The sequence below is a fragment of the Paludisphaera rhizosphaerae genome, assembly GCF_011065895.1.
Lineage (GTDB): Bacteria > Planctomycetota > Planctomycetia > Isosphaerales > Isosphaeraceae > Paludisphaera > Paludisphaera rhizosphaerae.
In genome coordinates this window covers 1-57,671 of record NZ_JAALCR010000011.1, presented here as the reverse complement: position 1 = coordinate 57,671, position 57,671 = coordinate 1, and the positions used below count along the sequence as shown (strand labels likewise).

Here is a 57,671-nt window from a genome sequence, read left to right as displayed (position 1 = left end):
CACGCCATCGAGGCCCTGAAGCATGGCAAGCACGTTGCGTCGGCGGTGCCGGCGGTGTTCGGCTCGGTGGACGAGGCCCACGAACTGTACGACGCGGTGAAGACGAGCGGCCGGACGTACATGATGTTTGAGACCTCGGCCTTCCACGAGGACTGCTACGCCATGCGCCAGGTCTATCGGGCCGGCGGCTTCGGCAAGCTGGTCTACACCGAGGGCGAATACTACCACCACAGCGTCGAGCAGATTCCCTCGTACCGCGAGTGGCGTGTCGGCCTGCCGCCGCAGTGGTATCCGACGCACGCCTCGGCTTACTACGTCGTCGTGTCGGGCGGGAGCCTTGTCGACGTGACGTGCAAGGCGATGCCCAGCATCATGAAGAAGTTCCAGAGCAACAAGTACGACAATCCCTTCGGCACTGAGATCGGCCTCTTCCGGACGAGCGAAGGGGGCATGGCGCGGATCGGCGTCTCGTGGGATACGTACGTCCCGGGAAGCGAGACAGGCCGCGTCTACGGCCAGCGGGGCTTCATGGTGGGGATGAACTACCATGGCGAAGAGCAGAAGCTGCCGGATCTTGCGCGGCCCGCGCTGCCGCCCCAGATGAATCCCGGCGGCCACGGCGGCTCGCACGGTTACTTGACCGACGAGTTCATCACGGCCATCCTGGAGAAGCGGAAGCCGATGGTCGACATCGCCGCCGCGCTCAACATGACCGTCCCCGGCGCGATCGCCCACCAATCCGCCCTCAAGGACGGCGAGACCCTGAAGGTGCCCCAGTTCGCGTGAGTCGCGCGGCCGGGCCCGATCGACTCCCACCCACCCACGGATCACCCGGCCGCCATGCCTCCTCGCGCCGTCCTCTTCGACCTCGACGGGACCCTCCTGGACACCCTGGACGACATCGGTCGCTCCGCCAACCAGGCGCTCCAGGAGGGGGGCTTTCCCGAACAGCCCATCTCGGCCTACCGCCAGTTCATCGGCGACGGCGTGGCCGTCCTCTTTCAGCGGGCCCTGCCGGCCGCCGCCGCGAACGACCCCGAGGTCGTTTCGCGATGCGTTGCGGCCTTCGCCCGGATCTACGACGCCGGCTGGGACGTCGCCAGCCGGCCTTATCCGGGGATCGCCGAACTCCTCGACGCCCTGACGGCGCATTCCATCCCGATCGCCGTCCTGTCGAACAAGCCGGATGTGTTCACGCGCAAATGCGTGGAGCGGTTTCTCGCTTCCTGGTCGTTCGCCGCCGTGCTTGGACAGCGCGAGGGCGTTCCCCGAAAGCCCGACCCTGCCGGAGCTTTCGAGGCGGCGGAACTCATGGGCGTCGACGCGGCCGACGTGCTCTACCTGGGGGATACCTCCGTCGACATGACGACGGCCGTCCGCGCGGGGATGCTGGCCGTCGGCGCAGCCTGGGGGTTCCGTAGCGTCGAGGAGTTGAAGGCCCACGGTGCCGCGGTGATCGTCACCGAGCCAATGGAAGTCGTGAGTCTTCTGGCCGGGGGGCGTTGAACGGGCGCGGCATTTGCTTTGGCTTTCCTGACAAGGGATCTGTTCTGATTTCTTGTTCAGGAGTCGATGTCATGCTGCCCTTCGAAGGCGTCCTTTTCGACGTCGACGGAACCCTGATCGACAGTAACGACGCCCACGCCGAGGCCTGGCTGCGCGCGTTCGACGCCCACGGCTACAAGGTTACCTTCCCCGAGATTCGCGAGCGAATCGGCAAAGGCGGGGACAAGATGGTCATGGAACTCGTCGGCTTGAAGGAAGACGATCCAACGGCCATGGCGATCAATGAAGATCGCGCCGATTTCTTCCTCGAACAACTCGTCCCAACGCTTCACGGTTTCCCCGCCGCCCGCGATCTCATCCAGCGCATGAAGGAGGACGGGCTTAGAATCGGCGTCGCCAGTTCAGCCAAGACCGATGAGTTGAAAGCGCTCCTCAAGATCGCCCGAATCGCCGATCTGATCGAGGCGCAGACCTCCTCCGACGACGCCGAGAACTCCAAGCCCGACCCGGACATCGTCGTCGCGGCGGTGGAGAAGCTCGGCCTGCCGGCGGATCGAGTCGTCATGCTTGGTGATACGCCTTACGACGTCCAGGCCGCGGCACGAGCCGGGGTGGCGGTGATCGCCGTCCGATCGGGCGGCTGGGAGGCTGAGGAACTGGCCGGCGCGATCGCCGTTTATAACGACGTCGCCGACCTGTTCGACAATTACGATGAATCACCGTTGGGCGTCGCGGCGGTCAATCGCTCAGCAGCGTCTTGATCGCCTGCATCAAAACCGCCTCAACCCCAGGAGCGACCAGCGAGACGTGGTGGCTCGTCTCATAGCCCCCCTGGGGGTAGGCGTTTTCCACGCCGATGTAGCCGGGGCCGTAGTCGCCGTAGGCGGCCATGGCGACGAAGAGGTCGGGACGCTGCTTCTGGGCGGCGAGCTGGTACTCGATGAACAACTCGCCGGGCATGAAGAGCGTCCTCGAATCGCCGAGCTTCAAGCACGAGGCGTCGACCGTTTCACCGGCCTTGCAGCGACGGACCCAGGCCAGCTCGCAGGCGGCCTTCCACCGTTCGCGGCCCGTCTTGGACTTGTCGGCGACGATTTCGATGAGCTTCGTCTCGTCGAGCTCAGGGTCGACGGGGAGCTTGACCTGAAGCGTCTTCCAGCCGAGATCGCCGGCGGTCACCGTCGACTTGACGGTCGAGTTCCAGGCCCGGTCCATTCCGGCCGCGACGCGGTCGGCGAGGATCTGGCGATTCTCGTGAGCGCCGTCGTTGTACTTGCCCGCCGTGATGTTGCCGCCGGCTCCGTTGAAGTGAACGTGGAAGACGCCCGTCTTCTCCTGGCGCTGGTCACGGGCGATGCCCGGGAAGTCCGGGTTGGCCAGTCCCGTCCGGTAATAGCTCTGGGGATGCGTGGCGTAGAACGTCAACACGGCCACCGGCTTGTCGCCTTCCCAGAGGCTGATCATCTTCAGCTTCGGATCGATCAGGCCCTCGGGCTTGTCGCGGACCTTGGGGTCCTTGGTCGCCGAATAGCGGACGTGCTCCACCTTCTTGCCGGCGGCGTCCAAAACCCGGCGGTTGGACGCAACCTTCTCGACGACGCCCTCGCCGAGGCCGATCTGGGTGATGGGGCGGGCGTCGGCGCCGGCCTTCTGGACGGCCGCTGCGGTGCGGGCGATCATGTCGCGGGCCAGGGGGGCGTCGAAGTAGTCGCGATTGATCCCTTGCTCGGCGAGGATCGCGTCAGCGGAGAAGTCGCAGATGGGGGCGTCGTGCTGGTGGAGCGTGTGGATCTCCACGCGGTCGGGCGTCGTGCCGGCGGCCTTCGCCAGGGCCTGGCGGAACTCGCGCTGGCCGTCGTTGGCCACGCCGATCCAGTCCAGCGCGCAGAGGACGACGGGCTCGCCCGCGCCGATCAGGACGACGCCCTTGCAACTCAGCGGATGGGCCGTCCCTTGGGTTGGGTCATAGGTCAGTGGACTGCCGACCGGCGGCGATGCGTCCACCGAGAAGACCCCAGCCTTCAATGCCGGGGCGTCCGCGAAGGCGGAGCAGGGGATCAGAATGGCGATCGCGAGGGCTGCGAGCCTTCGAAGCATGTTTAACGATTCCTTCGTGGATTCAAGCGTTGCGGAGGATTTCCTTCACGATCCGGGCCTTGTCGCTCTCGACGAGCCGCTGAGCGCGGCCGCTCGACTGGTACGCCAGGCGAGTGTGATCGAGGCCGAACAGGTGGAGGACGGTGGCCTGGAAGTCGTTGGGGGTGACGACGTTCTCGACGGCGCGGTGGCCGACCTCGTCGGTCGCGCCGAAGGTCATCCCCGGCTTGATCCCGCCGCCGGCCATCCAGATCGTGAAGCCCTGGCCGTTGTGGTCGCGGCCGGCGTCCTTGGCTTCCAGCGAGCCCTCGACGACCGGCAGGCGGCCGATCTCGCCCCCCCAGTGGACGAGCGTCGTATCCAGCAGCCCGCGCTGCTTCAGGTCCTTGACCAATGCGGCCGAGGGCTTGTCGGTCCGCCGGCAGATGTTGGGCAGGCCCGTCTTGAGGCTGCTGTGGTTGTCCCACGGCTGGCCGCCCAGGAAGATCTGGACGAACCGCACTCCGCGTTCGACCAGCCGGCGGGCGATCAGGCAGCGTGTGCCATAGTCGCGGGTGGCGTCGTCGTCGAGCCCGTACATCTCCTGGATGTAACGGGGCTCCTGCGAAACGTCGAGCGCTTCTTTGGCGGCCGTCTGCATTCGGGCGGCAAGCTCGAAGCTGTGGATTCGCGACTCCAACTCGGCCTCGCCGGGATGGCGTTCCAGATGGCTGCGATTCAGGCGGTCGAGGAACGCCAGACCCTGCTCCTGGAGGGTGCCCTTGAGCTTCGGCGGCGGATCGAGGTTGAGGATCCGAGGCTCCTCGGGGCGGAGGACGGTCCCCTGGTAGAGCGGCGGCATGTAGCCGCTCGACCAGTTGTGGGGGCCGTCGACGGGTGGGCCGCCCGGATCCGAGAGGACCATGTAGGCCGGCAGCTCGCGCGACTCGCTCCCAAGGCCGTAAACCAACCAACTCCCGAGGGTCGGCCGTCCTGTCTGGGCCGCGATCCCGCCGTGGAAGAAGCGGATCGAGACCTCATGGCCGTTGTGGCCGGTATGCATGGAGCGGATGACGCAGAGGTCGTCGACGCAGGTCGCGATTTCGGGGAGCAGCTCCGAGACGTCGGTTCCGCACTCCCCATGCTTGGCGAACTTCCAGGGGCTGCCGAAGAGTTTCTTGCTCGCCCGGTTGACGAAGCTGAAACCGACCTCGCCCTGGTAATCGACGCCGTGCTGGCGTGAGAGTTCCGGCTTGGGGTCGAAGAGGTCGACGTGCGACGGACCGCCGTGCATGAACAGCGAGATCATCGCGTTCGCCCGGGGCGCGAACAGGGGAGGCCGGGGCTCCAGGCTCAGGGGATGATTTTCGGGGAGGGCCTTGCTCGGGCCGGCCAGCAGGTTCTCCTCGCTCAAAAGCTGTGCGAGGGCCACGGCGCCGACGCCGAAGGCCGTGTTCGCCAGAAACGAGCGCCGGGTCGAGTATCGCGGGTCAATCGACATACAGGAACTCGTTGGAGTTGAGGAGTTGCTGACAGAGACCGGCCAGGGCGGTCCGGTCGCGGTCCTTGGCGGCGGGATCCTTGTCGAGAACGGCCTTCTGGGCGGCGAGATACTCGCGTGCGGCGGCCGTCTCCTCGGGGGAGGGAGAGCGAAGGTAGGTCGTTCGCCAGGCCTCGACGATCCGGCGGTCGACGGCCGCCTCATCGTCTCCCGGGGCGCCCGCGATCAACCTCCCGGCCAGGGCCTCCGCGTGCTTGAGCAGGAACGACCCGTTCATCAGCATGAGGGCCTGCGGAGCCGACGTGGCCTCCACTCGACGTTCGCAGTTGACGGCCATGACGGGGGCGTCGAACGCGGTGAGGAACGACACCGGCCGCGAACGGCGGACCTGGATGTAGACGCTCCGCCGAGGCGTATCCCCGACAGGGCCGACCAGCCCCAGAGCGTCTTCAACCACCTCGACCGACGGCCCGAACGGCATTCGATCCAGCCGGCCGGCGACCTGGAGCACCGCGTCTCGCAGTGACTCGGCGTCGATCCGTCGGACAGGGTACCGACTTAGGAGCGCTCCGTCGCCGTCGATGCGGTCGCGCTGAGAGTCGCGGAGCGACGACTGGCGGTAGACCGTGGAGGTCATGATCAGGCGGTGGAATTGTTTGAGGCTCCAGCCCGAATCGACCAACTCGGAGGCCAGCCAGTCGAGCAGTTCCGGATTCGAGGGCCGACCGCCGAGGGCGCCGAAATCGCTGGGGGTCTCGACGATCCCCCGGCCGAAGTGGTGCATCCAGATTCGGTTCGCCAGGGCTCGGGCGACCAGCGGGTGGCGGCCTTCGGTCAGTCGCTTCGCGAAGGCCAGGCGGCGGCCGCTGGAACCGGCCTTGGGATCGGCGTCGGCGACCTCGAATCGCCCGCCTTCGGGCGACGTGATCGTAAGGTCGCCGGGCGCGACGGCCCGGGTTGGCTGGCGATGGTCGCCTCGGTGGAAGATCTTCGTCTCGGGGCGGATGCCGGGAGCCTCGTCGAGCACCGCGACGAAATCCTCGGTCGGCTTCTCCGCACGCTTCGCGGCGACGGCCTGATCGTCCTTCTTGAGTTCCTCGGCGGCCTTGGCGTTGTACTGGTAGAGGACGCCCGAGGTGATGTTCAGGCTGGGGTTGTCGGCCAGCAGTTGTTTCTGCTCCGGAGTCCGCTTGTCGGCCGCCTCAGCCCGGGCCTCGCGGAGCTTCGATTGCTCGGGCTCCGGGTGCTTCTTCAACTCGATCTCAATCGCCTCGGCGATGAACCGCTCCCGCTTCTCGGAGACGGCCTTCTGGAGGGGGGCGGCCTCGGCCTCGACGGCGGCGGCCTTGGCGCGGTCGGCGTCGGTGTAAAGGGAGATGAGGCGCTGGCCGGGCCTTCGCCAATGGGACGGATCGAAGGCCGGCTCGAACACGGCGCGGAGGCGGTAGTAGTCTTCCTGAGAGATCGGGTCGTAGCGGTGGTCGTGGCACTGGGCGCAGCCGACCGTCAGGCCGTACAGGGACGAGCCGACGACCTTGATGGCGTCCGCCACCATCTGGTTCGAGGCGAGGGGCAGGTCGCCGCCCCCGGACGCCGTTCCGTCGACGACCATCCGCAGGAAGCCCGTCGCCGCCAGCGTCTCAGCCTCATCGGGCGAGATCCCGTCCTTTCGATCGACCAACTCGTCGCCCGCGAGTTGCTCGACGATGAAGCGGTCCAGCGGCTTGTCGGCGTTGAACGCGCGGACCACGTAATCGCGGTACTTGTAGGCATAGGGCCGCGCTGTGTCGGTGGAGCCGTCGCCGTCGGAATCGGAGTAGCCGGCGACGTCCAGCCAGTGTCTCCCCCATCGTTCGCCGTACTGAGGGCTGGCGAGAAGGCGGTCGATCAGCCGCTCGTAGGCGTCTTCCCGCGAGTCGTCCACAAACGCCTGGGTTTCCTCCCAGGTCGGAGACAGGCCGGTCAGGTCGAAGGTCGCGCGACGGATCAGCGTGCGACGGTCGGCGTCGGGGGAGAGGCCCAGGCCTTTCTCTCGCAGGCGGGAGGCGACGAATGCATCGATCGGCGTCCGGACGTGAGCCCCTTCCACGACCGGCGGCGTGGGCTTTCGCATCGGCTGGTAGGCCCAGTGGGCGCGGTCTTCCTCGGTGATCGGCAGGCCGGGGGGGAGGGTTTCCGGCTCGGGGCGAGCCGTCGGGGCGCCGGCGGCGATCCAGCGCTCGATGAGGGCGACCTGCTCGGCGGGAACTTTCTTCTCTCCCGGCGGCATTTCGCCGTCCTGGATCCGGGCCAGGAGATAGCTGTCGTCGACGTTCCCCGGGTTCAGGGCCGGGCCGCTCGTCCCCCCCTTCTCGGCGAAGCGACGGAGGCGGAGGTCGAGCTTCCCCTTGGTGGAGTCGCCGCCGTGGCAATCCAGGCAATACGTCTTGAAGATCGGCCGGACGTCCTTCTCGAACGTCGGCGGCTCGGTCGCGAGGGCCGAAGCCCCGCAGCAGCCGGCCAGCAAGACCGCGGCGATCGTCGTCCGGACCTCCGTCATGCCGATCTCCCTGGTTCGTCGGCGCCGGCGCGTTCGATCGCCCGGCGGCCACGTTGGATTATTGTTCAACGGGGCCGCCGATGCAAGTCGACGTGGGTCAGGGAGTCGCCGTCCCGGGTCGGATGCTGAGGCCGAGGGGCGCGATGGTTTCGCCGTTGGGAGCCTGATACGGCTTCGAGCCGAAGTTCACCACGACGGTCTCTCCATTGGCGAACGTCGTGCGCTGGACGTTGTGGTCGGGGGTGAGCCATTCGTGGGAGAGCATCTCGCTGTAGCCCGTGTCGCGGGCGACGCGGGCGGCCGTCTGATAGCTCTTGATGAAGCGGTCGCGGTTCTTGCGCCAGGAGTCGGCGGTGAACATGAACATCGGCGGCGTGCCGTAGAGGGCGTTGATGAGGTCGCGACGATCCCAGACGGCGGGGAGCTTGTTGTTATAGTCTCCCCAGTACCACTGGGCGACGACGCAGTCGTGGTAGACCAACTCCCAGAGCGGCAGGCGATAGAACGACCCGACCTGGAACTTCTCGATCTGGGGCGGCACTTCTTCGACGATCTGCTGCATGCGCCGGCCGGCGTCGCGGACGCGGTACGGGCCCAGGCTCATCATGCCTTCAAAGTAATCGACGAACGGGACCGAGGCGTCGTGGCCGGTTTCGCAGCCTGTGACGAGCTTGTATCGGCCGTGGACGACGTCGAGGAGGTCCATCTTGAACTTGCGGCTCTCCGAGCGGTCGACGGGGTGGTTGGGCGAGTAGCACTCGCGCCAGGGGGAGGCCGTCGTCGTGTCGATGAATCGCGACTGGTATGGATGCGTCTTCAACTCCTCGCCGATCCGCTCGACGGCGTAGGCCGGGGCCTGGCGGTCGCAGGTGACTCCGCAGGGGACCCTCGCGCCGTCCTTGGTCTCGACCTCCCAGCCTTTGATCCAGTCGCCGTGGGAGTCGATCATCAGGTCGGCCGGCCAGGCCTTCGTGGGCCAATCGCGATGGATGGAGCGAAGCCTGGGGAAGACGGCGGGGTCCATCACATCCTGGTAGATGTCGTATCGGCTGGTCAGGACACCCATCGCGTTCATCTCGGCGAGCTGCTCAGGCGACGAGGCGTTGGACCAGAGGATGCGGTCGATGCCGGCGGCCTTCAACTCGCGGACGATGGGAGCCGGTTTGCCGTCCCAGCACCAGACGTTGACCGCACCCACGAGCTTGTCGATGTTCGGGTTCACCGCTCGCTTTTCAGCCAGGGTCTTGAAGAGGCCGATCGCCTTCGCGTGCTCGCGATAGCGCTTGGCCATGGCAACGTAGCCGCCCTCGGCGACCGGAATGTAGCGGATCTTCCGGGCCGGCCCGAACGTCCCCTTGTGCGGATCCCAATTCGGAGCGAGTTGGAGACGGCCGTCGACGCGAGGGACGCGGATCGAGGCGTCGTCGGGCGTCTCGACGATCGCCATCATGCCCTTGGGGCCGTCGACGACGCCCCACCATCCCATGCAGAGGCCGTGGCCGCCGTAGAGGATGTAGTGCATCGGCGGCAGTCTGGGGTCGTCGACGGGGTAGCTCATCCCCTCGTTGACCGGCATGATCAGCGTCTCGCCGGCGGTCGTCGCGAAGGCGTAGGGATAGGCCAGCGAGCCGGCGAGCGGGCCCTCGCCGGTCAATTCGACGAGAATCTCGGGGCGTGCGGGGTCAAGCGTGAACGTCGCGTGCAGCCTGAGGATCGTCCGGGGGTCGACGAGGTCGAGCCGGATGTGATCGGGCGTCGATTCGCTGCCGACGACGAGTAGGGGCGACTTCGGAGCGCTCTGCGACCACTCGCGTCCGTTGCGGGCGTCGTGGAGGCGAAACGTCGCGGCGGCCGGATCGACTTCGAGGCGGATCTGATCGTTCGCCAACGTCAGCTTGCGGCCGGTCGGCGTGGGAGCGATCGTGATCGACTCGGGGCTGCGGTCGGCCGAGAACACGGCGATCCAGACGGTCGCGGGGCCGTCTCCGGTGATTCGGGGCTGCATCGTCTTAGCCCCGGGGGGGATCATGAACCGGGTCTCGATGTGCTTCCAGTCGTCGGAGGTCGCCGTGACCGCGCCATACGACCAGTCGATCGTGTCGCCCTTGGCATCGCGGATGACGGCCGAGAGGACGGCCCGCGACTTGCCGTCGGTCTTGATCCAGGCCGAGAGGTTGTAGATCGCGCCGGGGACGACATCCTCCGACCTCTCGCGGCCGAGGCTCCAGTCGCGGTCCCCCTTGTGCTCGACGCGGATCGAGGGGCGCTCGTCGCGACGGACGCCCGGATCGGCGACGGCCGACCCCGCGCCCTGCGTGCGGGACCAGAAGGCGCTCCAGCCCTTGAGAGGGTCGCCGGGCGAGGACTGCCCGAATGTGGCTGGGACGAGAATGAAGACCAGGCCGATGGGGAAGATGAGACGCGGAGCCGGTCGCATGACGGACCTCCGGTGTTCTTGAGGAAGGCGAGGAGCGGAGGGGAATGAAGGCCCCTCGGCGCGAGGGCCGAGGGGGCGATGGAAGGCGGTATTAACTCAGCCGGCGCCGCCGGCGGGAGCGGCGGCTCGGGGACGCTTCAGGCTGGCGCGGCGGTAGTCCCCGTTCAGCCGGGCGATGAAGCCCATGCTGATCTCCTTGGGACAGACGGCCTCGCATTCGCCGTGGTTGGTGCAGTTGCCGAAGCCCTCGGCGTCGGCCTGGTCGACCATCGCCAGGACTCGGTTGTCCTTCTCCGGAGCGCCCTGGGGGAGCAGGTTGAGATGCTCCGCCTTGGCGGCGACGAACAGCATGGCCGAGGCGTTCGGGCAGGCGGCCACGCAGGCGCCGCAGCCGATGCAGGCGGCGGCGTCCATGGCCAGGTCGGAATCCTGCTTCGGCACGGGGAGGCCGTTGGCCTCGGGGGCGTTGCCGGTGCGGACGGAGATGAACCCTCCGGACGCGATGATCCGGTCGAATGCGCCGCGGTCGACCACGAGGTCCTTGACCACGGGGAAGGCCGCCGCCCGCCAGGGCTCGATGGTCAGCTCGGCGCCGTCCTGGAAGCTCCGCATGTGGAGCTGGCACGACGTCGTCGCGCGGCGGGGCCCGTGGGGGCTGCCGTTGATGACCACGCCGCACTGGCCGCAGATCCCCTCGCGACAGTCGTGGTCGAAGGCGATCGGCTCCTTGCCCGACTTGATGAGCCGTTCGTTGACGACGTCGAGCATCTCCAGGAACGACATGTCAGTGCTGATGCCGCGGGCTTCCTCGCGGTAGGTTACGAACTCGCCTTCAGCCGACCGATTCTTCTGTCTCCAGACGTGCAGGGTCAGGTTCAGGAGCTTCTCTTCACCTTGTCCGGCCATTACGGATCCTCTCGGATAATGCGCCTGTGGGAATGGAGGTCGCCACGGACCGGCGCTCCGTCACTTGTAACTGCGGGTCTGGAGGTGGACGTTCTCGAACGTCAGCGGTTCGACGTGGCGGACCGGCGTCGAGTCGTCGCCGGTGTACTCCCACGCCGCGACGTGGCAGAAGTGCTCGTCGTCGCGCTGGGCTTCGTGGTCGGGGGTCTGGTATTCCTCGCGGAAGTGGGCCCCGCAGGATTCCCGACGTTCCAGGGCGTCGAGGCAAAGCAGCTCGCCGAGTTCGATCAGGTCGGCGACGCGGCTGGCCTTCTCCAGCGACTGGTTCAACTCGTCGTTCGTCCCCAGGACGCGGACGCCGTTCCAGAACTCCCGGCGCAGGACGGGCAGCTCGGCGAGGGCTTTCTTGAGGCCTTCCTCTGTGCGGCCCATGCCGCAGTAATTCCACATGATCTTGCCGAGCTCGCGGTGGAAGTCGTCGGGCGTCTTGTCCCCCTTGATGTTCAGGAGGCGCTTCGAGCGCTCGTTGACCTCGGCCTCGGCCTTCTTGAACTCGGGGTGGTCGAGCCCGACCTTGTCGAAGGAGCGGACGGTGCCGAAGTAGTTCCCCAGCGTGTAAGGGATGACGAAGTAGCCGTCAGCCAGCCCCTGCATCAGGGCGCTGGCGCCGAGGCGGTTGGCGCCGTGGTCGGAGAAGTTGGCCTCGCCGAGCACGAAGAGCCCTTCGACGGTGCTCATCAGGTTGTAGTCGACCCAGAGCCCGCCCATCGTGTAGTGGGAAGCGGGGTAGATCCGCATCGGCACCTTGTACGGGTTCTCGTCGGTGATCCGCTCGTACATGTCGAACAAGTTGCCGTAGCGTTCGCGGACCGTGTCGACGCCCAGGCGCTTGGTCGCGTCGGCGAAGTCGAGGTACACGCCGAGGCCGGTCTTGCCGACGCCCCGGCCCTCGTCGCAAACCTCCTTGGCCGCCCGCGATGCGATGTCACGCGGCGAGAGGTTGCCGAACGCGGGGTACTTCCGCTCGAGGTAGTAGTCGCGTTCGCCCTCGGGGATCTGGTCGGGCGAACGGTGGTCGCCCTGCTTCTTGGGGACCCAGATGCGGCCGTCGTTGCGGAGCGACTCCGACATCAGCGTCAGCTTGCTCTGATGATCGCCCGTGACGGGGATGCAGGTCGGGTGGATCTGAGTGTAGCAGGGGTTGGCGAGGGCGGCCCCCTTCTTGTAAGCCCGCCAGATGGCCGTGCAGTTAGAACCCTTGGCGTAGGTGGCAAGGTAGAACACCGTGCCGTAACCGCCGGTCGCCAGGATGACGGCGTCGGCGACGTGCGACTCCAACTCGCCGGTTTCCAGGTTGCGAACGACGATGCCACGAGCCTTGCCGTCGACGACGACGAGCTGCTGCATCTCGTGCCGCGTGTGCATCTTGACCGTCCCGAGGCCGACCTGCCGCTCCAGCGCCTGGTAGGCGCCGAGAAGCAACTGCTGGCCGGTCTGGCCGCGGGCGTAGAAGGTGCGGGAGACCTGGGCGCCGCCGAACGAGCGGTTGGCCAGCAGGCCGCTGTACTCGCGGGCGAACGGGACGCCCTGGGCCACGCACTGGTCGATGATGTTGATCGACACCTCGGCCAGCCGGTGGACGTTGGCCTCGCGGGCGCGGAAGTCGCCCCCCTTGATGGTGTCGTAGAAGAGGCGATGGACGCTGTCGCCGTCGTTCTGGTAGTTCTTGGCGGCGTTGATGCCGCCCTGGGCGGCGATCGAGTGGGCCCGGCGAGGGCTGTCCTGGTAGCAGAAACAGGAGACGTTGTACCCCAGCTCGGCGAGCGACGCCGCGGCGGAGCCGCCTGCCAGTCCCGAACCGACGACGATCACGGAGTACTTCCGCTTGTTCGCCGGGTTCACCAGCTTCATGTCGAACTTATGCTGGGTCCACTTTTCGGCGAGCGGGCCGGGAGGGACGTTCGATTTCAGTTCCACGGAAGGCTCCGATCACTTGAGAAGGCCGGCCATCACGGCCAGGGGGACGGTCGCGAAACCCACCGTCACCAGCGCGGTGAAGATGGTGGCGGCGGCTCGCCCGACCGAGCCGTAGCGGCCTTCGGGCAGGCCCAGCGTCAGCATCATGCTCCAGACGCCGTGCCAGAGGTGGAACGCCAGCATCGCCATGGCCAGGACGTAAATCAGGCCGTAGACGCCTGTCAGGCCCGTCACCACGTTGTGATAGACCTTCCCTTCCTCAAAGTGCGGGTGGACCGTGCCGGTCGTCAGGTGGAGGATGTGGAAGATGATGAAGGCCAGCAGCAGCGGACCGGTGATCTTCATCGACCGCGAGGCGTAGCTGGACTCCCGCCATTTGCGCATCCGGTAGCCCTTGGGGCGAGCCGCGCCGTTCCGCTTCAAGAGCGCGATGTAGGCGTAGATGTGCAGTGCAATCGTGCCCAGCAGTCCGAATCGGACTGTCCACAGCAGCGCGGGTTCCTTGCGAAGCAGCCGGCCGTAGTCGTCAAGCGCCTCCGCGCCCTGATAGGCCTGGAGGTTGCCGAGCATATGGCCCAGCACGAACAAGGAGAGCAAGACGCCGGAAAAGGCCATGACCAGCTTCAGCCCGATCGAGGAGGTCAGAAACCTCTGGACTCGATTGCGGGGGGCCGGTCTCCGCCCGGCGGCGGGACTCGTCGCGACCGCGCTCATGTCAGTTTCCTGTAGCACAAGGAGGGGACCGGTCGGCCGCAGTGGCGCGGCCTAGGTCCGGAAACCGAAGCGGGCGCGGGGAAGGCCGGGTGCCTCCTCCGCGCCATATTTCCATCCCATTCTATGCGAGCGAAACCGCTCGGGCGAGAAGGCCGCGGCGTCGCGGCCGTTTAACACGATCAGTGAGCGTCCTTCGAGACTTCGCAAAGCTCGGTCAGAACCCCGAAGGTGCTCTTGGGGTGGACGAAGGCGATTTGCAGGTGATGCGAGCCCGGCCGAGCCTTCTCGTCAATCATCCGCAGCCCCTTCGCCTTGACGTCGGCGATCCGGGCGTTGATGTCGTCGACCTCAAGCGCGACGTGGTGCAGTCCTTCGCCCTTTTTCTCGATGAACGTCGCGACCGTGCTGGTCGGATCGGTCGGCTCGAGAAGTTCAAAGCGAACCGGGCCGACGCGGAAGAAGCCGACCTTCACCTTTTGGTCGGCGACGACTTCCTCTCCCTCGAAGAGAGCGCCGAGCACCTCGGTGTAGTATTCCTTCTGGGCCTCGATCGACCGGACGGCGATGCCGATGTGGTTGACGGCCTTGACGTCGGCGGCGGCCATGTCTGTCTCCTTCTTATTTTTCGCTTGCGCGGAAAGCCGTCGCGACGCGCCGGGGGCGCGTCGCGACGGAGGGTCATTCAAATTCGACGAGAACCTGCCCCTGCTTCACGGCGTCGCCGGCGGCGACGTTGATCTTGGCGATCTTGCCGGCGGCGGGGGCGGTGATCGAGGTTTCCATCTTCATCGCTTCGATGACGACGAGGACCCCGTTCGGTTCGATTTTCTGGCCGACCTGGGCCTCGACGCGGGAGACGGTCCCGGCGAACGGGCTGCGGCAGACCTTGGATTCATCGGCGACCTTCTCGACGGCGGCCGACGGCGACGCCGTTGGTGCGACGGGGGCGGCTGGGACGCGGACCTGGCCGATCGGCGCGACGAAGCCGGGCTTGGCCCGCTCCGGCTCCGAGACCTCGACGTCCACCTCATACAGTTTGCCGTCCACGGTGATCTTGAGTTTCAAGGCTGGCTCCTCGCCGTGCTCAGGGCGTGCGACGCCTGGATGGCGACCCGGCCTTGCTGGGCCCAGGCGTCGGAGCCGAGCAACTGAATCTGGCGGATGTGGGCTTTCTTGCCGAGGAACGCGGCGATGGCCGCGGAGATGATCATGAGCGTTTCGTCGCTCAGGGAGACGGCGACTGGCGCTGGAGCCGCCGCGGGGCGGGCCTGGGCGGCTTCCAGCGTTGCGACCCGTTCCCCGAGGCGGGCGACGTCGGCCCGGAGCGACTCCAGGAGTTCGACGACGTCGGCCAGGGCGGGCTTTTCCTTACTCATCGTGGGCCTCGCTCCGGCGGTTTAGAGGGGGATCAGGCCGTGCTTCTTGGGCGGTCGCTGCTCGCGCTTGGTGCTGAGATACTCGAGCGCCTGTGCGAGATGCTTGCGCGTGTCGGCCGGCTCGATGATGTCGTCGACCAGCCGGCGGCCGGCGGCGACGTACGGCGTCGAGAAGGCGTCCTTGTACTGCTGGATCAGCTCGGCCCGCTTGGCGGCCTTGTCGGGGGCCTGATCCATCTCCTTGCGGAAGACGATCTCGACGGCTCCCTCGGCGCCCATCACGGCGACCTCGGCCGTCGGCCAGGCGAAGACGCGGTCGGCCCCCAGGTCCTTTGAGCACATCGCCAGGTGGGCGCCGCCGAACGACTTCCGGAGGATGACCTGGATCTTGGGGACCGTCGTCGCCGAGTAGGCGAAGAGCATCTTGGCCCCGTGGCGGATGATCCCGCCGTATTCCTGCTGAACGCCCGGCAGGAACCCCGGGACGTCCACGAACGTGATCAACGGAATGTTGAACGCGTTGCAGAACCGGATGAACCGCGCCCCCTTGTCCGAGGCGTTGATGTCGAGCGCTCCCGACATCACCTGCGGCTGGTTGGCTACGATCCCCACCGGCCGGCCCAGGATCCGGGCGAAGCCGACGACGAGGTTCATCGCATAGCCGTCCTGAACCTCCAGGAAGTCCCCCTGGTCGACGATCGCCGTGATCACCCGGCGGACGTCGTAGGCCTGCTTGGGTTCGACCGGGACGATCTTGTTGAGTTCAGGGTTCGGGTCGACGTTGTTCTGGGCCTCGATGCGAGGCGGGTCTTCCAGGTTGTTGGAAGGGAGGAAGCTGAGCAGTCGGCGGCAGAGGTAGAGGGCTTCCTCATCGTTCTCGGCGACGAAGTGGACGACGCCGGAGTTGGCCATGTGGGCGTCGGCCCCGCCGAGGGCGTCGCCCGTGATCTGCTCGCCGGTCACCTGCTTGATGACCTGCGGCCCCGTGATGAACATCTGGGCCTTGCGGGTCATGATGATGAAGTCGGTCAGGGCGGGCGAGTAAGCCGCGCCGCCGGCGCAAGGCCCGCAGATCAGGGAGATCTGCGGCACCGCCCCGGACAGCGAGACGTTCGTGAAGAACACCTTGCCGTAGCCGGAGAGGCTGTTGATCCCTTCCTGCACTCGGGCGCCGCCCGAGTCGTTGATGAAGACGAACGGGCTGCCGGTGTGCAGCGACATCTCCATCACCTCGGCGACCTTCAGCGAGTGGACCTCGCCGGCCGAGCCTCCGAGGACGCTGAAGTCCTGGCTGGCGAGGTGGACCAGCCGGCCGTCGATCGACGCCGCGCCGGTGACCACGCCGTCGGCCGGGACTTCCTTGCCGGCCATGCCGAACTCAGTCTGGCGGTGGCGGGCGAACAGGCCGATCTCCTCGAAGCTACCGTCGTCCACCAGCGACTTGACGCGCTCGCGGGCGGTGAGCTTGCCGTCTTTCTTCTGTTTTTCCAGCCGCGCCGGGCCGCCACCTTCGGCAAGGTGGGCCCGAGCGGCTCGCAGCTCGTCGACGAGCTGCTCCATCGACTTCGGCGCCGTACTCATGATCGGGTCTCTCTTTCTCGGGTCAGGCCGGTTGGACGGTCACCTTGTGTGTCTTTTCGCCGATGTGGACGTCATAGGTGACCGGGCCTGTGATCGACGCATGGCCGTCGGCGCCGGGGCCGGCCGCCGGCTTGGCGGCTGCGGCTGCCGGGCTCTTGCATGGGTCCTTGGGACCCTCGGCTCGCTTGGCGAAGAACTTGGGGGCGACCTGGGGGAACATCGCGTACGTCAGCGTGTCTTCGGGAGTGCCGTCGTTCCCCGGCAGCGCCTTGGCGGCCTTGTCGAGGGTCTCCCACTCGGGCTTGAGCAGGTCGGCGGGCCGGTTCGTGATCGGGGACTTCTTGGCGTGCTTCTCGGCCGCCGCAACGACCGCCGGGTCGCGTTCCGCGATCGTCTCGCCGTAGTAGCCCAGCATCAGGTCGGCGAACTCGCCGGTGAGCGCCTTGTATTCACCCATCAATACATTAAAAACCGCCTGTGTGCCGACGATCTGGCTCGACGGCGTCACCAGCGGCGGATAGCCGGCCGCCTTGCGGACCTTGGGGACCTCGGCCAGCACTTCCTTGAGTCGGTCGCCGGCCCCTTGCTGGCGGAGTTGGCTCTCCATGTTGGAGATCATGCCGCCGGGGATCTGGCTGTCGAAGATCTCGGTCTCGACGCCGTAGATCTTGGACTCGAACTCCGCGTAGCGGGGGCGGACCTTGGCGAAGTGCTCCTTGATCTTGAGCAGTCGGTCCTTGTCGAGCTTCGTTTCGTAGCCGGTGCCGGCCAGCATCTCGACGAGGGCCTCGGTCGGGTTGTGCCCGGGGCCGAGCGAGAGCGACGAGATGGCCGTGTCGACGATGTCCGCGCCGGCCTCGATGGCCTTCATCAGGCTGACCATGGTCACGCCGGTCGTCGAATGGACGTGGACGTGGACGAGTGTGTCCTCGCCGCACTTCTCCTTAATGCCCCGGACGATGTCAAACGCCGGCTGCGGCCGCAGCAGGGCCGCCATGTCTTTGAGGCAGATCGACGACGCGCCCATTTCCTTCAGCCGCTGGGCCAGGTCGACGAACTTTTCAACCGTGTGCAGCGGCGACGTCGTGTAGCAGATCGTCCCCTCGGCCCACTTGCCGGTGCGCTTCACGGCGTCCATCGCCCGCTTCAGATTGCGCGGGTCGTTGAGCGCGTCGAAGACGCGGAAGACGTCCATGCCGTTCTCGGCCGACTTGTCGACGAACCGGTCGACGACCGAGTCTTCGTAGTGGCGATAGCCAAGAAGGTTCTGGCCCCGCAGCAGCATCTGGAGCCGCGAGTTCGGCAGGAGCTTGCGGAACGTCCGCAGCCGCTCCCACGGGTCTTCGTTCAGGAATCGAATGCACGAGTCGTACGTGGCGCCGCCCCAGCACTCGACGCTCCAAAAGCCGGCCTTGTCGATATCCTCGCATGCGGGGACCATGTCCTCCATCGTCATGCGCGTGGCCAGCAAGCTCTGGTGGGCGTCGCGGAGGACGAGCTCCGTGACCTCAACCGTGCGTGACATCTTCGCGAACTCCTCTGCAGAAATCCGCCTCGCTGTCGGGCGCGTCCGGCCCGACGTGAAGGGCGGAAGATTCGTCAAGTGCGGGAGGGCGGGAAGGCCGGTATGATCCGGGGCCGCACTCTGCGGGCTTGAGTGGGAAGGGCGGCGGCCGGAGATTGATGGAGAGTCCGGACGCCAGGACTCCATCATAGATCACCTCGAACCGACTGCCAATGCGGAGAAGCGTCTTTATTGTGATTTTGTATCGAAATTCCAGTATGGACTGTATGAAACGCGCAGTCGGCCACGCCGACCGGCGGTGAGACGACATTCACGGGAGTTGGAGGAATCGATGATGAAGGAGGTCACGCTCGACATTGTGGTCCGACCGACGGAGATCGACGTCAACGCGCATGTGAACAACGCGAAGTTCGTCGAGTACCTCGAATGGGGACGTGAAGAGTGGTACGACCGCAACGACCTGCAATACGACCGACTCAAAGCGATGGGGGCGACGACCGTCACGGTCAACGTGAATGTCAACTATCGCAGCGAATGCCGCCAGGGGGAAGTGCTCACCATCGTTACGCGTCCCGAGCGCCTGGGACGGACGAGCTTCACGTTCCACCAGGAGATCCGCAAGGCGGACGGCACGGTCGCCATTGACGCCAGTGTGACGCTGGTGACGGTCGACCCGGAGACACGCAAGCCGCGCGTCGTTCCCGAGGAACTGGCCGCGGCGTTCACCACATAATCGCGACGTGAGGAAGCAGCGAGTCATGGACAAGCGCGGACTCGGCCTCTGGACGAACTTGCGTTCATTGATGGCGACGGTCTTGATCGTTGCTCTCGCCGCCGCCGCACTCCGAGCAGCCCGGACGGCTGCTGTCCCAGGTCCGCGCTGGGATCCATCCGGCCCGATCATGTCGATCGAACCACCGGAATCGGCCAGGTTCGCCGATCCGTACGACCAGGATTCGCCGGGTGCGAAATGAACCGAGGTCGTCAGGCCGGATCGCCCTGACGGAGATTGGGGGGCAGGGGGTGCGCGGGGCGGTCGCGGCGACGGTCGGCGTCGGCCGTCTCGCTGGCTTCCAGGAATTCCCAGCGATGCTCGGCCTTGATGGTGCGGATCGTGCCGGATCGGGAACGCATCACGACCGACTCAGTAGAGGCGCCCTCCTGGCTGTAGCGGACGCCTCGCAGGAGTGAGCCGTCGGTGATGCCTGTGGCCGCGAAGAAGACGTCCTGGCCTCGAACGAGGTCTTCAGTCGTCAGGATCCGCTCCAGGTCGTAGCCGGCGTCGAGCACGGCCTTGCGCTCGGCGTCGCTTCGAGGCCGGAGCCGCCCCTGGATCGCGCCGCCGAGGCACTTCAAGGCGGCGGCGGTGATGACGCCTTCGGGAGTGCCGCCGATGGTGTAGAGCAGATCGATCCCCGTGCCGCGCGTGGCCGCGGCAATGGCTGCGGCCACGTCGCCGTCGGTGAAGAGGTTGACGCGAGCGCCCAGCGCGCGGACGCGCGCCATCGCGTCGTGGTGGCGCTCGCGATCCTGGATGGCGACGGTCAGGTCCTCGACGTCCATCCCCTTCGCGGCGGCGACCTTCCGAACGTTGTCCTCGATCGGTGCGGCGACGTCGATGGCGTCGGCGGCCTCGCGACCGGCAGCCAGCTTCTCCATGTAGAAGCAGGGGCCGGGGTCGAACATCGTCCCGCGCTCGGAGACGGCGACGACGGCGACAGCGTTGGCCATCCCCCCGGCGACGAGCTTCGTGCCGTCGATCGGGTCGACGGCGACGTCCACCTGAGGACCGTCTCCGGTCCCCAGATGTTCGCCGTTGAACAGCATGGGGGCCTCGTCCTTCTCCCCCTCGCCGATGACGACCACGCCGTCGAACTGGATGGAGTTGAACAGCAGCCGCATGGCGTCGACGGCCGCGCCGTCGGCGGCGTTCTTGTCGCCGCGGCCGACCCATCGAGCCGCCGCAAGGGCGGCGGCCTCGGTGGTCCGGACCAGGTCGAGCGCGAGGTTGTGGTCCGGGTTGACGTGAACGCGGTGGCGGCTCATGGGGCGGTTCCGGTGCAGGCCAAGGGCGTCAGGCGTGGGGATGCCAGCCCGCGTCGGCCCAGAGCTGACCGCTGACGGCCGAGTTGCAGATCAGGAAGTAGATCGCGTCGGCGATTTCCGACGGGGCGATCAGGCGGCGGAGCTGCGTGTGCGGCAGAATGTTCTTCTCGATGTACTCGTCGCCCAGGGCGCGGGTCATCGGCGTATCGGTGTATCCGGGGTGGATGACCGCGCAGCGGACGCCGTAGTTGATCGCTTCCTTGGAGAGGGTGGAGGCCACCCCTTCCAGCCCCGACTTCGAGGCGGCGTAGGCGATCTGTCCCGAGTTGCCGTGCGGAGTGACCGCGCCCAGGAAGATGATCGTCCCCTGGATTCCCTCGTCAGGGTTCCAGGTCGTCTTTCCCTTCTTCTGGCGATCCTCGGCGATCCGGGCGATCGTCTCCATCGCCCAGGCGGCCGCGGCGATGAGGTTGACCTCGCAGACTTCGCGGAACTTGTCGAGAGGGAAGGTCGCGGCTTTCCCCGACTTCGCGTCGACCTTGACGGCGGGCTGGTCGTGGCCGACGCCGGCGGCCGGGATGCAGATGCTCGGCGCGCCGTACTTGCTGGTGATGAGATCGAAAGCCTTGGAGCGGAAAGCTGGGTCGGTTACATCACCGATGAGCGCCTCGGCGACGGGCTTTTCCATACGATCGTTGATCGTCCGAGCAACGTTCAGGACGCTCTCGCTGGTGTCGACGAGGCCGACGGCCGCGATCCCGCGATCGGCGAGTTCCAGCGCCACGGCCTGGCCGATGCCGCTGCCGGCCCCGGTGATGATGGCCGACTTTCCTTTAATAATCATGGCGGAACTCCCGTTGATGCCGCGGAGGTTGTTTTGACGGAACCCCGTGCCGGGCATGGCCGGCGGGGGGGCGAAGCCTTCGCCCGAGAGGCGACTGCGCCCCCCTCAATCGTGTCAGATTCCCAGGGCGTGTCAAGGGATGGTCGCCTTCGACGGAACAGGATGTTTTGATTTGAGACGCGGCGTGGGCCGCGACGATGTGGCCGTCGTGTTCGAAATTCGTGAAAAACGTGAAACTCGCGACGGGTGGTTCTCACGCTGGCTCGACCGCCGACGGTCGGTTATGCTGGCACACGTTGAGAAGGCCCGGGATGATCGCCGACCGGCGGCCCCGGGAGCCCGGCCCGTTCGCGGCCTGGGCCGACGCCGCCCCTTTTTCCGACGGGCGGCTCGCACGCTTTCCGGGACCAGGCGACGATTCCGGCCCGGTCCGTCGGCAGGCCGATCCGCCCCGACGACCTCAGGCCCAACCTCCCACGCCGCGGCGGTCCCCTATCGTTCGGAAAGGGATGAGAGGTCCGCAGATGAGCGAGTCGCTGCCGAATTCCTCCGACCTGAGCGGCTGGACCAAGGCCGCCGCCAAGTTCGCCCCTGAGAACAAGGTGGAGAATCTGGACTGGAAGACTCCCGAGGGCATCGACGTCAAGCCCCTCTACACGGCGAAGGATCTTGACGGGCTTCAGTACGACGACACGCTTCCCGGCTTCGAGCCGTTCGTCCGCGGCCCTCAGGCGACGATGTACGCCGTCCGCCCCTGGACCATCCGCCAGTACGCCGGCTTCTCCACGGCCGAGGAGTCGAACGCCTTCTACAAGCGGACCCTCGCCGGCGGCGGCCAGGGGATCTCCGTGGCCTTCGACCTGGCGACTCACCGCGGTTACGACTCCGACCATCCCCGCGTCCAGGGGGACGTGGGCAAGGCCGGCGTGGCCATCGACTCGGTCGAGGACATGAAGATCCTGTTCGACGGGATCCCCCTCGACAAGGTCTCGGTCTCCATGACGATGAACGGGGCGGTTCTGCCGATCCTCGCCGGCTACATCGTCGCCGCGGAAGAGCAGGGCGTCACGCTCGACAAGCTCTCTGGGACCATCCAGAACGACATCCTCAAGGAGTTCATGGTCCGCAACACTTACATCTATCCCCCTGAGCCCTCGATGCGGATCGTCGCCGACATCATCGAGTACACGGCTCATCACATGCCCAAGTTCAATTCGATCTCGATCTCGGGCTACCACATGCAGGAGGCCGGCGCGACTCAGGCGCTGGAGCTCGGCCTGACGCTCGGCGACGGCAAGGAGTACGTCAAGACGGCGCTGGCGAAGGGGCTGGACGTCGACGAGTTCGCCGGCCGGCTTAGCTTCTTCTTCGCGATCGGGATGAACTTCTACCTGGAGGTCGCCAAGCTCCGCGCCGCACGACTGCTCTGGTGGAAGATCATGAAGGGCTTCAACCCCAAGAAGCCCAAGTCGATGATGCTGCGGACGCACTGCCAGACCTCGGGCTGGTCGCTTACCGAGCAAGACCCTTACAACAACGTCGTGCGAACGGCGATCGAGGCGATGGCGGCGGTCTTCGGCGGGACGCAGTCGTTGCACACGAACTCGTTCGACGAGGCCATCGCGCTGCCGACCGACTTCTCGGCCCGGATCGCCCGCAACACGCAGATCATCATCCAGGAAGAGTCGCACATCTGTTCCGTCGTCGATCCCTGGGCCGGCTCCTACATGATGGAGAAGCTCACGCAGGAGATCGCCGACAAGGCGTGGGAGATCATCGAAGAGGTCGAGAAGCTCGGCGGCATGACCAAGGCGGTCGAGTCCGGCTGGGCCAAGATGAAGATCGAGGAGTGCGCCGCGGAGAAGCAGGCGCGGATCGACTCCGGCCTCGACGTCATCGTCGGCGTGAACAAGTACCGTCTCCCGAAAGAAGACCCGGTCGAGATTCGCGAGATCGACAACACGGCCGTCCGCGATTCCCAGATCGCCCGCCTCAAAGCGGTCCGCGCCAACCGCGATTCGGCGGCCGTCAAGAAGGCGCTCGACGAGCTTTCCGAGGTCGCTCACAAGGGCGAAGGCAACCTGCTTGAGGCGACGGTCAAGGCGGTCCGCCTTCGAGCCACCATCGGCGAGGTCTCCGACGCACTCGAGAAGATGTGGGGTCGCTTCCGGGCCAAGAACCAGGTGATCTCGGGAGTCTACGGGATGGCGTTCGGCAAGAACCTGGAGTGGGACGAGTTGAAGGCCGAAGTGGACAAGTTCGCCGAGGAAGAAGGCCGCCGTCCCCGCGTGATGATCGCCAAACTGGGCCAGGACGGTCATGACCGCGGCGCCAAGGTCGTGGCCACAGCGCTCGCCGACCTGGGCTTCGACATCGACATCGGCCCGCTCTTCCAGACGCCCGAGGAAGCCGCCCGGCAGGCGATCGAGAACGACTGCCACGCCGTCGGCGTCTCCACCCTGGCCGCCGGCCACAAAACGCTCGTCCCCGAGTTGGTCAAGGCTCTGAAAGACCAGGGGGCGGATGACATCTGCGTCTTCGTCGGGGGCGTCATCCCCGTCCAGGATTACGACTTCCTCTACCAGGCCGGCGCCGTGGGCATCTTCGGTCCTGGAACCCCCATCCCGGACTGCGCCAAGAAGATCCTCGAAGCCATTCGCAAGAGCCGCATTCCTGCGTAAGCTCGGGGCATCGGACGAGGTCGATCCGCACGCTCCTTTCATGGGGGATGCGGGTCGGCCGCGCCTCTCGGTGGCAGGCGATTCGGATATGATGTTCTGGGCGGCTGCATGAGCCGGTCCGCATCCGCACGATCGATTGAGAACTCATGTCGAGCGATCTAGAAGCAGCAACGACTTCTGAGAGCCGAGTGACCCTCGACTCGGCCGACCAGGCTCTCGTGGACGGCGTCCTGAAGCGTCAACCTCGGGCGCTGGCCAAGGCGATCACGCTGATCGAGTCCACTCGCTCCGATCACCGTCGACGCGCCGCGGGCGTTCTCGACGCCCTGCTGCCCCACACGGGGAATTCGATCCGGCTGGGCATCAGCGGGTCGCCGGGGGCGGGGAAATCGACGTTCATTGAGGCCCTCGGGCTGGCGTTGATCAGGCGCGGGCGTCGCGTGGCCGTCCTCGCGGTCGATCCCTCCAGCAGCATCTCGGGCGGCTCGATCCTGGGGGACAAGACCCGGATGGAGCACCTGTCGGTCAGCCCCGACGCATTCATCCGGCCCTCGCCGTCACGCGGGTCGCTCGGCGGCGTGGCCGACAAGACGCGCGAGGCCATGCTGATCTGCGAGGCCGCCGGCTTTGACGTCATCCTGATCGAGACCGTCGGCGTCGGCCAGTCCGAGACGACGGTCGCCGGCATGGTCGACGCCTTCGTGCTCGTCCAGCTTCCAAACGCGGGCGATGACCTTCAGGCGATCAAGAAAGGGATCGTCGAGATCGCCGACGTCATCGTCGTCAACAAGGCGGATATCGATCCCGACGCTGCTGAGTTGGCCCGCCGGCAACTCGCCGGTGCACTCTCGCTGCTGCGGCATCCGTCGCCCAACTGGAAGCCCGTCGTCGTCGCCCTCAGCGCGGCGAAGAGTCAGGGGATCGACAAGTTCTGGGACGAGATCGAGCGGTTGCGCCGAACCCTGACGAAGTCCGGCGACTTCACCGAGAAACGCCGCCGACAATCGGTCGACTGGATGTGGAGCCTGATCGACCAGGGCCTCCGCCAGAGGTTCCGCGAGAACGCCAACGTCCGTCGCGAGCTTGAGCCGACGAGTCGGTCCGTCGCCGAGGGCCGGACCACGGCCGCCGCCGCCGCCTATCGTCTGCTCGATTTCGTGGAAGCCGACGGCGACTGATTCGACCCCCTTCAAAGCAACGTTCCTCGGAGCCTGGAACATGCACGAGATCATCCGCCGGCTCGACGAGAAGCGGGCCGCGGCGCGTCTGGGCGGGGGCGAGAAGCGGATCGCCGCGCAGCATTCGAAGGGGAAGCTCACGGCCCGAGAGCGCATCGAGCTGCTCCTCGATCCCGGCTCGTTTGAAGAATGGGACATGTTTAAGGGCCACCGTTGCACCGACTTCGGCATGGCCGATCAGGTGATCCCCGGCGATGGCGTGGTCACCGGCTACGGCACCATCAACGGCCGACTCGTCTTCGTCTTCAGTCAGGACTTCACCGTCTTCGGCGGGTCGCTCTCGGAGGCTCACGCCGAGAAGATCTGCAAGATCATGGACAAGGCCACGGACGTCGGCGCCCCCGTGATCGGGCTGAACGACTCGGGAGGCGCCCGTATCCAGGAGGGCGTCGCCTCGCTGGGGGGCTATGCGGACGTCTTCCTTCGCAACGTGGAGGCCTCGGGCGTCGTCCCGCAGATCTCTCTCGTCATGGGGCCTTGCGCGGGGGGCGCTGTTTATTCGCCGGCGATGACCGACTTCATCTTCATGGTGAAGGACTCGTCGTACATGTTCGTCACCGGCCCGGACGTCGTGAAGACGGTCACCCATGAATCGGTCTCGGCCGAGGAGTTGGGCGGCGCGGTGACGCATACGACGAAGTCGGGCGTCGCCGATCTGGCCTTTGAGAACGACGTCGAGGCGCTCATGATGACGCGCCGGCTGTTCACGTTCATCCCGTCCAACAACCGTGAGAGCCCTCCCGCCGTCCCGACCGAAGACCCTGTCGACCGTCGCGAGCCGTCGCTCGATTCGCTCGTTCCCGACGACCCGAACAAGCCCTATGACATCAGGGAGCTGATCCTCAAGGTCGTCGACGAGTGGGACTTCTTCGAACTGATGCCCGACCACGCGCGGAACATCGTGATCGGCTTCGGGCGAATCGGCGGCCGGAGCGTGGGGTTCGTGGCGAATCAGCCGCTGGTTCTGGCCGGCTGCCTGGACATCAAGAGCTCGATCAAGGCCGCGCGGTTCGTCCGGTTCTGCGACGCATTCAACATCCCCGTGGTGACGTTCGTGGACGTCCCGGGCTTCATGCCGGGGACGGCCCAGGAGTACGGCGGCATCATCAAGCACGGGGCGAAGCTCCTGTACGCTTACGCCGAGTGCACGGCTCCCAAGGTCACCGTCATCACCCGCAAGGCTTACGGCGGGGCGTACGACGTGATGTCGTCGAAGCACCTCAAGGGGGACGTCAACTTCGCCTGGCCTTCGTCGGAGATCGCCGTGATGGGGCCGAAGGGCGCGGTGGAGATCATCTTCCGAGACGAGAAGAAGGATCCCGAGAAGATCGCCGCCCGCGAGCGCGAGTATCGCGAGAAGTTCGCCAACCCGTTCATCGCCGGTCATCGCGGTTTCATCGACGACGTCATCATGCCCCAGGAGACGCGCGGCCGGTTGGCGCGTTCGCTGGAGATGCTCCGGAGGAAGAAGGTCGAGCGGCCCTGGCGGAAGCACGGCAACATCCCTCTCTGACGACGAACCCTCTCCCCGCGCGAGCCCTGCATGTTCCAGAAGATCCTGATCGCGAACCGGGGCGAGATCGCCTGCCGGATCATCCGCACCGCCCGTCGGATGGGGATTGCCACCGTGGCCGTCTTCTCCGAGGCCGACCGCGATGCGCTCCACGTGGATATGGCCGACGAGGCCGTGGCGATCGGTCCGCCCCCTCCTCGGCAGTCTTATCTCGATCCCGACCGGATCGTCGCCGCCTGCAAGGCGACCGGCGCGGAGGCCGTCCACCCCGGCTACGGCTTCCTCTCCGAGAACGAGGCGTTCGTCCGTCGCCTGAACGCTGAGGGGATAGTCTTCATCGGGCCGACGGCCGACGGCATCGCGGCGATGGGGGACAAGATCGCCTCCAAGCGGCTTGCCCGCCAGGCCGGCGTGAACGTCGTCCCTGGCTTCGACGGCGAGATCCCCTCGGCGCGCCGGGCCGTCGAGATCGCCCGCGAGATCGGCTATCCGGTGATGATCAAGGCATCGGCCGGCGGCGGCGGCAAGGGACTGCGAATCGCCCGCGACGACGCCTCGGTCGCCGAGGGATTTGAAGCCTGTCGCGCCGAGGCCGCCGGCGCTTTCGGCGACGACCGCGTTTTCATCGAGAAGTACGTCGAGCGTCCTCGACACATCGAGATCCAGGTCCTTGCCGATGCGTTCGGGTCGACGGTCCACCTGGGCGAGCGCGAGTGTTCCCTCCAGCGTCGGCATCAGAAGGTCGTCGAGGAAGCCCCCTCGTCGTTCCTCGACGAGGCGACTCGCCAGGCGATGGGCGCGCAAGCCGTGGCGCTGGCGAAGGCCGTCGGCTACCGATCGGCGGGGACCGTCGAGTTCGTCGTCGGCGCGGATCGCAGCTTCTACTTCCTGGAGATGAACACCCGGCTCCAGGTCGAGCACCCTGTCACCGAGATGGTCACCGGCCTGGACCTCGTCGAGCAGATGATCCGGATCGCCGCCGGCAAGCCTCTGGGGATGACCCAGGATCAGGTCCGCCGCGACGGCTGGGCGATCGAGTGTCGGATCAACGCCGAGGATCCGTTCCGCAACTTCCTCCCCGCCACGGGACGACTCGTCCGTTACCGGCCTCCCGAGGAGGAGCGCGGCGGCGTTCGCGTCGATACGGGCGTCGTCGAGGGGGATGAGATCTCGATCTACTACGACTCCATGATCGCCAAGCTGATCACCCACGGCTGGACGCGAAAGGAAGCGGTCGGCCGGATGCACGAGGCGCTCAACGCCTTCCTGATCCGAGGCGTGGCGTCGAACCTCGCGTTCCAGTCGGCCCTCACGAGGCATCCGCGGTTCCTCGCCGGCGACATCGACACGGCGTTGATCGCTGAGACCTATCCTGAGGGCTTCCATCCGTCGAGCCTCGCCCACGACGACCCGCTGTTGCTGGCGGCCGTCGCGGCTTACGCCCGCCGCCGCTACATCAAGCGGGCGACGTCGACGAGCGGCCAGTTGGAAGGGCACGCTCGCCGCATCGATTCCGAATGGGTCGTCCTCATGCCCGAGGACCGCTTTGAGCTGGGCGTCTTCCTGAATGACGAGGGCTGCGAGGTTCTCCACAAGGGGGAGGTCCATCACCTTTGCACCGCCTGGCGATTGGGTGAGCCGCTCCTCAAGGGGACTTGGGACGGCGTGCCGGTCTGCGTTCAGGTTGAGCGAATGGGGCTGAGGTATCGGATCTCGCACTGGGGGACGCAGGTCGACGCCTTCGTCATGACCGCCCGCGCCGCCGAACTGCTGGCCCTGATGCCCCAGAAGCCGCCGCCGGATCTGTCGAAGCTCCTCCTCTCGCCGATGCCCGGCCTGCTGGTGGATCTCCTCGCCGAGCCCGGCCAGGCGATCCGAGCCGGCGAGACCCTCGCCATCGTCGAGGCGATGAAGATGCGGAACGTCCTCAAGGCCGACCACGACGGCGTCGTCGCCGAGGTCCTCGCCAACCCCGGCGACAGTCTGGCCGTCGACCAGCCGATCCTGCGGTTCGAGTGACCCTCAGAGCCGGTTCGGCGTCGGGTCGGTGAGCGGAGACCGGATGAAGGCCGAGTCGGCGGGAGCCTTGTAGTCGATCGCGGCGAGGTCAGGGGTTTCGATGCGTGCTCCGCCCTTGATGCGGCTCTCCAGCGCGGCGTCGAGAATCCCGCCGGAGAGCTGGGTCCGACGCACGGGGCAGGGTGGGGCGCCGGCGTGGAAGAAGTCCTCGATGCGGAGGACCAGCGGGTTGAAGAAGCTCGCGCCCGGAGGGGCGGGAAGGTAAGTCAGCGTTGATGCGATCGTCTCGCGGCCGGCTCCGTCCGTCGTCCGGACGGCGACCGTCGTGTCGTCGACGTGGCCGTTGAGGATGAGGACCGTTCCCCGCAGGCCGTCGACGTATTCGACGACGAAGGCCACCGGGAAGTCGAAGATCGTCTCGCGATCACGAACGCCGGGGCGTTTGAAGTCGCGAGTGTTCTGGCGGACGTCGCCCGGGTTGACGGTGTGGCTCCGTCCCAGGGCGTGGGAGAGGAGTTCCCACGACCACACGCCCCTGTCCGCGGCCTGCCAGACGGCGTCGCCTTCCAGGTAGGTCACGGCGGCGACGCCCTGCGGCCGGCCCCGTAGGTCGCGGCGTTCGGCCATGCACTGCAAGACCTCCAGCGCGTGGAAGCCGAAGATCTCCAGGTTCCCCCTTGAGGCGACGAGCACGTCCTTCATCGGCCTGCCGAGCGGGATCTCCATTTCGGGGAGCCGCCAGGTGACGGGCAAGCTCGAGCCGGCCATGAGCGGGACGCCCATCGCTTCAGCCTGCGAGACCATCTCGGCGGCCTCGGCCCGGCTGTAGGAAAGGTGCTTGTCGACAAAGATCGGAGCGACCTTCCCCGAGGCCCGGAAGACCTCCAGCACCTTCTGGAAGTAGGCGTGACGGGGGTAGAGCTTCTGGAGCTTCTCGTTGAGCGGATACTCGCCGTGCTCGGCGATCAGCAGCACGCCGTCGACGGCCAGCTTGCCCGTGCCAAGCGTCAGGGCGTCGGCGATGGTGGGGCTGAGACGGACGCCGTGGCGAGCGGCCTTGGCGCGACCCAGGTCCGAATCGTCGGCGACCTGCTCGATGTAGAGGCTGGCGACGTCGAACGGCGGTCGGTGCAGGTTCTGCTCGGGCGTCCGCCCCGGTCCGCCGTCGTAGACGGGGAAGCCGTCCAGGAATCGGCCGACGATGTGGTAGCCGTGCGATAGATAGAAGTATGTGGATGTTAATGCGGCGATCTTCGGTCGCCTCGGGGCTTCCTCGGAGGCGGCCGCGCGCCCAGTTCCCAACGCCGCGCCTGCGCCCGCCGCCAGGCCCACGGATTCCAGAAACGCTCGTCGAGACTGGTCCGACTTCACGATCGTCTCTCCTCGTCCCTCGTCAATGACGCCCCGAGCCGACGCTCTCGGGCTCTCCCGCGTTTGAACCTGTCAGACCCACGGCGTTCTCGCGAGCCGTTTGGGCAGGCTCCGGGTACGGCGGCGACTGCCAGTCGACGCTCATCAACTCGGCCCAGCGGTTCAGTTCGGGGATCGTCTGGCAGACGATCTTGAGCGTGGCGGTGATCGGCATCGCCAGCACGAGTCCGACGAGGCCCCAGAGGAACCCCCAGAAAAGGCAGGCGATCAGGACCGTCGTGCCGTTGAGGTCGAGCGAGCGGCCCATCACCATCGGCGTCACCACATAGCCTTCCACGCCGAGCACCGCCAGGTACATCGCGGCCACGATCAGAGCGTCTCCGATCGATCCCGTCTGCCCCAGCGCGATGGCCGTCGGCAGCGCGCCGCCGGCCAGTTGCCCGATGTACGGGATGTAGTTCGTCACCGCTGCGAACAGGCCCAGTGGCAGGGCGAAGTTGACTCCCAGAAACCAGAGCCCGGCGGCGATCACCAGACCGACCCCCAGGTTGATGAGCGTCCGGGCGACGAGATAGGCGCGGACCTTTCGGGTCACCTGATCGAGGATCGCGCGGGCGTGGCGGGACGACTCGGGGGTGCGGGCGAAGAAGCGGAGCACCTTGGTCGTGAGCATCTCGCTTTCGACCAGCAGGAAGATCATCAGGACCAGGACGATGAACCCCTGAACGACCCAGGCGGTGAAGTCGGTCAGGCCCAGGCTCAGCTTCTCGATCATCAGCGCCCGGTTGGTGTCGCCCAGGCGGTCGATGGTGCCGGGCTCGGGGAGCACGGCGCGGAGCGAGGGCTGATCGCGGATCAGGTCCGTGATCCTGCCGCTGATCCGGCCGGCGAGCCGCTCGATGTCGCCTGGCAGGGTGTTGGCCGCGTGCACCAGTCCCTCGGCGGTGAGGCTGGCCAGGTAGAGCCCTCCCAGGATCAGGAGCAGAACAACCGCCAAAACCCCGACAGGCCCGTATGACAGCCTTCGCCGGAAGAACGAGGTCATCGGCGAGAAGATGCTGGCCAGCACCAGGGCGAAGACGATCGGCGCGACGATCGGCTTCAACAGGTAGAGCGCTGCGATGACCCCAAGGACGGCCAGCACCACCTGAGAAGACGCCGCATACTTCGCCGCTCGATCCAAGACGACTCTCCCACAACGGAAAATCCCAACGACGGGCGCGGTCGCGAGGACCGGCAATTCCATCATCGGCCTCCCGACCGCCCGCCGCAAGTCCGAGGAACCTCGGTCGTGAGAGGAGGACCGCTGACGCGGCTTGTATCGACAGGGGCGGGATCGTCGGGTCCTATCAAGAAATCAGGATGTAACGCATCGTCGGAGTCTCCGCGCCCGAGGACTCGGCGGCTTCGCTCGCGCGCTTTTGGCGAGTCACTCGACGAGCGACGAGAGGAGGTTCGACCGGCTGGGTCGTCCTCCCCTTGTCGCGTTGTCCTGACGCCGCTCGCCCAAGCTCGGCTTCGGTTTCGGGTTCGTTTGCTAGCGCTTCGGGCTTCCGTGGTGAGTGCAATGCTTGACTGAAAGGTGACTTGCGTCGAATCCGTCAGTGGCTTCGTTCGGCGAGACATTGAAGCGTCGCACGGAACCCGACGGGAAAGAACTTCCGGCCGGCTCCTCTGTTTAGAGCCTGACCGGGCGTGCGATCGGCCATGCGCTCGATCGCGCGCGTTGGCTTCGTTCGCGCGGGTTTTCAACCACTGCGCGAAGCTTCTCCGCAATCCAATCGAGTTGCCAAAGAGCATCACATCGCGAGCCTCTCGATAGAGAACTTACTCCCAACTTGCTTTGCTGTTCGCGGGCCGGCACGAATTTGGCGCGGGGGCGACCCTCTTGATGCCGAGAGCACCGGACATTTTGGAATGCGCTGCACTTTCCGCGACTTCATACCTTTGGAATCCCACGCTCGGCGCAATCGGATTCGGCGTCAAGGATGCATTCCACCCCACGGTGGCGCAGCGATCGACAGAGCTTGTCGAGGATGTAGTCGTTGTCGGACAGGTCCACGAAGTATTGCCCCTTCCTGAGAGCCTGCGCCGCCCTCGGCAGGGCGAGGACCGGCGGGTCGAAGTTCTTGATGCTGCCTTCGAGGTAATAGTTCCACTCACCGGGCCAGGACGGTTCGTTGGTGAAGACCAGGTCGAAGCTCGACAGCCATTTCTTGAACTGCAGGCTCAGCGCGTACAGCGGTGGACAATTCCGACGCAAAGGCATGGGGAGAAAGTGGACCTCGCCGGTCGTCCAGAGCACCCCGCGCCTGAGCACAGGGCGGAACAGGCTAACGAGCGGTGATCGCCGGACGTCGATGCCCGACCCGTCGGGCATCTGGGCCAGGGGGCCCATGCCGCGGAAGTACAGAAGCTGGCCGCTTGGCTCATCGATGACCTCGGGAGGGTTAGGCTGGCCGAGGAACCAGTCACTTACCGCGTTGACCTCGTCGCCGATTGCGAGGAAGCGATACGTGGACCCCATGTGCGCACATCTCCCAACGAGCGACGAGTCGACGGGCCGGCCCGACCGGACGATTGCGGACACCTCATCGTCTGGCACCCCGAGCAGGGGCGGCCCCAGATGGCATCGTCTTATCTGCTTCCCGTCCCGTGCCATCTGACCGAGGCGTACGGGCACCCACAAGGGGCGCCCCTACGAATCGGGCCACAGGATCGGGCGGCGCTTTCCGGGATTTCCATCACGAAAGGCAGCGACGGTCGATCCCGGCGCCCATTCGATTGCAAGTTATCCGTGAGCCGTCCGGGGACTGGCGGCCGGAGCAGGAGGGACGCCAGTCCGAGCGATACGATCGATCGTCGGCCTGCTGGGAAGTCCCACGTGAGGATTGGACCAGAATTCGGGGGCGTTCCACGAGCCTCGCCTAACACGATCGGGCCTGCGCTGTCTTTCCGATACGGCCGGCGAAAGCGGGCGGTCAGCCCCTTTGACCGGCATGCACGGGGGGAGTACGATCCATGGTGTCGACGCGATGGCGGCGATGCGGTCGGGTCGATCACGTCGCCGCTCCTTTCTCAATTCCCTCGTGCGAAAAGGGGGTGGAACATGCCTCTCTTCGAGGTCGAAACGACGTCGCATATCATGATTGCATCGGCCGACGATGAGGCCACGGCCCGTTCGTTCGCTCAGTCGAACTATCCGGCCGAGGAGATCATCCGGGTGGCCCATCGTCCGCGCGACGCCTGGGTGATTTCCAAGAACCTGCTGGGCGTGAATTCGGACGTCGACGTCTGTTCGACGGCCCGTGAGTGTCTCGCCAGCGCAGCAGGGGACAAGCTCCACGCGGTTCGACTCTACATGCAGAAGACCGGGGTGGACCTGGAGCAGGCCCGCAAGGTCGTCGAGTCGAACATGTCGCGCGGCTGGTGACCGATGCAATGGACGTCGTCGCGCGACGGCGCGGGTCGAGTCGGATCGATCGACTCCTCGCGCCGCCGCGCGAGACGCCCCCGTGATTCTCGAGTGGCACGAAGTTAGCAGCCTTATTCGCGGGCGTCGCTCAAGTGAAGGCCGCCGCCCGTCTCGCCCTGAAGGAGGGGTCTCATGCCTCGGGTCATCTCGTTGATCTTGGGAGGAGGGCGGGGCACCCGGCTCTACCCGCTGACCAAGTCGCGGAGCAAGCCCGCGGTGCCCATCGCCGGAAAGTATCGCCTCATCGACATCCCCGTGTCGAACTGCATCCACTCCGGGCTGCACCGCATCTTCGTCGTCACTCAGTTCAACTCAGTGAGCCTCCACCGCCACATCTACAACACGTACAAATTCGACCCCTTCGAGGGGGGCTTCGTCGAGATCCTCGCCGCGCAGCAGACGATGCAGAGCGAGACCTGGTACCAGGGGACCGCCGACGCCGTGCGTCGCAACATCCCCTACTTCACGGAGAAGGACTACGACCTCGTCCTGATCCTCTCCGGCGATCAGCTCTACCGGATGAACTTCCAGGAGATGATCAAGACCCACATCGAGAACAAGGCGGTCGTGACCATCGCCGCCCTGCCGGTGGCTGAGTCCGAGGCTCGGTCCTGCGGGATCATGCGGATCCAGGCCGACGGCCGCGTCATCGACTTCGAGGAGAAGCCGAAGACCCAGGAGAAGCTCAACCGCGTTCGCACCGATCCCGCCTGGCTGGACAAGCTGGGGCTCAACGCCCACGGCCGGCCCTACCTGGCCAGCATGGGGATCTACGTCTTCAACACCAAGACGCTGGTCGAGATCCTCAACGGCAGCACGGCGACCGATTTCGGCCACGAACTGCTCCCCCAGACGATCGCCAAGCAGCGAGTGCAGGCTCACCTGTTCGACGGCTACTGGGAGGACATTGGAACGGTCGGCGCCTTCCATCAGGCCAACATCGACCTGACGCTCGACAACCCCCCGTTCGATTTCACCCACGGCGAGCAGCCGATCTACACCCGACCGCGCTTTCTCCCCAGTTCGCGGATCCTCGGCTCCACGATCCGCAACAGCTTGATCTGCGACGGCTGCATCATCGGCCGGAACTCGGTGATCGAGAACTCCGTCATCGGCGTCCGATCCGTCATCGGCGACAACGTCACGATCCGCGACTCCTATCTGATGGGGGCGGACTGGTACGAACAGCCCCACGAACTTCGCCGGAATCAGGAAGAAGGGATCGTGAACCTGGGCGTCGCCGCGGGCTCCGTCGTCGAGCGGGCGATCGTCGACAAGAACGCTCGGATCGCGAAGGGCGTTCGGGTCGTCAACGAGACGGGCGTCGTCGATTCCGAGGAGTGCCCCACGCACGTCATCCGCGACGGCGTCGTGGTCGTTCCCAAGCTTACGGTTCTCCGAGAGGGGACCGTCATCTGACCGCCGCCGCCAACCCCGGCCGGACCGCGGTGTCCGGAACGGATCGGCGACTCGACCCAGGAGGACTGCGTGACGACGGAGCCGGCCATCCGCGTAAAGGACCTGCGCAAGGATTACCCTTCCGGCGACGGCGTGGTGCACGCCGTCGCCGGCCTGGATTTGGAAATCCGCCGGGGCGAGTGCTTCGGTCTTCTCGGCCCCAACGGAGCCGGCAAGACGACCACCGTCGAGATCCTGGAGGGGCTCAACTCTCCAACGTCGGGCGAGATGCAGGTGCTTGGCCTGCGCTGGAGCGAGGACCCGACCTCGATCCGAGAGCGGATCGGCGTCACCCTTCAGGAGACGCGATTCCCCGATAAGGAGACGGTTCGCGAGCTGGTCACGGTCTTTCGCAGCTTCTATCGCCAGGGACTGACCGTCGACGACGCCATCGCGCGAGTCTCGCTCGAATCCAAGGCGAACGCCCTGGTGGAGGAGCTGTCCGGAGGGCAACGGCAGCGGCTGGCGGTCGCCGTCAGTCTGATCGGCGACCCTGAGATCCTGTTCCTCGACGAACCGACGACGGGACTCGACCCGCAATCGAGGCGGCAGCTCTGGGACGTGATCCTCGACCTCAAGAGCCGGGGGCGGACCGTCCTGCTGACCACGCACTACATGGACGAGGCCGAGCGCCTCTGTGATCGCGTGGCCGTCATCGACCATGGCAAGATCATCGCCCTGGGCTCGCCGGCCGAACTGATCGCCAAGCTCGGCGGCGAGCACGTCGTCGAGTTTGCGCTGAACGACGGCGACCGCCTCGACCCGTCGGCGTTCGCGACGCTCGATTCGGTCCTCGCCGCCCGCGCTGAGGCCGACGGTTACTCGCTGACCGTGGGCGAGCCCCACCGCGCCCTCCCGGCACTGCTCGACGCGTTGGAGAATCTCGACAGGCCGCTCGCCCGGCTGACGACCCGCCACGTCAGCCTGGAGGACGTCTTCGTCGCCCTCACCGGCCGCCATCTGCGCGAGGACGAACCCGCCGCCGAAGCCTCCAACGGCCGCCGCCGCAGACGACGCTCCCGCGCCCGTTGAAGCCCCGCAACAAGGATCGTGAACGCTTCGCTCCTCAACATCGCCGAGGGCCGGCTCAACGAGTTGCTGAGTCGGAGCTGAACCTGGGTGCCATGGCCGCGCTTGCGTGGCCATGACCGGCGAGGCCTAATGATACGACCGTCGGCGATCGCAGGGCCACGCGAGCGCGGCCATGGCACCCGCCGAAGACTCGCAACAAGGATCGTGAATGTTTCCGAATTCGCCCTTCTTCCAACTGTATCTCGCGCGGCTCCGCGAGTTCTTTCGCCAGCCTGCGCGCATCTTCTGGGTTTACGGCTTCCCAACGCTGATGGCGATCGTGCTAGGGTACGCGTTCCAGAGCCGCCCCCCCGCGCCGGTTGCTGTGGACGTCGTGGACGGACCGGGGACGGCGAAGGTCCGCGAGGCCGTCGAGGCCCACAACGCGAAGGTCAAGCCGGCCGACGGCGAGCCCGCCGGGCCGATCCCTCCGATCATTCTCGACGTGCATCCCGAGGCTGAGGCCCTCAACCGCTTGCGGACCGGGCGCACGCCGGTCGTCGTCGTTCCCGGCGATGGGGCTCTCGTAACGTATCGTTACGATCCGACCCGCCCCGAATCCGCCGCGGCGCGCGAGGCGATCGACGACGTTCTCCAGAAGGCGGCCGGACGCTCGGACCCGATCGCGACCAAGGACGTCCTTGTCACCGAGCCTGGCTCGCGCTACATCGACTTCCTCATCCCCGGCCTCATCGGCCTGAACGCCATGGGGGGCGGGTTGTGGGGCGTGGGCTTCTTTTTGGTCAACCTGCGGATCGGCAAACTGCTGAAGTGCTACGTCGCCACGCCCATGCCCCGGCGCGACTTCCTGGGGGCGATCCTCGCGGGGCGGCTGACTTTCCTGATCCCCGACCTGGCCGTGCTCTTGCTCCTGGGCGTGCTGGCCTTCCACATGCCGATCCGTGGGCCGATCTGGCTGGTGGTGCTCATCGACGTCGTCGGCGCCATGGCCTTTGCGGGGATCGGCCTGCTGATCGCCAGCCGGGCGGCGACGACAGAGACCGTCAGCGGCCTCATGAACCTGGTCATGCTGCCGATGTGGCTGCTCTCCGGCGTCTTCTTTTCCTCGGAGCGGTTTCCGGCCGTCGTCCAGCCGTTGATCAGGGCGTTGCCCCTGACTCAGTTGGTCAGTGGGCTGCGGCTGGTCATTCTGGAGGGGGCGGGTCTAACTCACACCGGAGTGCTCATGGCCCTGGCGATCCTCGCCGCCTGGGCGGTCGGGACCTTCTGGCTTGCTCTCCGACTCTTCAAATGGACCTGATTGATACTCCGGCGGGCGACGGAACGTCGGCTTCTTAAAGACGACGTTCAGGTCGTGGAACGACCCTTTTCGCCAGGTCGTTCCCGCCAGCGCGGGGATCTTCGGCTCGTCGAGGATGTGCCCGAGGAACGTTGCCTTCGCGAGAACCTCCACGTTCACGAACGACGAGCCCGACTGGAGCGGGATCTCCCACAACTTCTCGGCGCGATGCAGGCGTAGCGGGGAGTACACGTCGGCGACCGGAACCCCGAAAACGAGGCGACGGACGATTCGAGCGAGGCTCCGCGCCACCGCCGTTCCCCCTCCTGCCGGCCGACCGCCGACGACGTGGTCGGCCTGGTCGAGCGCCTTCAGCAGGGGAGCCCAATGGGTCTGCGACGGGGGAGTCGCCGAGGCCGCGAGGGCGATGATCGGGTGCGGCAGCGCGATGAGCGCCTCTCGGATGAGAACGCCGAGCTGCGGCCGGGTTGGATCGACGGCCTGAAAAACCACGTCGACCGGTCGGCCCTGCGACCGCAGCCAGGAGAGACTCTCATCCCAAATGGACGACGCCTCGGGGTCGATCGGGGCGTTCGAGAGAACGACGACCCCGACGCCGACGGTTCCCATCGGCTCGCGATGGAAGTGGACGGCGAACGGGTCGTCGGGATCGAACGGCTCGGGCGACGTCATGAGACGCTCGCGGGGGCTTTCTTCGATTCGTACGAGGCTCCCTCGGCCAGCCAGGCGGCGAGTTCGTCCTTGTACGCCTGCTGGAGCCGGCGGGTGATCGGGCCGGGCTTGCCAGCGCCGATCGACTTGCCGTCAACCGTGGCGACGGGCATGACCTCGGTCGAGGTTCCCACCAGGAACGCCTCGTCGGCGGCGAGCAGTTCGGGAAGCGTGACCTGAGCCTCGACGAACGGGATCCCGACCTTCTTCGCCAGCCGCTGGGTCAGGTGACGGGTCATGCCGATGAGGATCTCGGGCCCTTCGGGAGTCCCCTCGATCCGGCCGTCGCGGACCCACAGCAGCGACGTGTGGGTCGCTTCCGTGACCTTGCCGTCGGCGTCGATCAGGACGGCCTCATAGGCGCCCTCGCGATGGGCCGATTCGTTGGCCAGGACGTTCCCCAGCAGGTTGGTCGTTTTGATGTCGCAGCGCTTCCAGCGGATGTCCGGCCGGGTGACGACGGGGACGCCGGTCTCGCGAAGGGCGGCCGATGAGGCGTCGTCGTAAGGACGGACGATGATGACCTCGGTCGGCTCGACCGGCGGGTTCGGGAAGGCGTGCGTGCGGGGGGCGACTCCGCGCGTGACCTGCACGTAGACCAGCCCCTCCTTGACGTAGCTCGCCCGGATCGTCCGGTAGATCCGCGCCACGAGGCGGTCGAGGTCGTAGGGGGGGAATTCCAGTTCCTTGAGGCTCCGCTTGAGCCTCACCAGGTGGTCGGCTTCCAGCCAGCAGCGGCCGTCGTAGATCCGACAGACCTCATAAACGGAGTCGCCGAACAGAAATCCGCGGTCGTAGATCGGCACCGTCGCCTGTTCGGGGGCCATGAGTTCGCCGTTCACGCAAGCCAGGTCGGCCATCCCACTCGGTCCTTTCGCAACGCGATTCGTCTTCAGTCGCTCTCCCAGACGCCAGGATACCCCTCGAAGGTCGAGCGGGGCAACGGCGGCTGGTCAGCTCTCGACGACCTCGCTGCGGGGGTAGGAGCCCAGGACGTCCAGGCGCTCGCAGCGACGCTTGATGGAATCGATGGCCTTCTGGACGAGGGGATCGTCGATATGGCCCTCGATGTCGAGGAAGAAGAGGTAGGCGGGGTTCTTGTCGCCGGCGGATCCGGGGATGGGGAACGACTCGATCCAGGTCATGTTCACGCCCAGCTTCTCGAGCGGGGCGATTACCTTGGCGAGCGAGCCCGGATCGTTAGGGATGCGGGCCATGAGGGTCGTCTTGTCGCGGCCGGTGCGGGCTTCGGGCGTCTCGGCGATGACGGCGAACCGCGTGACGTTGTTGACCTGGTCCTCGATGTTCTCGGCCAGCAGGTTGAGCTTGTAGGCCTGGGCGGCCGGCCGGCTCGCCACGGCGGCGGCGAACTCCTCGCGCTGGGCAAGCTCAGCGGCGGCGGCCGTCGAGACGACCTCGATCTTGGCCGCCTGCGGCAGATTCTTGCCCAGCCAGTTGCGGCACTGTGAGAGGGCCTGGCTCTTGGAGTAGACCCGACGGACCTGGCTCCACTCGCAACGGCCGAGGAGGCAGTGGTGGATCCGCAGGCGGACCTCAGCGCGGATCTTGAGGTTGGGGAGTTTGGTGAACATGTCCAGCGTGTCGGCGATCCGACCGTCGGTGGAGTTCTCCAGCGGAACGATGCCGAACTGGACGTGCCGGCGGTTCAACTCCTCGAAGACCGCGGCGATCGAGCCGAGCGGGACGTGTTCCACGGCCTCGCCGAATTTGGCGACCGAGGCCAGGTGGCTGTAGCTGTACTTCGGACCCAGGCAGGCCACGCGGAGCGTCCGCTGGAGGGCTCGGGTGCCGCTCATCAGCTCGCGGAAGATCAGCCGGAGCGTATCGGCGGGGAGCGGTCCGTGGCTGGCTCCTAGAACCTTCGCCAGAACCTCTTCTTCGCGGGCCGCGGAGAAGACCTCCATGCCGTTGGAGCTCTTCACTTTACCGATCTGAACGGCGATCTCGGCCCGACGGTTCAGGATCGACACCAACTCCTTGTCGATCCGGTCGATCTCGCTCCGAAGCGAGCTCAGCGTGGGGGCTTTCTTGGCGTCCGGGGACTCCGCCGCGCCGGCGGCTGAGGATGCAGGTCGGGCGGGCGTGGGAGACTTGCGGGCCATCGGTTGACTCTGAGAGACGATCGATCCGAATGGAAGAGGCAGTCCCCGAGGAGGAGAGCCCCTCTCATGCCCCGAGGAGAGAACGTCCAGAGGACGCTCGGCGTCGCGGCCGGGTGGACGCAACATTCACGTGAATAAGGTCTTAAATGAAAGGTGAGACCCTGTCAAGGTTTTTCCCCGGGCGATGAAGTGGGTTTCTCGCGGCCTGGCGGATTCCCCGGAAGGGGAGCCGCCCGGTCCTTCTCCCGAGAGTCGGCCGCCCCTGAGGTGCTGTCAAAATGGCATCTGTGCCGAAGGCGTTTTGAGGCGAGTGTCATATCGGCAGTCGATTTGTCCGGGTCGGAACTGGCATTGAGGTTCACATGGATTTATAACAAGCCTGTGTATTTGGGGTTACGTCGTGGTGCTGGAGAAAAAAAGCGTCTGGCACAACGCTTGCTTTTCCATTCTCGACGTCGGTTGAGTGTGGGTGGATCTCTTGAAGAACGGCCGTGGGCCGGCGAATCCGATTCGGAACGGTTGCATCGTTCCCGGTCTGGTCGCTTCGCGCAACCTTGTGGCGCGCGGGTTTCCTCGTCACCGCTCAACGTGGAAGAAGGGAGATCGGACGTGGCGGAAGGTGAGAAGATCATCGGCATCGACCTGGGGACGACCAACAGCGTGGTTGCGGTCATGGAAGGCGGCGACGTCACCGTCATCCCCAACCAGGAAGGGAGTCGCCTGACCCCCTCGGTGGTCGCGTTCTCGTCGAAGGGGGAGATCCTCGTCGGCGACCCGGCCAAGCGCCAGGCGATCACCAACCCGGCCGGGACGATCTATTCGATCAAGCGGTTCATGGGCCGTCGCCACGAGGAGGTCGGCGGTGAAGAGAAGATGGTCCCCTACAAGGTCGTGGGTGGGTCGTCCGACTTCGTGAAGGTCCACGTCAACAACAAGGACTACACGCCCCCGGAGATCTCCGCGCTCATCCTGCGCAAGTTGAAGGAAGCGGCTGAGAGCTACCTCGGCCACAAGGTCAAGAAGGCCGTCATCACGGTCCCCGCCTACTTCAACGACAGCCAGCGGCAGGCGACCAAGGACGCCGGCCAGATCGCCGGCCTGGAAGTCGCGCGGATCATCAACGAGCCGACGGCCGCCGCGCTGGCGTACGGGCTCGAAAAGAAGAAGAACGAGAAGATCGCGGTCTTCGACCTGGGCGGCGGTACGTTCGACATCTCGATCCTCGACGTGGCCGACGGCGTCTTCGAGGTCCTCTCCACCAACGGCGACACCCACCTGGGCGGCGACGACTGGGACGAGGCCCTCATCAACTACATCGCCGACGACTTCAAGAAGGAGCAGGGGATCGACCTGCGGAAGGACGCCATGGCCCTTCAGCGCCTCAAGGAGGCTGCCGAGAAGGCCAAGAAGGACCTCTCCTTCCAGACCCAGGCCGACATCAACCTGCCGTTCATCACGGCCGACGCGTCGGGGCCCAAGCACCTGACGATGACGATCACCCGCGCCCAGTTCGAGAAGCTGACCGACAACCTCTTCGAGCGTTGCCGCGGCCCCGTCCTGAAGGCGCTGGACGACGCCAAGCTGAAGCCGGGTCAGATCGACGAGATCGTGATGGTCGGCGGTTCCACCCGCATGCCGCGGGTCCAGCAGATCGTCAAGGACATCTTCGGCAAAGACCCCCACAAGGGCGTCAACCCGGACGAGGTCGTCGCCATCGGTGCGGCTATCCAGGGCGCCGTCCTCACGGGCGACGTGAAGGAAGTCCTGCTCCTGGACGTCACCCCGCTGTCGCTGGGGCTGGAGACCAAGGGGGGCGTCATGACCGTCCTGGTCCCCCGCAACACCACGATCCCGACCGAGAAGAAGGAGACCTTCACGACCGCCGAGGACAACCAGTCGGCCGTGACGATCAAGGTCTTCCAGGGTGAGCGGCCGATGGCTCAGGACAACCGGCCGCTCGGCGAGTTCAATCTCGAAGGGATCCCCCCGGCGCGGATGGGCACCCCCCAGATCGAGGTCACGTTCAACATCGACGCCAACGGTTTGCTCAACGTCACCGCCCGTGACAAGGCGACTGGCAAGGAGCACACCATCCGCATCGAGTCCTCCGGCGGCCTGTCCAAGGAGGAGATCGAGCGGATGAACCGCGACGCCGAGTCGCACGCCGCCGACGACAAGAAGCGCCGTGAGCTGGCCGAAGCCCGCAACGCCGCCGAACAGCGCGTCTACTCGCTCGAGAAGCTTCTCGAGGAGAACAAGGACAAGCTCGGCGAGGCGGACCGCTCGGCCCTCCAGGCGGCCATCGAGAAGGTCAACGAGGCCAAGAAGGGGGACGACGCGGCGGCCATCAACCGGGCCGTCGATGAACTCTCTCGCGCGGCTCAGGCGATGTCCGAGCACCTTTACGCCGCGGCCGGCGCCGGCGCGGGCGGTCCTGGCGGCCCCTCGGCCGGCGGACCTTCGGAGGCGTCCTCTGGCGGCTCCAAGCCCGACGACGTGATCGACGTGGAGTTCGAAGAGGGCAAGTAAGTACCGGCCCTCGGTAACCGTCCCCACGATTACGGGACGAGGCTGCGACCCCGTCGCCGGCCTCGTCCCGTTCTCACGCGCGGGTCGATGAATTGAAATCGACCGCCCCTTGACGTTTTCCCGCGAACCAGGTGTCGCATAGGTGCGTAGGATAGATGAAAAGGTGAGAGCGTTTACCCAAGGCCCTCCAAGGGACGGGATTGGGTGCCATGGCCACGCTCGCGTGGCCATGCGATCGGCGACATTCGTTTCCGCCGTCCTCGCCAGTTCATGGCCACGCAAGCGTGGCCATGGCACCCAATATGTAAGGGGGGGATGTTATGGCTTTTCGATTCGATAAACTCACGCTGAAGAGCCAGGAGGCCCTTCAAGCGGCCCAGGCCTTGGCCAGTGAGCGCAGCCATCAGCGGCTGGAGCCCATGCACCTGCTCGCTGCGTTGCTCGATCCTAATCAGCAGGTCGTTCGGGCTCTCTTCACGCAGCTTGGCGTCAACCCGGCGCAGGTGTTGAAGGCCGCGCAGTCCGGGCTCGACGCCCTGCCGCGCGTCACGGGCGGCGAGATCTCCATCGGCCCCGACCTGGCGGCCGTGCTGGAGTCCGCGCAGGCCGAAGCCGACCGGATGAAGGACCAGTACGTCTCGGTCGAGCACCTCTTGCTGGGCCTGGCCAAGGTCAAGAGCAAGACCCAGGCTCTGCTGGATTCGCTGGGCGTCTCCGCGCCCGAGATCCTCAAGGCTTTGCAGAAGGTCCGAGGCGGCCAGACGGTCACCGACCAGAACCCCGACGACAAGTACCAGGCCCTGGAGCGCTACGGCCGCGACCTCGTCGAAGCCGTCCGTAAGGGGAAGATGGATCCGGTCATCGGCCGCGATTCGGAGATCCGCCGGGTCGTCCAGGTGCTCAGCCGTCGCACCAAGAACAACCCGGTGCTGATCGGCGAGCCGGGCGTTGGCAAGACGGCCATCGCCGAGGGCCTCGCCCAGCGCATCGTCTCCGGCGACGTCCCCGAGAGCCTCCAGAATCGCAAGCTCATCGCGCTCGACATGGGCGCGCTCGTCGCCGGCGCCAAGTACCGCGGCGAGTTCGAGGAGCGGCTCAAGGCGGTCCTCAAGGAAGTCAGCGAGTCCGAAGGCCGGATCATCCTGTTCATCGACGAGCTGCACCTGGTCGTCGGCGCGGGCAAGGGGGACGGCGCGATGGACGCCGCCAACCTGCTCAAGCCGGCGCTGGCCCGTGGCGAGCTGCGCTGCATCGGCGCCACGACGCTTGACGAGTACCGCGAGCACATCGAGAAGGACCCCGCCCTGGAGCGGCGGTTCCAGCCGGTCTTCGTCGGCGAGCCCTCGATCGACGACACGATCGCGATCCTCCGCGGCATCAAGGAGCGGTACGAGGTTCACCACAAGGTCAAGATCAAGGACTCCGCCCTGGTCTCGGCCGCCAAGCTGGCGTCGCGGTACATCACCGACCGCTTCCTCCCCGACAAGGCCATCGACCTCGTCGACGAGGCCGCCAGCCGGCTCTCGATGGAGTTGCAGTCCGTCCCCACCGAGATCGACGTTCTTCAGCGTCGGCTGTTGCAGCTTCAGCTCGCGCAGCGGATGCTCCAGAAGGAGGAGGAGGAGCACGCCCTCGAACGGCTCGCCGAGGTCGAGGCCGACATTGAGCAGGTTGAGAAGCAGCTCCAGGATCTCCGTCGCCAGTGGGAGATGGAGAAGTCCGGGCTGGGAGACGTGCAGAAGGTCCGCGAGCACCTGGAATTGGTGAAGTCCGAGTTCAGCCGGCTCATGGACGACATCCGCCAGAAGCAGCAGCACGGCGAACGTCCCGACGAGGCCAGCTACCAGAAGCTCGCCGCGCTCGACTCTGAGCGCAAGGCCCTGGAGAAGCGGATCGCCGAGGCCGAGCCGGCCGCCGACGAGCAGCCGAAGGAGAAGGGCCGCCAACTCCTCAAGCGCGAGGTCGACTCCGAGGAGATCGCCGAGGTCGTCAGCCAGTGGACCGGCGTGCCGGTCTCGCGGATGCTGGCCACCGAGCGCGAGAAGCTCTTGAAGCTGGAGGACCAGATCCACCTCCGGATGGTCGACCAGGACGACGCCGTGCGCGCCGTGGCCGACGCCGTCCGCCGCAGCCGCGCGGGGCTCCAGGATCCGAACCGGCCGATTGGCTCGTTCCTCTTCCTGGGCCCCACGGGCGTCGGCAAGACGGAGCTGGCCAAGGCCCTCGCCGAGTTCCTGTTCGACAGCGAGGCCGCGATGGTTCGCATCGACATGAGCGAGTACGGCGAGCGGCACAACGTCGCCCGGCTGATCGGCGCTCCTCCGGGGTACGTTGGCTACGAGGAAGGCGGTCGGCTCACCGAGGCCGTCCGGCGGCGGCCGTACTCGGTGGTCTTGCTCGACGAGGTCGAGAAGGCCCACCGCGACGTCTTCAACGTGCTCTTGCAGGTGCTTGACGACGGTCGCCTGACCGACGGTCAGGGCCGCACGGTCGACTTCCGGAACACGGTCATCATCATGACCTCGAACCTGGGGAGCCACGTCATCGCCGACCTCTCCGCCAAGGGGGCCGACGAATCGACGATGCGGAACCAGGTCCAGGAAGTCCTCCGGCGCGAGTTCCTGCCCGAGTTCCTCAACCGAATCGACGAGACGATCATCTTCCACCCTCTGGGACGGAAGGAACTGGGCCAGATCGTCGGCATCCAGCTCAAGCGGCTGGAGAAGCAACTGGCCGAGGCGAACCTCTCGATCCGGATCACCGACAAGGCCCGCGAGCGGCTGGCCGAGGAGGGCTTCGACCCAACCTACGGTGCCCGCCCGCTCAAGCGCGTGATCCAGCAGCGCCTGGCCAACCCACTGGCGAAAGCCCTGCTCGACCAGCGCGTCAACCCGGCCGACGTCGTCGAAATCGACTACGACGGCAAGAATTTCACCTTCACGCCGACCAAGGCGTGACCGAGTCAGCCAGGGGCCGTCGGTGTTGTACCGACGGCCCCTGGCATTTCGAACGGTCTGCATGGAGCAACCCGATCAGCATGGCTTTCTCCGACTTGAACCCTGCTATGATGAGAAAGACGGTAAGACGAATGTAAGACAGGCGGACCGTTGGAGTGAGGACTCCTGTGATGAGGAGCCGGCCCCCCTTCTTCCTGTTGTGTGTGCTGGTTCTGCTTTCCGTCTGCTATCTGACGGTCAGTCTGTCGCCGTGGCCCGTCGCTCCGAAGCATGAGCCTGTCTTCTCCTCCGACGAGGCGTTCTACGAATTCGTCGAAGGCCAACCCATCCAACTCCCGGACGGGGGGGCGTTTGTCGTCCATCGGGCCCAGGTCGAGTTGCTCCGGATGGAACCGGCGTCCGACGGCGATCAGGTGGCCTTCGACCTCTGCGGCGACGGCGAGCGTTACTCCGTCGACGGCTTCGTATCGCTCCACAACTCGGACGGAGTCGTCTCGCCGATCGTCAACCTGGGGAAAGGGTGGTTCGTGTCGAAGCTGACGAAGTAGCCGAGGGGTCTTCGCGGTTCCCGATCCTCCGGCTCATCAGGGGACGCCTTGAATCTGTTTCTCTCGGCCATGGATCGGGTATATTCAGGGTCTTCCCAAACGCATGCTTGAAGCCTTCGATTCCACACGCGGGAATCGCGTCGTGCCGAACCCCAATGATCGACCGCGGAGGGCCCGCCCGTGCGTCTCTGCCTCCTGACCGGGATTTCCGCCGCCTGCCTGTCGCTTTCGGTTTCCGGTCTTACCCGCGCCGATGAGCCGCCCCGAATCGAATTCAATCGCGACGTCCGGCCGATCCTCTCTGAGAACTGCTACTTTTGCCACGGGCCGGACAAGAACCAGCGCAAGGCTCAACTGAGGCTCGACGAGCGCGAATCCGCCCTCAAGCACGGAGCGGTCGTTCCGGGGAAGCCCGACGATAGCGAGTTGGTCGTCCGGATCCTCAGCACGGACGAGGACGCGATGCCGCCCGCCGAGGCCCACAAGACGCTCTCCACCGCCCAGAAGAAGATCCTTCAGGACTGGATCGCCCAGGGGGCCGAATACCAGGCCCACTGGGCTTACGTCCCGCCGGTCCGTCGCCCCGCACCGAGCGTCCATCGCCAGGAATGGGTCCGGAACCCTGTCGACGCCTTCCTGCTCGCGGCGCTGGCGGCGAAGGGGATCGAACCATCTCCCGAGGCCCCGAAGCGCCGGCTCGTCCGGCGTCTTTACCTGGATCTTCTTGGGCTGCCGCCCACGGCCGAGGAGGCCCGCGCGTTCGAGGAATCCACCGATCCGGAAGCGTACGAGAAGCTCGTCGACCGGCTGCTCGAATCCCCGCACTACGGCGAGCGGATGGCGGTTCCCTGGCTTGACATGGCGCGATTCACGGACAGCGTCGGCTATCACGGCGACCAGGGCCAGCGCGTGTTTCCCTATCGCGACTACGTCGTGAACGCCTTCAACGCCAACAAGCCGTTCGACGTCTTCGTCACCGAGCAACTCGCCGGCGACCTGCTGCCCAACCCAACGCCCGAGCAACTCGTCGCCACCTGCTTCAACCGCCTCAACATGATGACCCGCGAGGGGGGAGCCCAGCCCGGCGAGTACCTCGCCAAGTACGCGGCCGATCGCGTGCGGACCGTCGGCCAGACGTTCCTCGGCTCGACCTTCGGCTGCGCCGAGTGCCACGACCACAAGTACGACCCGATCACCCAACGCGACTTCTACACGCTTTCCGCCTTCTTCGCCGACGTGAAGCAGTGGGGCGTCTACAACGATTACGACTACACGCCCAACCCCGAATTGAAGGGCTGGAGCAACGACCATCCCTTCCCGCCCGAGGTCGAGGTCGAGAACTCTTACCTCAAGGAACGCCAGAAGCGCCTGGCGGAGGAACTCCGGAAGGTCGTCTCCCGGAACTCCGACGATGCGGCCATCACCGGTTGGGTCGATCGCGCTCGCGAGTTCCTGGAATCGTCCGAGACGGGCTGGCTCAATCTGAAACCCCAGGCCGAGGATGAGGAAAAGGTCGAGGCCCTTCCCGACGGCAGTCTGCTGGTCATCGACTCCGCGAAGATGGACCCGAAGCAAGCCGCCGCCCGACCCAAAACCCAGGGCAAAGCCGCCGCGAAAGAGCCGGCCTTCCGGTTCGAATCCGCCTCGGGAGCTGGCTGGGTCTCTCGCATCCGCGTTGAGTTGATCCCCGACTCCCACCATGGCGGCAAGATCGTCCGCGAAGGAGCCGAAACCGCGGCCGTGGCCCTGAGCGCGAAGGTTGAAGGGGGTGGGGAGAAGGCGAAGGGGTTGAGCTTCTATCTCGCCGACGCCGACCACAAGACGCCTCGCTACTTCAACGGCGACGAGATCCCGGGAATCCTGAGCGGCTGGCGGACTTCGAAGGACGACGCCGAGAAGACGCAGACCGCCGTCTGGTGCCTGGAGACGCCCCTCGAGTTGAAGGACGCCCAGAAGCTGGTCGTAGAGGTGAAGAGTCCGCAAGCCGTCCGCGTCCGCGTCTCGCTCTCGCCGTTCGGCGTCGGTGAGGACGGCAAGGCCCTCGGCGATCTGTCCGCTGACGCCCAAGCCGCGATCACCGCCTGCTGCGACGAATGCGTGTCGGACCGCGCTGCGATCCTGCGCGGCGTCTACCACCGTAGCATAGGGGCCGACGCCGAGACCTGGGCTCGCGTCCGCGACCTCGGCCGCGAGATCCAGTCCTGCCGCGACGGTCGCGCCTTCTGCACGATCGTCCGCGCCATGCCGCCGATGGAGACCCGCGTCTTACCCCGGGGCGATTGGCTGAACCGAACCGGCGAGATCGTCGAGCCCGAGGTGCCTCGGTTCCTCCCGCACGCCACCGTCGCCACGGGCCGCCGGCTCAACCGGCTCGACCTGGCTCGCTGGATCACCGCCGAGGAGAACCCGCTCACAGCCCGCGTGTTCGTGAATCGGCTCTGGAAGCAGATCTTCGGCGTCGGGATCAGCGGCGTCATGGAAGACGTCGGCGCGCAGGGCGAATGGCCGACGCATCCCGAGTTGCTCGACTGGCTGGCCGTCGAATTCCGCGAGTCGGGCTGGGACGTCAAACGAATGGTCCGGCTGATGGTCACGTCGTCCGCCTATCGGCAGGACTCGCGGACCCGCCCCGAGCTGAAGGACGCCGACCCCGGCAACCGCCTCGTTGCCTTCCTGTCGCCGAGGCGCCTGGAGGCGGAGTTCGTCCGTGACAACGCGTTGAGCATCGCCGGGCTCATCAACCTCGACCTCGGCGGCCCCAGCGCGTTCCCGTATCAGCCGGCCGGTTATTACGCCAACCTCCAGTTCCCGGACCGCGACTACAAAGCCAGCCCGGGACCGCTGCAGTATCGCCGCGGCCTCTATTCGCACTGGCAGCGGACGTTCCTGCAACCGATGCTGGCGAACTTCGACGCCCCCGCGCGAGAAGAATGCACCGCCTCGCGGACCGTCGCCAACACGCCCCAGCAGGCGCTCACTCTGCTAAACGACCCGACGTTCGTCGAGGCGGCTCGCTCGCTGGCCGTCGAGCTTCTCGGCAACGAGGGCTCGACCGACGACGCCGCCCGCCTCGATCGCCTTTTCCATCGGGCGCTCGTCCGTCCAATCGAGCCGGCCGAACGTGCATCGCTCCTCGAATACCTGGCGGGCCGCCGAACGTTCTACCGCGACCACCGCGACGAGGCCGAGAAGCTGCTGCACGTCGGCCAGGCGCCGCTCTCGGGTGCGATCGATCCAGTCGAGGCCGCTGCCTGGGCCATGACCTGCCGCATCCTGCTGAACCTCCACGAGACGATCACCAGGTATTGAAACCATGAACACGCCCAATGATTTCGACGCCTGGCGGACAAACCTTCAGAGGCGGGTTTTTCTGCGGAACTCGGCCTACGGGATCGGCTCGCTGGCCCTGGCCGGGTTGCTTGACCCGCGCGTGTTCGCGGGGGGCGTCGATGCAGTGAAGCCCGACGCTCGCTGGCGAGGCGTCGTCCGGCCCACGCATCTGCCCGTGAAAGCCAAACGGGTGATCCACCTCTGCATGGCGGGCGGGCCGTCGCAGTTTGAGAGCCTCGACTACAAGCCGCGGCTCCAGGAACTCCACGGCAAACCCTTCCCGGAGTCGTTCACGAAGGGCCAGCAGCTTGCTCAACTCCAGAACAAGACCCTCATCGCGCGAGGGCCGTTCTGCGGATTCAAGAAATACGGCCAGTCCGGGCAGGAGATCTCCGACCTCTTCCCGAACATCGCCACGCTCGCCGACCGGATCGCCATCGTCCGCTCGATGACCACCGAGCAGATCAACCACGACCCGGCGCACGCGTTCATGAACAGCGGGTCGATCATCAAGGGGAGGCCGAGCATGGGCTCGTGGCTCCTCTACGGGCTTGGCGCCGAGACCGACGACCTGCCGGGCTTCGTCGTCCTGACCTCTGCCGGCGCGACCGGCCTGCAACCGGTCTCGGCCCGGCAGTGGTCGGCCGGGTTCCTCCCCAGCAAATTCCAGGGGATCCAGTTCCAGTCCAAGGGGGACGCCGTCCACTACATCAGCAACCCGCCGGGGGTCGACGTCGACGCCCAGCGCGGGGCGATCGCTGAAATTAACCGGCTCAACGGGATGCTTTCGGCCGACCGCCTTGACCCGGAGATCCAGACCCGGATCGCCCAGTACGAACTGGCCTTCCGGATGCAGACCAGCGTCCCCGAGCTAACCGATTTCGCCAGCGAGCCGCGATCGACGCTGGAGATGTACGGGGTCAAGAACCCCGGCGACGGCAGCTTCGCCTCCAACTGCCTGATGGCCCGCCGCCTGGCCGAGCGCGGGGTTCGCATGATCCAGCTCTACCACCGCGCCTGGGACCACCACGGCGACATCGAACGCGGCATGACCCTGGCCGCCAAGGACGTCGACCAGCCCTGCGCCGCACTGGTGAAAGACCTGGAGCAGCGCGGGATGCTGGACGACACCCTGGTCATCTGGGGAGGCGAGTTCGGCCGCACGCCTATGGGACAGGGGACGGGACGCGATCATCACATCCTGGGCTTCTCGCTCTGGATGGCCGGCGGTGGAATCAAGGGCGGCGTGACCTATGGCGCGACCGACGAACTCGGCTACAAGGCGGTCGAGAACGTCGTCCACGTCCGCGACCTCCACGCCACGATCCTCGCCCTCTGCGGCGTGGATCATGCGCGGCTCTCGTTCAAGTACCAGGGCCTCGACGTCCGCCTGACGGGCGTCGAGCCGGCGAGGGTTGTGAAGGAAATCCTGGCCTGAGACCGGCTCAGGGAGCCGCGACCTCCGCGCCCTCCAACTCGCGGAGGAGGGCCCGGATCGGGATCCCCACCCAGGCCGGGCGACGGGCGAGGTCTCGGCCGACGTCGTCGAGCGCGCGTTCCAGGAGGAAGATCCTGAGCAACGTATCGAGGTCCGCCCGATCGTCGGGCAGCAGTCCGGGGGCGTCGAGGTTTTCCAGGTAAGCGTCGATGAATTGCTGGGACACGCGATCCCGCCAGCGACGCGCCCAGGGCTCCAGAGCCTCGCGGTCGTCTTCACGAACCATCCCCGGCGGTCGCGTCTGTTTATCGTGCAGGTCGTAGAGCGCGGCATGCGCGGCGTAGTCGAACGAGCGGATCATCGAGGCCAGGTCGCGAAGAGGGGACCGCTTCACGCGGCGTTCGCCCGTGGAATCGTCGGCGTCGGCCTCGAAGTCGTAGACGACGAAGTCCGACCCGGTATAGAGGATCTGATCCAGTTCGTAGTCGCCGTGGATCCGGATCCGAGATCCGCCGTAGCCGCGGCTCGAAACCTTCTGGAAGCGTTCCAGCAGAGTCTCGCGCAATCCCAGGAGACGCTCGGCGTCGGCGGCCGTCGCGTCCTGGAGATGCTTCCGTTCAGCGGCGAGTCGCGTGAAGACGTGATGCGTCAGGTTCCGCATCGATTGATAGATCGAACGCTGGTAGAGCCGGCCGAACGGCTCGGGCTTGAAGTCGGTCTCGATGCGGGCCGAGGCGAGGGTTCGATGCATCGCGGCCGTATGGGCGCCGAGCTTCCGAGCGTGGACGTCGAAGCCAGCCATCGCAGCGTCCAGGATCATCTCGTCGCTTGATACGTTGCCGTTTCCGTTCGTCTCGTCGGGCGGAGGAGGCTCGACCTCGCGTTTGTGGAGGCCGGCGGCGATCCGCTCGTAGAACTGGCTGAGTTGATTGAGCGTCAACGTCCAGGCGCTCCCCTGATTGGGGATGTACTGGTTCAGAACCGCCAGAGTCACCGGCGGTCCATGGACGCGGCGATACTCCAGGTAGCCCAGCACCGGAGCCACGATGAGCGAGTCCTGACGAGCGGCGAGGAACGACCTCATCTCGAAGTCCGGGTTGATCTCGGCGTCGATGGTGCGGAACGTCTTGAGCGTCAGACGTTCGTCGAAGATGAGCGTCGTGTTGAACCGCTCGCTGCGGATGAGCTGGGCGGGAACGAGGTCGGTTTCGCCCAGGTCCAGTTCAGCCAGGCCGCGAAGCGGCACGGCCACCAGTTCGCCGTCCGCCAGCGGGGCCGTCATGCCGGAGCGGATCGCCCGCACCATCGCCGCGCCGCAGGCGGGATCGGCGAGGGCGTCGCAGACGATCCCCGACTGGCCTCCGGCGACCCTCGCCAGGATCGTCGTCGCACTGACGTCCAGCAAACGGACGAGGCTCGGCTCGGGGACAAGAGTGAGGGGGAGGATGTTCGCCTCGACGTCGCCCGTGGCCAGGTCGGCGCGGGCGACCAGCCACTGGATGTCGCCGGAGCCCATCGGGTCGGCGAACGACCGAGTCACGTCCATCCCCACGACCTTCGGCAGGCCGGCGGGCCGTCTCCGCTCCAGGAAGGCCGGGAGTAGCGGGTCGAGTCTTTCGGAATCCAGGCTCGTGAGTTCGGTACGCCAGTCCTGAGCGACGGTCACGACAGGGAGGTGAGCCATCCTCAGTGGTTCAATCTCCGTCGTCTGGGCGCCGACCTCGGGAGGCTTGAGCAGGAACCAGAAGAAACCGTAGGGGGAGAGCGTCAGCCGATAGGGCCGATCCTCCACGGGCGGCATCAGGGTGTGGCCTTGCAATTCCTCAGGCGCGAAGCCCTGGAACTCGCGGAGATCCAGGTCGACGAACTGCATGAACCGCGAGAGGTTCGCGATTACGAGAATCGACTCGTCATCATACTTGCGTATGAACGCAAGGATTCGCGAATTCTCGGGACGGAGGAACTCGATCGTCCCCCGGCCGAACGCCCGGTACCGCTTGCGTAGGGCGATCATCCGCTTGACCCACCAGAGGAGCGAACTGGGGTTCTGCTGTTGGGCCTCGACGTTGACGGCCTCGTAGTGGTACTCGGGGTCAATGACGACCGGGAAATACAGCTTCTGCGGGTTGCAGTCGGAGAATCCCGCGTTGCGGTCGGGCGACCACTGCATGGGCGTGCGGACGCCGTTGCGGTCGCCCAGGTAGATGTTGTCCCCCATGCCGATCTCGTCGCCGTAATAGAGGACGGGCGTCCCCGGCAGCGAGAAGAGCAGGGCGGTCATCAACTCGATCCGTCGCCGGTCGTTGTTGAGCAGCGGCGCAAGCCGGTGGCGGATGCCCAGGTTGATTCGGGCTTCGGGGTCGTGGGCGTACGCTCGATACATCGAGTCGCGTTCCTCGTCGGTGACCATTTCGAGCGTCAACTCGTCGTGGTTCCGCAGGAACATGCACCACTGGCAGTTCTCAGGAATGGCCGGCGTCTGGGCGAGGATGTCGAGGATCGGGTGGCGGTCTTCCTGGTGGAGCGCCATGTAGAGGCGAGGCATGACGGGGAAGTGGAACGCCATGTGGCATTCGTCGCCGTCGCCGAAGTAAGCCACGGCGTCCTCGGGCCACTGGTTGGCCTCGGCGAGGAACATCCGCGGCGGCGTCGGGAACTTCTCATCGACCCGTTTCCGAAGCGCCTTCAGGAAGTCGTGCGTCTCCGGCAGATTCTCGCAGTTGGTCCCCTCGCGCTCGTAGAGGTAAGGGATGGCGTCGAGCCGGAGACCGTCGACGCCCATGTTGAACCAGAAATCGAGCAGCGGGAAGACGGCTTCCCAGACGGCCGGGTTGTCGTAGTTCAAATCGGGCTGGTGGGAATAGAACCGGTGCCAGTAATAGGCGTCGGCGATTGGGTCCCATGTCCAGTTGGAGAGCTCGAAATCCTTGAAGATGATGCGGGCGTCCGAGTACTTCTGCGGGTCGTCGCTCCAGACGTAGAAGTCGCGCTCGGGGCTTCCCGCCGGTGCGTTGCGCGCTCGCTGGAACCACGGATGCTGGTCGGACGTGTGATTGAGGACCAGCTCGGTGATGACTTTCAGTCCCAGATCATGGGCGCGGTCGAGGAACTCGCGGAAGTCGGAGAGCCGGCCGTACTGCTTGTTGACCGACGTGTAATCGGCGATATCGTAGCCGTCGTCCCGCAGGGGCGACGGGTAGAACGGCAAGAGCCAGATCGCCGTGATTCCCAGGTCGCGGAGGTACGGGAGCTTGAGCGTCAGGCCGCGGAAGTCGCCGATGCCGTCGTTGTTGCTGTCGTAGAAGGCGCGGACGTGGGCCTCGTAAAGGACCGCGTCCTTGTACCAGAGTTCGTCGTCTTGCGGCATCGTGTCGACTCCATCGCGGGGGGACGCCTCGATGCGTGATCCCGTTCCTTCGTCGGTGATCCATGTCCAACTAGCAGATTCAGTGCCATCGTCGTCGACGATTTTCAGACGACGCTTCGCACCAGTCCGCCGTCCACGCGGATCGCCGCCCCATTGATCGCCGAGGCCCGGGGGCTGCACACGAAGGCAACGGCGTCGCCGATCTCGGCGGGGACGATGAGCCGGGCGATCAGGGAGGTCGGCCGGTTCTCAGCCATGAACCGACGTTCGGCGTCGGCCGGCGAGAGGTCGGGGAAGAGGTCCTGGACGAACTTGTCGACCCCCTCCGTCTTGGTCGAACCCGGCAGCACGGTGTTGACGGTGACCGCCGTCCCCTTGGTCATCTCGGCCAGGCTGCGCGAGATCGACAGTTGCATCGTCTTGGTCGCGCTGTAGTGGGCCATCTCGGGAGCCGGGCTGACGGCCGACTCGCTGGAGATGAAGACGATCCGCCCGCTTCCCGTTTTGAGCATGCCAGGGAGGTAAGCGCGTGCCAGGCGGACGCCGCTGAGGATGTTGACCTCGAACAAGCGCAGCCAGGCCTCGTCGGTCTCGTCGAGGAAGCCGACGGCCTCGTAGATCCCCAGGTTGTTCACGAGAACGTCGACTGCGGGGAAGGCGCGGATGATCGCCTCACATCCTTCGGCCGTGGCGGCGTCGGCGGCCAGCGGTGCAAGGTCTGCATCGGGGACGTCGGCTCGGATCGCCGCAACGGTCTTCTCAACGGTCGACGACGACCGGCCGTTGACGATCACCCGGGCCCCCTCGGCGGCCAGCGACTTCGCGATCGCCTGGCCGATACCCCCCGTCGAGGCCGTCACGAGGGCGAGCTTGCCTTTCAGTTGCAGGTCCATATCGACTCCTGGTTGTTCATCGACGGTCGGTCATGTGCGCGAGTGTTTTTCGACGAGCCCCGCGACGACGATCCGCGTGAACATGGGACCGTTGAAAAGGCCGCCGCTCCATTTGGCGTCGAAGTCGGCGGTCGGCTTGGCCGCCAGGATCTCGTCGATGGGGCGACTGGAGGCGACCATCGGCGCGATGCGGTCGTTGACGGTCGCCAGCATGGCCCGAAATGCGCGGACGTCGTCGACGGTCGCGACCGGGCCGTGGCCGGGGACGATTCGGGTCTTCGGCCCGGCGAGTTGCAGAATCCGGTCGACCCCCGCGATCATGCCGCCGATCCAGCCGCCGCAGGAAGCGTCGATGTTGGGATAGGCCCCGTTGTTGACGAGGTCGCCGACGTGGATCACGTCCGCCTTGCGGAAATGGACGATCAGGTCGCCGTCGGTGTGCGCCGGGGCGACGGCCTCCAGCCGGATTTCCTCGCCGTTGTGCTGGATCTCGGCGACGCTCAACGTCAGCCCGGGCCGAGCCTCGGGCGGCTTGGCCGGGTACGACATCCGGAAAAGCGGGTTCTGATGATCCTCGGAGAGTCGTTGCTTACAGGCAGCCGTGGCGAGGATCTTCGCCCCTGCGCGGGCGAAGGCGAGGTTGCCACCGGTATGGTCGCCGTGCCAGTGGGTATTGATCAGGACTGCGATCGGGCCGCCCGCAGCCTTCTCGGCGGCGGCGCGGATCTCGTCGGCCCGGTCGGCGAGGCCGGCGTCGATCATCAGCGGGCCGTCCTGGCCGTTCAGGATGAGCATGCTCCCGCCGGGGCCGGTCAGCAGCGTCAATCCGGCGCCGAACGGCTCCGTTTTCGCCGGGCCGGCGAAGAAGGTCTTGGCCTTGAGGATGCCTTCGCGAGGGTCGGACTCCTTCGGGAAGTCCTGGGCCTGCGTTGTGCGGCCGCCGAGGACGCAGCCCGTCAAACCCAGGGCGAGTACGGATCGCCGACGCATGGTCCACCTCATCGAGCGTGAATGGGAAAGGAGTCGAGTCAGAGGCAGCGAAATCTAGGGGTTTGAGCCGACGAAGTCCAGGGGGGAGCCTCGCCGTGCTCCCTCATCGACGAGGGGGGGAGGGGCGTCTCGCGGCGCGATGTCATCCTGCAAGGATGTCCTTCACCACCTTCCCGGCCACGTCGGTCAGCCGGAAGTAGCGGCCCTGAAACTTGTACGTCAGCCGCTCGTGGTCGATGCCGAGCAGGTGCAGGACCGTGGCATGGAAGTCGTGGACGTGGACCGGATCGGCGACGATGTTGTAGCCGAAGTCGTCGGTCTCGCCGAAGGTCACGCCGGGCTTCACACCGCCTCCGGCGGCCCAGGCGGTGAAGCAGCGAGGGTGATGGTCGCGGCCGTAGTCGGTCGCGGTCAGCTTCCCCTGGCTGTAATTGGTGCGGCCGAACTCGCCGCCCCAGAGGACCAGGGTGTCGTCCAGCATCCCGCGCTGCTTGAGGTCGCGGATGAGCGCCGCGCAGCCCTGATCGGTCTCCCTCGTGAGTTGACGGATGCCGGCGGGAAGGCCGCCGTGGTGGTCCCAGCCCGGGTGATAAAGCTGGATGAAACGGACCCCGCGTTCGGCCAGGCGGCGGGCGAGCAGGCAGTTGGCCGCGAACGTTCCCGGCTTGCGGGCGTCCGGTCCGTAAAGGTCATAGATATGTTCCGGCTCGTCTTCGAGGCCCGCGGCCTCGGGGACGCTCGTCTGCATCCGGTAGGCCATCTCGTACTGGGCGATCCGCGCGGCGACGGCCGGGTCGAGGTTGGCGTCGTACTCGTGTTGATGCAGCTCGCGGAGACGGTCGAGCATCTTCCGGCGGCCTTCGACGCTCGTCCCCGGCGGGTTGTCGAGATACAGGACCGGCTCAGCCCCCGCGCGGAACTGGACTCCCTGATGGACGGACGGCAGGAAGCCGTTGCCCCAGAGCCGCGAATAGAGCGGCTGGTCGACGGGGCGTCGGCTGATCAGGACGCAGAACGTCGGCAGGTTCTCGTTCATGGAGCCCAGGCCGTAGCTGAGCCAGGCACCCATCGAAGGGCGGCCTGCGATCTGCGAGCCGGTCTGGAAGAACGTGATGGCCGGGTCGTGGTTGATCGCCTCGGTGTGGAGCGACCGGATGAAGCAAAGCTCGTCCGCCACGCCCGCCGTGTGCGGCAGGAGGTCGCTGACCCACGCCCCCGATTCACCGCGGCGGGCGAACGAGAACAACGATCCGGCCAGTGGCAGCGAAGCCTGATTGCTGGACATTCCCGTGAGCCGTTGCCCCTGCCGGACCGAGTCGGGCAGGTTCTGGCCGTTCATGCGGTTGAGGAGCGGTTTGTGATCGAACAGGTCAAGCTGCGACGGACCGCCGCTCATGAACAGATAGATGATCCTCTTCGCCTTGGGGGCGAAGTGTGGGCCGCCCAGCGCGCCTCGGGCCGCATCGGGCGAGGCCGTCGGCGAGGGCGGGGCCGCCCCACCCAGGAGCGTCGCTAACGCCGCTCCCCCCAGGCCCAGGCTGGACCTCGAGAAGAAATGGCGGCGGGTCTGCATCAGGCCGGGGTTGTGCAGGAGTTCGCGGAGGTCGCCCATGATGCGTCCCCTTCCTTCCAAGTGCGTCTCATCAGGGTTGGCGTGAAGCCGCAACGGC

General features: G+C 66.2%; 42 protein-coding genes (1 of these 42 running past the window's edge). 18 read left to right on the top strand and 24 right to left on the bottom strand.

The genetic code is table 11. The features are described from left to right. The 3 genes from G5C50_RS15790 to G5C50_RS15780 all read left to right on the top strand — a co-directional run. Positions 1-786, top strand: the 3' portion of a protein-coding gene (locus tag G5C50_RS15790) for a Gfo/Idh/MocA family protein (protein WP_165070948.1). The gene continues 402 nt to the left of window position 1, outside the view; only the last 786 of its 1,188 coding nucleotides appear in the window; its start codon lies beyond the left edge, outside the window; its stop codon occupies positions 784-786. Between the two features lie 54 nt (positions 787-840). Beyond that, positions 841-1,506 carry an HAD family hydrolase gene (locus G5C50_RS15785; protein WP_165070946.1) on the top strand — a complete coding sequence of 222 codons (666 nt, stop codon included), beginning with the start codon at positions 841-843 and terminating at the stop codon, positions 1,504-1,506. A 71-nt stretch (positions 1,507-1,577) separates the two neighbouring features. Continuing rightward, positions 1,578-2,267, top strand: coding sequence for an HAD family hydrolase (locus tag G5C50_RS15780; RefSeq protein ID WP_206107724.1), 690 nt, complete (start codon positions 1,578-1,580; stop codon positions 2,265-2,267). On the opposite strand, the gene G5C50_RS15775 is transcribed toward G5C50_RS15780, so the two are convergent. From G5C50_RS15775 to G5C50_RS15720, 12 genes are all read right to left on the bottom strand, one after another. Next, complete coding sequence (locus tag G5C50_RS15775) at positions 2,245-3,603, bottom strand: hypothetical protein (RefSeq protein WP_165070944.1); 1,359 nt, start codon at positions 3,601-3,603, stop codon at positions 2,245-2,247. The genes G5C50_RS15780 and G5C50_RS15775 overlap by 23 nt on opposite strands. Before the next feature lie 22 nt (positions 3,604-3,625). Beyond that, a complete protein-coding gene (locus G5C50_RS15770; RefSeq protein ID WP_165070943.1) occupies positions 3,626-5,083 on the bottom strand; it encodes a DUF1501 domain-containing protein in 1,458 nt (485 codons plus the stop codon). Further along, entirely contained in the window at positions 5,073-7,622 is a 2,550-nt protein-coding gene (locus G5C50_RS15765) for a DUF1553 domain-containing protein (RefSeq protein ID WP_165070941.1), read from the bottom strand. Before G5C50_RS15765 ends, G5C50_RS15770 begins: the two co-directional genes overlap by 11 nt. Positions 7,623-7,719: 97 nt before the next feature. After that, positions 7,720-10,059 carry a glycoside hydrolase gene (locus G5C50_RS15760; RefSeq protein WP_165070939.1) on the bottom strand — a complete coding sequence of 780 codons (2,340 nt, stop codon included), beginning with the start codon at positions 10,057-10,059 and terminating at the stop codon, positions 7,720-7,722. Positions 10,060-10,155: 96 nt separating this feature from the next. Then, positions 10,156-10,938 (bottom strand): succinate dehydrogenase/fumarate reductase iron-sulfur subunit, encoded by a 783-nt coding sequence (locus tag G5C50_RS15755; RefSeq protein WP_165071132.1) that lies wholly within the window; start codon positions 10,936-10,938, stop codon positions 10,156-10,158. Positions 10,939-11,025: 87 nt separating this feature from the next. Then, the gene (locus G5C50_RS15750; RefSeq protein ID WP_165070937.1) at positions 11,026-12,942 is read right to left on the bottom strand and encodes a fumarate reductase/succinate dehydrogenase flavoprotein subunit; all 1,917 of its coding nucleotides are present in this window, start codon (positions 12,940-12,942) and stop codon (positions 11,026-11,028) included. 12 nt (positions 12,943-12,954) lie between these two features. Continuing rightward, a complete protein-coding gene (locus G5C50_RS15745; RefSeq protein ID WP_165070936.1) occupies positions 12,955-13,656 on the bottom strand; it encodes a succinate dehydrogenase cytochrome b subunit in 702 nt (233 codons plus the stop codon). Between the two features lie 179 nt (positions 13,657-13,835). After that, the gene (gene mce, locus G5C50_RS15740; RefSeq protein ID WP_165070934.1) at positions 13,836-14,261 is read right to left on the bottom strand and encodes a methylmalonyl-CoA epimerase; all 426 of its coding nucleotides are present in this window, start codon (positions 14,259-14,261) and stop codon (positions 13,836-13,838) included. A gap of 73 nt (positions 14,262-14,334) precedes the next feature. Then, positions 14,335-14,721, bottom strand: a complete 387-nt coding sequence (locus G5C50_RS15735) for a biotin/lipoyl-containing protein (RefSeq protein WP_165070932.1) — start codon at positions 14,719-14,721, stop codon at positions 14,335-14,337. Then, positions 14,718-15,032: a hypothetical protein gene (locus G5C50_RS15730; protein WP_165070930.1), complete on the bottom strand. Its 315-nt coding sequence runs from the start codon at positions 15,030-15,032 to the stop codon at positions 14,718-14,720. Before G5C50_RS15730 ends, G5C50_RS15735 begins: the two co-directional genes overlap by 4 nt. A gap of 21 nt (positions 15,033-15,053) precedes the next feature. Beyond that, a complete protein-coding gene (locus G5C50_RS15725; RefSeq protein ID WP_165070929.1) occupies positions 15,054-16,613 on the bottom strand; it encodes an acyl-CoA carboxylase subunit beta in 1,560 nt (519 codons plus the stop codon). Positions 16,614-16,635: 22 nt separating this feature from the next. Beyond that, complete coding sequence (locus G5C50_RS15720) at positions 16,636-18,138, bottom strand: methylmalonyl-CoA carboxytransferase subunit 5S (protein WP_165070928.1); 1,503 nt, start codon at positions 18,136-18,138, stop codon at positions 16,636-16,638. 331 nt (positions 18,139-18,469) lie between these two features. Here G5C50_RS15720 and G5C50_RS15715 point away from each other — a divergent pair, with 331 nt between their 5' ends. Both G5C50_RS15715 and G5C50_RS15710 read left to right on the top strand, forming a co-directional pair. Then, positions 18,470-18,871 carry an acyl-CoA thioesterase gene (locus tag G5C50_RS15715; protein ID WP_165070927.1) on the top strand — a complete coding sequence of 134 codons (402 nt, stop codon included), beginning with the start codon at positions 18,470-18,472 and terminating at the stop codon, positions 18,869-18,871. A 25-nt stretch (positions 18,872-18,896) separates the two neighbouring features. Then, on the top strand, positions 18,897-19,112 hold the full coding sequence (locus G5C50_RS15710) for a hypothetical protein (protein ID WP_165070926.1): 216 nt from the start codon (positions 18,897-18,899) through the stop codon (positions 19,110-19,112). Between the two features lie 10 nt (positions 19,113-19,122). Here G5C50_RS15710 and glpX read toward each other — a convergent pair whose 3' ends face one another. Continuing rightward, positions 19,123-20,184, bottom strand: a complete 1,062-nt coding sequence (gene glpX / locus G5C50_RS15705) for a class II fructose-bisphosphatase (protein ID WP_165070925.1) — start codon at positions 20,182-20,184, stop codon at positions 19,123-19,125. 28 nt (positions 20,185-20,212) lie between these two features. Beyond that, positions 20,213-21,028 carry an SDR family NAD(P)-dependent oxidoreductase gene (locus tag G5C50_RS15700; RefSeq protein WP_165070924.1) on the bottom strand — a complete coding sequence of 272 codons (816 nt, stop codon included), beginning with the start codon at positions 21,026-21,028 and terminating at the stop codon, positions 20,213-20,215. 524 nt (positions 21,029-21,552) lie between these two features. On the opposite strand from G5C50_RS15700, the gene scpA reads away from it, so the two are divergent. The 4 genes from scpA (at position 21,553) to G5C50_RS15680 (ending at position 28,479) form a co-directional block, all read left to right on the top strand. Then, positions 21,553-23,709 (top strand): methylmalonyl-CoA mutase, encoded by a 2,157-nt coding sequence (gene scpA / locus G5C50_RS15695; RefSeq protein WP_165070923.1) that lies wholly within the window; start codon positions 21,553-21,555, stop codon positions 23,707-23,709. Between the two features lie 146 nt (positions 23,710-23,855). Further along, positions 23,856-24,887, top strand: a complete 1,032-nt coding sequence (gene meaB, locus G5C50_RS15690; RefSeq protein ID WP_165070922.1) for a methylmalonyl Co-A mutase-associated GTPase MeaB — start codon at positions 23,856-23,858, stop codon at positions 24,885-24,887. 40 nt (positions 24,888-24,927) lie between these two features. Then, the gene (locus G5C50_RS15685; protein ID WP_165070921.1) at positions 24,928-26,460 is read left to right on the top strand and encodes an acyl-CoA carboxylase subunit beta; all 1,533 of its coding nucleotides are present in this window, start codon (positions 24,928-24,930) and stop codon (positions 26,458-26,460) included. Positions 26,461-26,490: 30 nt separating this feature from the next. Then, positions 26,491-28,479 carry an acetyl-CoA carboxylase biotin carboxylase subunit gene (locus G5C50_RS15680; RefSeq protein WP_165070920.1) on the top strand — a complete coding sequence of 663 codons (1,989 nt, stop codon included), beginning with the start codon at positions 26,491-26,493 and terminating at the stop codon, positions 28,477-28,479. 3 nt (positions 28,480-28,482) lie between these two features. On the opposite strand, the gene G5C50_RS15675 is transcribed toward G5C50_RS15680, so the two are convergent. The 3 genes from G5C50_RS15675 to G5C50_RS15665 all read right to left on the bottom strand — a co-directional run bounded on the left by G5C50_RS15675 (position 28,483) and on the right by G5C50_RS15665 (position 32,377). Beyond that, the gene (locus G5C50_RS15675; RefSeq protein WP_165070918.1) at positions 28,483-29,850 is read right to left on the bottom strand and encodes a Gfo/Idh/MocA family oxidoreductase; all 1,368 of its coding nucleotides are present in this window, start codon (positions 29,848-29,850) and stop codon (positions 28,483-28,485) included. 22 nt (positions 29,851-29,872) lie between these two features. Beyond that, positions 29,873-31,033, bottom strand: coding sequence for an AI-2E family transporter (locus G5C50_RS15670; RefSeq protein ID WP_165070917.1), 1,161 nt, complete (start codon positions 31,031-31,033; stop codon positions 29,873-29,875). Between the two features lie 756 nt (positions 31,034-31,789). After that, positions 31,790-32,377, bottom strand: coding sequence for a hypothetical protein (locus G5C50_RS15665; RefSeq protein ID WP_165070915.1), 588 nt, complete (start codon positions 32,375-32,377; stop codon positions 31,790-31,792). 582 nt (positions 32,378-32,959) lie between these two features. Here G5C50_RS15665 and G5C50_RS15660 point away from each other — a divergent pair. From G5C50_RS15660 to G5C50_RS15645, 4 genes are all read left to right on the top strand, one after another. After that, entirely contained in the window at positions 32,960-33,283 is a 324-nt protein-coding gene (locus tag G5C50_RS15660; protein ID WP_165070914.1) for a DUF6793 family protein, read from the top strand. A 174-nt stretch (positions 33,284-33,457) separates the two neighbouring features. Further along, on the top strand, positions 33,458-34,744 hold the full coding sequence (locus G5C50_RS15655) for a glucose-1-phosphate adenylyltransferase (RefSeq protein WP_165070912.1): 1,287 nt from the start codon (positions 33,458-33,460) through the stop codon (positions 34,742-34,744). 69 nt (positions 34,745-34,813) lie between these two features. Further along, a complete protein-coding gene (locus G5C50_RS15650) occupies positions 34,814-35,815 on the top strand; it encodes an ABC transporter ATP-binding protein (RefSeq protein WP_165070911.1) in 1,002 nt (333 codons plus the stop codon). A 208-nt stretch (positions 35,816-36,023) separates the two neighbouring features. Continuing rightward, positions 36,024-37,115, top strand: a complete 1,092-nt coding sequence (locus G5C50_RS15645) for an ABC transporter permease (protein WP_165070909.1) — start codon at positions 36,024-36,026, stop codon at positions 37,113-37,115. On the opposite strand, the gene G5C50_RS15640 is transcribed toward G5C50_RS15645, so the two are convergent. The 3 genes from G5C50_RS15640 to pheA all read right to left on the bottom strand — a co-directional run bounded on the left by G5C50_RS15640 (position 37,020) and on the right by pheA (position 39,949). Further along, a complete protein-coding gene (locus G5C50_RS15640; RefSeq protein ID WP_165070908.1) occupies positions 37,020-37,787 on the bottom strand; it encodes a hypothetical protein in 768 nt (255 codons plus the stop codon). The genes G5C50_RS15645 and G5C50_RS15640 overlap by 96 nt on opposite strands. Next, positions 37,784-38,686, bottom strand: coding sequence for a D-amino acid aminotransferase (locus tag G5C50_RS15635; protein ID WP_165070907.1), 903 nt, complete (start codon positions 38,684-38,686; stop codon positions 37,784-37,786). The genes G5C50_RS15640 and G5C50_RS15635 overlap by 4 nt, the downstream gene beginning before the upstream one ends. 93 nt (positions 38,687-38,779) lie before the next feature. Then, complete coding sequence (gene pheA / locus G5C50_RS15630) at positions 38,780-39,949, bottom strand: prephenate dehydratase (protein ID WP_165070905.1); 1,170 nt, start codon at positions 39,947-39,949, stop codon at positions 38,780-38,782. Between the two features lie 609 nt (positions 39,950-40,558). Between pheA and dnaK the strand changes: the two genes are divergently transcribed. The 5 genes from dnaK to G5C50_RS15605 all read left to right on the top strand — a co-directional run bounded on the left by dnaK (position 40,559) and on the right by G5C50_RS15605 (position 50,751). Further along, a complete protein-coding gene (gene dnaK / locus G5C50_RS15625) occupies positions 40,559-42,478 on the top strand; it encodes a molecular chaperone DnaK (RefSeq protein ID WP_165070904.1) in 1,920 nt (639 codons plus the stop codon). 320 nt (positions 42,479-42,798) lie between these two features. Continuing rightward, positions 42,799-45,435, top strand: a complete 2,637-nt coding sequence (clpB, locus tag G5C50_RS15620; RefSeq protein WP_165070903.1) for an ATP-dependent chaperone ClpB — start codon at positions 42,799-42,801, stop codon at positions 45,433-45,435. Positions 45,436-45,605: 170 nt separating this feature from the next. Beyond that, positions 45,606-45,983, top strand: a complete 378-nt coding sequence (locus G5C50_RS15615; protein ID WP_165070901.1) for a hypothetical protein — start codon at positions 45,606-45,608, stop codon at positions 45,981-45,983. A 180-nt stretch (positions 45,984-46,163) separates the two neighbouring features. After that, a complete protein-coding gene (locus G5C50_RS15610; protein ID WP_165070900.1) occupies positions 46,164-49,292 on the top strand; it encodes a PSD1 and planctomycete cytochrome C domain-containing protein in 3,129 nt (1,042 codons plus the stop codon). A 4-nt stretch (positions 49,293-49,296) separates the two neighbouring features. Then, a complete protein-coding gene (locus G5C50_RS15605) occupies positions 49,297-50,751 on the top strand; it encodes a DUF1501 domain-containing protein (protein WP_165070899.1) in 1,455 nt (484 codons plus the stop codon). A gap of 7 nt (positions 50,752-50,758) precedes the next feature. Here G5C50_RS15605 and treS read toward each other — a convergent pair whose 3' ends face one another. The 4 genes from treS to G5C50_RS15585 form a co-directional block, all read right to left on the bottom strand. Next, positions 50,759-54,118 (bottom strand): maltose alpha-D-glucosyltransferase, encoded by a 3,360-nt coding sequence (gene treS, locus G5C50_RS15600; RefSeq protein ID WP_165070897.1) that lies wholly within the window; start codon positions 54,116-54,118, stop codon positions 50,759-50,761. 104 nt (positions 54,119-54,222) lie between these two features. Beyond that, positions 54,223-55,011 (bottom strand): SDR family NAD(P)-dependent oxidoreductase, encoded by a 789-nt coding sequence (locus tag G5C50_RS15595; protein ID WP_165070896.1) that lies wholly within the window; start codon positions 55,009-55,011, stop codon positions 54,223-54,225. A gap of 30 nt (positions 55,012-55,041) precedes the next feature. Next, complete coding sequence (locus G5C50_RS15590) at positions 55,042-56,001, bottom strand: MBL fold metallo-hydrolase (protein ID WP_165070895.1); 960 nt, start codon at positions 55,999-56,001, stop codon at positions 55,042-55,044. A gap of 142 nt (positions 56,002-56,143) precedes the next feature. Beyond that, on the bottom strand, positions 56,144-57,574 hold the full coding sequence (locus G5C50_RS15585) for a DUF1501 domain-containing protein (RefSeq protein WP_165071130.1): 1,431 nt from the start codon (positions 57,572-57,574) through the stop codon (positions 56,144-56,146). Positions 57,575-57,671 lie beyond the last annotated feature (97 nt).

Excerpts from the sequence above, each read along its gene's own strand:
- G5C50_RS15785 (WP_165070946.1), top strand. The coding sequence starts at position 841 with ATGCCTCCTCGCGCCGTCCTCTTCGACCTCGACGGGACCCTCCTGGAC.
- G5C50_RS15780 (WP_206107724.1), top strand. The coding sequence starts at position 1,578 with ATGCTGCCCTTCGAAGGCGTCCTTTTCGACGTCGACGGAACCCTGATC.
- G5C50_RS15775 (WP_165070944.1), bottom strand. The coding sequence starts at position 3,603 with ATGCTTCGAAGGCTCGCAGCCCTCGCGATCGCCATTCTGATCCCCTGC.
- G5C50_RS15770 (WP_165070943.1), bottom strand. The coding sequence starts at position 5,083 with ATGTCGATTGACCCGCGATACTCGACCCGGCGCTCGTTTCTGGCGAAC.
- G5C50_RS15765 (WP_165070941.1), bottom strand. The coding sequence starts at position 7,622 with ATGACGGAGGTCCGGACGACGATCGCCGCGGTCTTGCTGGCCGGCTGC.
- G5C50_RS15760 (WP_165070939.1), bottom strand. The coding sequence starts at position 10,059 with ATGCGACCGGCTCCGCGTCTCATCTTCCCCATCGGCCTGGTCTTCATT.
- G5C50_RS15745 (WP_165070936.1), bottom strand. The coding sequence starts at position 13,656 with ATGAGCGCGGTCGCGACGAGTCCCGCCGCCGGGCGGAGACCGGCCCCC.
- mce (WP_165070934.1), bottom strand. The coding sequence starts at position 14,261 with ATGGCCGCCGCCGACGTCAAGGCCGTCAACCACATCGGCATCGCCGTC.
- G5C50_RS15730 (WP_165070930.1), bottom strand. The coding sequence starts at position 15,032 with ATGAGTAAGGAAAAGCCCGCCCTGGCCGACGTCGTCGAACTCCTGGAG.
- G5C50_RS15725 (WP_165070929.1), bottom strand. The coding sequence starts at position 16,613 with ATGAGTACGGCGCCGAAGTCGATGGAGCAGCTCGTCGACGAGCTGCGA.
- G5C50_RS15720 (WP_165070928.1), bottom strand. The coding sequence starts at position 18,138 with ATGTCACGCACGGTTGAGGTCACGGAGCTCGTCCTCCGCGACGCCCAC.
- G5C50_RS15715 (WP_165070927.1), top strand. The coding sequence starts at position 18,470 with ATGATGAAGGAGGTCACGCTCGACATTGTGGTCCGACCGACGGAGATC.
- G5C50_RS15710 (WP_165070926.1), top strand. The coding sequence starts at position 18,897 with ATGGACAAGCGCGGACTCGGCCTCTGGACGAACTTGCGTTCATTGATG.
- glpX (WP_165070925.1), bottom strand. The coding sequence starts at position 20,184 with ATGAGCCGCCACCGCGTTCACGTCAACCCGGACCACAACCTCGCGCTC.
- G5C50_RS15700 (WP_165070924.1), bottom strand. The coding sequence starts at position 21,028 with ATGATTATTAAAGGAAAGTCGGCCATCATCACCGGGGCCGGCAGCGGC.
- scpA (WP_165070923.1), top strand. The coding sequence starts at position 21,553 with ATGAGCGAGTCGCTGCCGAATTCCTCCGACCTGAGCGGCTGGACCAAG.
- meaB (WP_165070922.1), top strand. The coding sequence starts at position 23,856 with ATGTCGAGCGATCTAGAAGCAGCAACGACTTCTGAGAGCCGAGTGACC.
- G5C50_RS15685 (WP_165070921.1), top strand. The coding sequence starts at position 24,928 with ATGCACGAGATCATCCGCCGGCTCGACGAGAAGCGGGCCGCGGCGCGT.
- G5C50_RS15680 (WP_165070920.1), top strand. The coding sequence starts at position 26,491 with ATGTTCCAGAAGATCCTGATCGCGAACCGGGGCGAGATCGCCTGCCGG.
- G5C50_RS15665 (WP_165070915.1), bottom strand. The coding sequence starts at position 32,377 with ATGGGGTCCACGTATCGCTTCCTCGCAATCGGCGACGAGGTCAACGCG.
- G5C50_RS15660 (WP_165070914.1), top strand. The coding sequence starts at position 32,960 with ATGCCTCTCTTCGAGGTCGAAACGACGTCGCATATCATGATTGCATCG.
- G5C50_RS15655 (WP_165070912.1), top strand. The coding sequence starts at position 33,458 with ATGCCTCGGGTCATCTCGTTGATCTTGGGAGGAGGGCGGGGCACCCGG.
- G5C50_RS15645 (WP_165070909.1), top strand. The coding sequence starts at position 36,024 with ATGTTTCCGAATTCGCCCTTCTTCCAACTGTATCTCGCGCGGCTCCGC.
- G5C50_RS15640 (WP_165070908.1), bottom strand. The coding sequence starts at position 37,787 with ATGACGTCGCCCGAGCCGTTCGATCCCGACGACCCGTTCGCCGTCCAC.
- G5C50_RS15635 (WP_165070907.1), bottom strand. The coding sequence starts at position 38,686 with ATGGCCGACCTGGCTTGCGTGAACGGCGAACTCATGGCCCCCGAACAG.
- pheA (WP_165070905.1), bottom strand. The coding sequence starts at position 39,949 with ATGGCCCGCAAGTCTCCCACGCCCGCCCGACCTGCATCCTCAGCCGCC.
- clpB (WP_165070903.1), top strand. The coding sequence starts at position 42,799 with ATGGCTTTTCGATTCGATAAACTCACGCTGAAGAGCCAGGAGGCCCTT.
- G5C50_RS15615 (WP_165070901.1), top strand. The coding sequence starts at position 45,606 with ATGAGGAGCCGGCCCCCCTTCTTCCTGTTGTGTGTGCTGGTTCTGCTT.
- G5C50_RS15605 (WP_165070899.1), top strand. The coding sequence starts at position 49,297 with ATGAACACGCCCAATGATTTCGACGCCTGGCGGACAAACCTTCAGAGG.
- treS (WP_165070897.1), bottom strand. The coding sequence starts at position 54,118 with ATGCCGCAAGACGACGAACTCTGGTACAAGGACGCGGTCCTTTACGAG.
- G5C50_RS15595 (WP_165070896.1), bottom strand. The coding sequence starts at position 55,011 with ATGGACCTGCAACTGAAAGGCAAGCTCGCCCTCGTGACGGCCTCGACG.
- G5C50_RS15590 (WP_165070895.1), bottom strand. The coding sequence starts at position 56,001 with ATGCGTCGGCGATCCGTACTCGCCCTGGGTTTGACGGGCTGCGTCCTC.
- G5C50_RS15585 (WP_165071130.1), bottom strand. The coding sequence starts at position 57,574 with ATGCAGACCCGCCGCCATTTCTTCTCGAGGTCCAGCCTGGGCCTGGGG.